We start from the raw sequence: 57,671 nt of genomic DNA, 5'->3' as shown, positions 1-57,671 counted from the left end.
TCGTGTAGAGGATGTTCGAGGGCTCGCCCCAGCCGCCGTTGGGCAGGTACTCGAAGTCGTACTCGGCGTACTCGTCGGCCATCGGCGCCTTGAGGTCGTTGATGGTGAAGAACGTCTGCACCAGGTGGTCGCCGTCGGGACCGCCGCGCGGGGTGTCGCTGAACTTCACGCGCGCCGCGTACGTCCCGTTCCTGAACTTCATCGCTTTCGTCAGCACCTCGGTCTGCTCGGTGCTCGCGCCGGTGCCCGCCGTCGACGTCTCCAGGTTCATCACCGTGGTGCCGCCCGACGACGCGAACGTCACGTTGCGCGGGTCCCAGGTGGCCCCGGGCACACCGGGGCCACCGGAGTTGGAGCGCACGTGCCAGCCGTTCGCCGCGATCTTCGGGTCGTTGTACGCGCTGTACGTGAAGTCGTCGAACAGGGTGGCCCCGTCGCCGGGCGGGTCGGTCGGATCCGTGGGGTCGGTCGGGTCGTTGCCCTCGGGTGCCGTGCCCCAGACCGTCGCGCCGTCGAGCTGCGCGGTGACCTTCGACCAGTTCGCGTACGCGGACTGCCCGGAGCCGAACGAGTAGTCGTCGGACTGGTTCAGCGGTTGCCAGTCCGCGCGGTGGAAGCGCAGTTGCAGGTCACCGGTGTCCGCGCCGGCCGCCAGCGATCCGGCGCCCGGGGTGAACCCGATCTCCAGGTAACGGTCGGCTGTGGCGGTCGGCTCGGCGAGCGTCCCGAACGCACCGGTGACGTTGCCGCACCCCTTCACCGCCCACGAGCAGGCGAAGCGGTAACTCGGGCTTCCCGCATCGGACTTGAAGTAGTAGCGGATCTTCACGCCGCTGAGCGCCACCCCGGAACCGCCGGTGTTCTTCACCTTCAGCCACGGCTCGGCCTGATCGCTTCCGGTGGCGCCCGTGTGGTACTGCACGGTCAGGTCGCCGACGGCCGCGACGGCGGGCGAGGGGAGGGCGAGCAGGCCCCCGCAGCCGAGCGCGGCCGCGACGGTACAGGTGAGGGACCGCTTCGCCGAACGGGTGAGCGTCTTCCTTCTCATGCCTGTTCCTTTCTCATGACTGTCCCTCTTCGGGACGGTGGGGGAGGGGGACGTATCAGGGACGGTGGGGGACGTACGGATCGAGTGGGCCGTGCCGCACGCCCAGCGCGGCGAGCCGGGCGGCGTGCTCGCGCAGCCTGCCGTGCACACCGGGCCAGGGCGCGGCGCCGTGCCAGGCGCGGTCCGCGAGCGCGCACAGACGCGGGAAGGCGAGCCGGTCGACGTGGTCCGCGGTGGGCGCGAACTCGGTCCACAACTGGCCCTGCATGCCGAGGAGTTCGCCGGACGTCGCGGTGCTGTCCGGCGGCTCGTGGCCGTGCACCGCGCGCAGGTCGACCACCGCCCCGGGCTGCGCCTGCGGCTCGGCGGGGTCGGCCGACTGGGCGTAGTCGAGGTAGGCGGCCCGGTGGTGGCAGCTGATGACCCGGTGGCCCCGCTTCAGGGCGAGGCGGGTGTGCTCGGGGTCGCGCCACGTCATGGCGGTGAACTCCGTCGGCAGGCCTTCGCCGCTCTCCGCCCACGCGGTCGGGATGCGCCCGCGCCCGACGAGGTGCGCCCCGACGCGTGCGAGGAACCAGCCGCGCAGCGCGGCGGTGTCCGGCAGGCCTTCGGCGGCGGCGCGTGCGCGCGCCGCCGGGTTCGCCGCCCACTCCGTGGTGGGGCACTCGTCGCCGCCGATGTGGATGTGCGGGGACGGGAAGACGTCAAGGACCTCGTCGAGGACGGTGCGGCAGAAGTCGAGCACCGGCTCGTCGACGGCGAGGACGGTGTCGCAGACGCCCCAGTCGGTCCACACGTCCAGCCGCCGCGTCGGGACATTGCCGAGTTCCGGGTGGGCGGCCAGGGCGGCCCGTGTGTGGCCCGGCATCTCAACCTCCGGCACGACGGTCACGCCCCGCGCCGCGGCGTAGCGGACGAGACCGGTCAACTCGTCCCGGGTGTAAGCGCCTTGGTGGGGCACACCGTCGTGGACCGCGCTGCCTGCCGGGCCCACCATCGACTCCGCGCGACGGCCGCCCACCTCGGTGAGCCGGGGATACGCGGCGACGGGCATCCGCCACCCCTGGTCGTCGGTGAGATGCAGATGCAGCACGTTGAGCTTGTGCAGGGCCAGCAGGTCGACGTACCTGCGCAGTTGCGCGACCGGCTGGAAGTGGCGTGCGACGTCCAGCATGAAGCCGCGCCAGGCGTTCCGCGGGACGTCGGTGATCTCCGCGCAGGGCAGCTGCCACGGTGTGCCGCGCCGGGGCCGTCCTGCGAGGGCTTCGGGCGGCAGGAGCTGACGGAGCGTCTGGACGCCGCGGAGCAGCCCGGTGAGGTGGGCGGCGCGCAGGAGCAGCGCGTCCGGCCCGATGGTGAGGCCGTACCCCTCCTCGCCCAGGCCGCGCAGCTGCGGGTCGAGCGCGAGGACGAGCGGCCCGTCGGGCGCGGTCGGCAGCGGGAGTCCGGTGGCCGGGGCGAGCAGGGTGCGCAGCAGTGCCGCGGCGGGTTCCGCACCAGCACAGACGCGCACGGCGGTGTGGTGGTTCAGGGTGAAGTGGCCCGGACGCATGCTGAGTTGGGTGGGCAGGGGGACCAGTGAGGGGCGGGGTGCGGGCACGGCGGGGCCTCCAGAGGCGGACGGCGGTCCTGGGCGGTGGCTGGTTCCTGGGCGGTGGCTGGCTCAGCCCTTCACGGCACCGGCCGCGAACCCCGACGTCACCTGCCGTTGCAGCAGCAGGAAGACGACGAGCGCGGGCAGCGCGAACAGCGTGGAGGCGGCCATCGTGGCGCCCCAGTCGGTGCCGAAGGTGTTCTGGAACGAGGAGAGCCACACCGGCAGCGTCCGGTGGTCCTGCTGCTTGATGATCAGGAAGTTGGCGTACGCGAACTCGTTCCACGCCGTGATGTAGCCGAACAGCGAGGTCGCCATCAGCCCGGGCGCGAGCAGGGGGAACGCCACGTGCCGGAACGCGCCGAGCCGCGTGCAGCCGTCGACCTGCGCCGACTCCTCGAGCTCCGGCGGGATGGTCGCGATGAAGCCGCGCAGCACGACGATCGTGAACGGCAGCGTCATCATGAAGTAGACGAGGGTCAGCGTCGGCAGCCGGTCCAGCATGTCGGTGTCCCGCGCGATGATGTACACGGGAATGATCAGCGACTCCCACGGCGCCATCTGCGCGATGAACACCATCAGCATGAACTGCCGTCGCCCCCGCCACCGCATCCGGGCCACCGCGAAGGACGCGCCGAGCGCCACGACGAGCGCGAGCAGCACCGCGCCGAGGGTGACGAGCACGCTGTTGCGCCAGAACAGACCGAACCCGTCCGCGTCGATCGCCCGCCGGAAGTGGTCCAGCGTCCAGCTCCGCGGCAGCGGGTGCGGGTCGTCGGACTGGATGTCACGGGACGGTTTGAACGACGTGGTGACCATCCAGTACACGGGAAAGAGGCACACGATCACCGTGAACGCCGCGCCGAGGTGCAGGGGCAGGCGGCGCGGCGCGCGCGAGGTCGTCACAGCTCGGCCTCCTGTCGGAACGTCTGCCGGAAGTAGAGGACGAGCACCCCGGACATCAGCAGCACCGTCACCATGGAGGCCGCCGAACCGAGGTCGTAGTGCTGGCCGGACAGGGCCGTCTGCACCGCGTACACCGGCAGGATCGTCGTCGCGTCGCCGGGGCCGCCGCGCGTCATCACCCAGATCTGCACGAACGCCTTGAACGTCCAGATCACCTCGAGCGAAAGCACCAGCATGAAGATCGGGCGCACGATCGGCAGCGTCACCGAACGGAAGACGCGCGCCCCGGAGGCCCCGTCGATGCGCGCGGCCTCGTACAGCTCGACCGGCACGGTGGTGAGCGCCGAGTACAGCGTGATCGCGGCGAACGGCACCGACTGCCACACCACGAGCAGGACCAGGATCGCGAAGGCGGCAGGACCGTGCGCCAGCCACGGATACCCGTCGAACGACGTGAACCCCAGGCCGGTCAGCGCATGGTTGACGATCCCGAACTCCGAGTGGAACAGCCACTGGAACACCGTCGTCGCCGCGACCACCGGCATCGCCCACGCGAGCACGAGAGCGCTGAGCACCGAGGCCCGCCCGAACCTGCCGAGCCGCTCCACCATGAGCGCCACCAGCGTCGAAAGCACCATGATCGAGGCGACACAGACCGCCATGAAGACGAACGTACGGCGCACCACCGCCCAGAAACGGGGGTCGGACAGCAGCGTCGTGTAGTTGTCGAAACCGGTGAAGCGCGCGTTCCCCAGGATCAGCTCGCGCAGTCCGAAGTCCTGGAACGAGATGAGGACGGCCCGCGCCAGCGGATAGAGCAGCAGATACAGCATGCCGAGGACGGCGGGTGCCACAAGGAGGTACGGCCAGGCGCCCGATGCCGTCGCGCGGCGCGGGGGACGCGCCGGGCGCCGGGGCGGCCGGGGGAGGCTACGGGGCTCGGTCCGCTCACGGACGACCGGCACGGCACACGCTCCCTACTTCATCGCCGAGGTGATCGCGTCGGACGCCTTCTCGGCCTCCCGCGCCGGATCCCCGCCGGTCAGCACGGCCGTCATGTAGTCCTTCACGGGGTTCTTCGCCTCGACGGCCGCCCAGCCCGGCGTGTTCGGCGTGGCACGGCCGACGGCGGCGCCCACCGCCATCGCCGAGGCGCCGGGGTCCTCGGCGACGGCGTCGGCGAGCGTCGTCCTGTTGGGCACGTAGCTCATCGTGACGGCGAGCTTCTTCTCCCAGGCGTCGCCCGTGAGCTCCTTGATGAAGGTGTAGGCGGCGTCGTGGTGCTCGGCCACGGCGGGGATCACCAGGTCGGAGCCCCCGATGAACACGGCGCCGGGCGTGTCGGCCGTCTTCCCCGGGATGGGGAAGAACCCCAACGTGCCCTTCAGCTCGGGGTTGTTCTGCGCGACGACGTGGGCGCCGCCGGGCGTGTTGATGATCTGGGCCACCTCGCCCTTGGCCATCACCTCGGCCTGGGGCGGCTGCGCCTCGTCGGAGTCCTTGGGCCCCTTGCCGAGCGCCTGGAGCTTCTTGTAGAAGGCCATGCCGCGCAGCGCCTCGGGGGTGTCCAGGGCGCCGCGCCAGGTTCCGTCGGACTCCGTGGCGAGGTCGCCGCCCTCGTCCCAGATGAAGCCCGAGAGGGTGTACCAGTTCTGGCCGGGGAGATAGATGCCCTGCCGGCCGTCCTTGTCGAGCTTCCTCGTCGCCGCGATCCACTGGTCGCGGGTCTTGATCGCGTCGGCGTCGATGCCCGCCTTCTCGAACAGGTCGGTGCGGTAGACGACGACGCGGTTGGCCGCGTAGAAGGGGATGCCGTACTGCTTGCCCTCGTACGCGCCGGGCTCGGCGAGGCCCTTCAGCCAGTGCTTGCCGTCGAGGTCGTCGACCTTGTCGCTCAGATCGAGCAGGCCGCCGCTCTGCGCGAGCTGGGCGACCTGCGTGTTCCCGGTCTCGATGACGTCGGGCGCGTCGTTGCTCGCGAGTGCGGCGGTGACCTTCTCGCCGATGCCGTCCCACTCCTGGATCTGCACCCGTACGTCGATGCCGGGGTGCGCGGCCTCGAAGCCCTTCTCGAAATCCTTCTGGAAGGCGGCCGAGACGCTGTCGCGCATCAGCCACACGTCGAGGGCTGTCCGCCCGCCGCCCCCGGACACCCCGTCGCCGGATCCGGACGAACTGCAGGCACTGAGCCCGGCTGCCGCGACGAACGCGGACAGGCCGGCGAGCAAGCGGAGCTTCACGGGTCACCTCTGGGCGTCGGACCTGACCAGTTGGAAACTGGTCAAGTGACCTCTGGTGATGGAGAAAGGTGGCATGGACCAATCGAAGCGTCAACCCCCGCGTGAATGCTGGTCAGTTGTCGATCTCCGCGACCTTGTGGTCAACTGGTCAGGCAACTGGTCGTATGGCGCAAGGGGGGGTCGTTCGGTGGCTGGCGGTACGAACAGGAAGGCACCGGGCGCGGTGCTCAAGCGGGAGCGGGTGCGCGACCACATCCTCGAACTCATCGAGTCGCAGCGGCCCGGCGACCCCATCCCGTCCGAGCGCGCCCTGTGCGCGGGCCTCGGGGTGTCGCGGCCCACCCTGCGCGCGGCCGTCGACGAACTCGTCGCCGCGGGCCTTCTCGTACGCGAACACGGGCGCGGCATGTTCGTCGCCCCCCAGAAGATCACCCAGGAACTCGTCTCCCGCGAGCAGGCCCTGTCGGTCCCGCCGGCCGCCGGAGCCTGGTCCAGCAGGCTCCTGGAGTTCACCACCATCCCTGCCGGCGCCCGCGTCGGCCGCAAGCTGCGCCTGTCACCCGCCGCGGAGATCGTCTACGTGGCCCGGCTCCGGCTCGTCGACGGCACCCCGATGGCCATCGAGCACCTGCACATCCGCGCCGACCTAGTCCCCGGGCTCAGCGCACAGGAACTGGAGAGCGGCGACCTCTACGAGCACCTGCGCGCCCACCACGACGTATACGTCCGCGAAGCCGTGCAGGCCATCGAGCCGACGGTCGTCACCCGCGCCGAGGCCGAACTCCTCGACGTACCGGAGCTGTCCCCCGCGCTGCTCTTCGAACGCCTCACCTCCGACACGGCGGGGCAGCCCGTCGAGTACGTGCACTCCCTCTACCGGGGCGACCGCTACCGCATCGTCTCCCGCCTCACCCTCGGACCCGCCGCGACCACCGCGGAGCCCCTGCCCGGCCACCACCCCGGCATCCCGCCCGGCGACTTCGCCCACCGCGACACGGTCGCCTCCTCCACCCGGGGCGACGTACAACAGGCCGCCCCCTGAGACCCGTCGGACCGGCCTGCGCCGTCCCGGGCCCGACCCTGGTTACCGTTCCGCCATGGCCGACTACCGCATCGAGACCGTACGCAACGGCGAACGCGACTGGACCGCCCGCAACGACCGCGGCGCCGAGGTCCGCATCGCCGCCGCCGACAACCCCGACGCCCAGCCCTCCTTCACCCCCGTCGAACTCCTCCTCGCCGCTCTCGGCGGCTGCGGCGGACTCGTCGTGGACCGCACCGCCCGCACCGTCGAGCACGACGCGCTGCGCGTCGTCGTCGAGTCGGTGACCCGCCCCGAGGACGACGGCCGAGTCGGCGTCGTCCGGGTCTCCTACGAACTCGACCTGCCCGAGGGCGACACCCGCGCCGCCGAGGCGCTGGAGCGCGCCGTCCGGCTGACCCACGAGAAGTACTGCACGGTCAGCCGCACCGTCGAACACGGCGCACGCGTGGAGGCGCTCGGCCCCGACGGCACCACCCTCTTCGCCGGGGGATGAGCACCGGATGAGCACCGGGTGACGGGGGACGCCGACCGGACAGGACCCGGCCGGCATCCCCCGCGGGAACCGGTCAGGACACCGGCTCCACCCACACATCGCGGAAGCGGACCTTGTTGCCGTGGTCCTGCAACCGGATGGCGCCGGCCGCCGCGGACTCGGCGTCACCCGCACCGGTCGGGCCGTCCACGGCCACGTCGTCGTGGACCTTCTCGCCGTTCCAGACCACGGTGACCCGGGCGTCCGACGTCTTCTTGCCGTCGGCGTCGAACCGGGCGGCACGGAAGGTGATGTCGTACGTCTGCCACGACTCGGGCGCCTTCGACGCGTTGAGGTCGGCGGCCCTCTTCTGGTAGATCGCCCCCGCCTCGTTGTCCGCGAGCTTCGCCACGCCGTACGAGTCCAGGATCTGCACCTCGTAACGCTCCTGGAGGTAGACCCCGCTGTTGCCGCGGTCCTGCCCCGTCACGTCGTCCGGCAGCTTCGGCACCCGGAACTCGACATGCAGCCTGAAGTCCCCGAAGTGCTGTTTCGTGCGCAGGTCGCCGCAGCAGACCTCCATGGACCTCTCCGCCTTGTGCGGCCATTCCGCGCTGCGGCCGTCACTGTGCTGCCAGGCGGTGGAGACGCTGCCGCCGGAGAACAGGTCGATCCTCGCGCCCGGTCTGCGCACGTCGAGCGCGTCGAGGTTCACATGGCCGGTGTCGTCGGCGCCCACGGCGTACGTGATCGTGTTGTGGCCCTTGCGCAGGGAGAGCCGTTCGGTCTTCGTCGACCAGCGGTTCCACGCGACCGTGGACGGCAGGCTCGTCTGTTTCGCCGCGCCGCCGTTGACGCCGACGCCGACCGTCTTGGTGCCGGCGGCGGGGTGCGGGCCGTTCGCGTAGCGCAGCCCCACGTCGTACGCGCCCTTCTTGTCGACCACGACGTCGAAGGTCGCCTTCGCGCCCTTGTCGCCGAAGCCGTCGACGAAGCCGCCGCCGGTGAACCCGGCGTGTTCGTTGTCGATGCCCGCGCCGCCGGACAGCTTCGCGGACTCGGCGTCGTACGTCGTGACGGGCTCCTGCGGGCCCGGCCTGGCGTTGAGGGTGTACCAGGCCTCGGTGGACCACAGCTCCTCGCCCCCTGCGGACGAGAACGGGCGGGGCGAGCGGACGTGCACGACCCGGTCCGGCTTCAGGCCGGGGATGGTGAGCCGCACCGTGCGCCGGTCGTCCGAGAGCTTCGCCGACGCGACCGGCAGGGACTCCTCGTCGACCTTCGGGCCGCCGTAGTCCGGCGTGGGAACGTACCGCCACTGCTCGACCGCGTACGCGCCCTCGGTGAGCTTGGCCGCGGTCTCCTCGGAGAGGGGCTTGGTGTAGGTGAGGTCGAAGCCGTCACGGGTGGCGCGCATCGTCTTGATGTCGAACGCGGTCTTCCCGTTCGGCGTCAGCTTCTGCAGGCCGAAGCGGAGCTTGCCCTCCTGGCCCCAGTTGCCGTCCGCGCCCAGGCCGCCGGTGTAGATCGCCCCGTCCGGGCCCTCGCTGATCCGCGAGACGCCCGCCTCCAGGCCCTGCGTGTGCCGGAACACCGCGCCCTGGTACTCACCGGCGACCTTCTCCAGGTCCGCGCGCTGCAGTCCGCCGTAGGTGACGTCGCCGAACACCATCTGCCCGGCGAACGGCCCCTTCTTCAACTTCATCGGGGTGCTAGGGGAGTTGGCTATCTCGTTCTGCGGGAGCCACAGCACGGGCTTGGTGACGGGCTTGTCGTCGTAGGGCCCGTCGGGGTTCATGTAGTGGTTGAAGAACCGGTTCTGCTTGATGTGGACCAGCTTGGAGGCGGGCAGCCAGCCGCCCTGGTTGTCCGTGACGAACAGGTCGTTGCCCGGTCCGCGTCCGATGCCGTTCGGGGTGCGCAGGCCTCCGGCGAGGTAACTCACCTTGCCCGTGGCCTTGTTGACCTTGATGGTCGTGCCGCGGTTCGGGGCGGGCTGCGGGTCGGTGGTCGCGCCGCCGTAGTTGATGGCGACGGAGAGGTTCAGATAGAAGTCGCCCTTTTCGTAGAGCAGACCGAAGGCGAACTCGTGGAAGTTCTTGCCCCACGGCCACTCGGCGATCTTCCGCTTCTCGTCGGTGACGTCGTCGCCGTTGGTGTCGTTCAACTCGGTGAGCTGGTGCTTCTCCGACACGTACAGCTTCCCGTCCGCGTACTTGATGCCCATCGGCTCCCTGAGCCCGTCGGCGATCTTCTTGTACGTGACCTTCTCGGGACTCGTGTCTCCGGTGACGTGGTCGAGGAGGTACACCTCGCCCTTGGTCTCGTCGCTGCCGCCCCACGTGGAGATCGCGAGCCGGCCGTCGGGCAGCCAGTCCATCGCGGACACCTGCGGCTCGAAGCCCTTGGGGCGCAGGTCGGTCAGGTCGTAGCCGGGGTTGACCTCGGTGAGCGGAAGGCCGTCACCAGGAGTGTCGTACGTCCCCTCGCACTCCTTGCGGCCGGGCGCGGTGACCCGGACGACGTCGGCGTCCGTGCTGAGCACGGAGTTCGGCACGGTCGTGAACTCGCTCGCGCCCGGCGGCTTCCACTGGAGGGTGACCTGCTGACCGCCGCCCCGGTCGAAGTGGTCGATGCGCAGCGACCGGTGGCCGGCGTCGAGGGTGACGCTGCCGTCCTTGGGCTCGGCGCCGTGCAGCCCGTCGTGGTCGATGACCTGCCGGCCGCCGAGGAAGAGCCGCGAACCGTCGTCGCTGATCAGCCGGAAGTCGTACGCGCCGGCCTCCGGCACGTCGAGGTTCCCGATGATCTGCGACACGAAGTTGTCGCTGAAGCCGAAGCCGTCGGTCGACGTCCAGTCGGCCGTCGGGATCAGCTTGTCGACGTTGGGGGTCTGGGCCGGCTTGAGGTCGCACAGCTTCTCCAGCGGCGTCCGCACGTCGAACACGCGCAGCGTGACGCCGGGTTCCTGGGGCGGCAGGTCCGCGAACGGCCGCCGACCGTCGTCCGCGGCCGCGCCGGGCGCGAGCAGACCGGCTCCGAGAAGGGCGCTGAGCAGCAGTCCCGTGGATCTTCGGGCTCCGCGGTACGGGGGGTGTGGCTTCACTCTTCCTCCTGCGTGGTTCCGGCATGGGTTACGCAGATCTCTGTGGCAAAGCGACGCTCAGCGTAGGGACGGTGTCGGAGGACGTCCACGCTTTGTCCAGAGAAAGGAAAAACGAGAGGGCGACGAGAGGGCCCACCAATCGGGCGAATGGCGGCCGGAGGTCGGCTGGGCGGGCAGGGTGGGGCCGTAGGAGCGCGTTATGCCTGTGGGGTGATCACGCTTCGAGCTCGTGCGTTCCTCGCACTCGCCACCCCGGCCGCACTCCTCCTCGCCACCCTCGGCCCGGCGCCCACCGCCGCCGGCACGCAGCGGGCGCCCGCCCTGGACGCGCGGGTCAGCGCCGTCTCCGCGCGAGAGCTGGGGCGGAGCTGGCATCAGGGGTGCCCGGTCGCGCCCTCCGGCCTCCGGCTCATCCGGATGAACCACTGGGGGTTCGACGGCCGTGTCCACGCCGGTGAGCTCGTCGTGCGCGCCCAGGCCGTGCGGCCGATGCTGTACGTCTTCGGCCGGGCCTTCGACGCCCGGTTCCCCGTCCGCCGGATGCGGACGATGGCGGCGTACGGCGGCAGCGACATCGCGGCGATGAGGGCGGACAACACCTCGGCGTTCAACTGCCGTGCCGTCACGGGGGATCCGTCGCGGCTCTCCCAGCACTCGTACGGGGACGCGGTGGACATCAACACGGTGGAGAACCCGTACGTGGACAGGAACGGGCGTGTCTACCCCGCGGCGGGCGCCGCCTTCCTGGACAGGCGACGCACCGCCAAGGGCATGATCAAGAACGGTGACGTCATCACGACGGCGATGCGCACGGTGGGCTGGCAGTGGGGAGGGCGCTGGCGGGCCCCGGACTACCAGCACTTCTCGGCCAACGGGCGGTGAGAGTGCCCTTGCGCCGCCGGTCTCACGCCGCCGGGTCGATGCGGGACACCGGCCCGCCCAGGTCGAGCACGTACAGCTCGCCGTTGCCGCCCTGGACGAACGAGACGACCTCGCCGCCGTTGACGCCCAGGTCGCTCACCCCGGTCACCTTGCCGTCCTTCATCCGCAGGGCACGGACGGTGCCGTCGCAGTAGTCGCTGAACAGGTACTGGCCCCTGAGTTCGGGGATCGCCTTGCCCCGGTACACGAACCCGCCGGTCACGGAGCAGCCGAGGCCGGTGCGGTCGTACTCGTGGATCGGCGGCACGTGGTTGGCGGGCTCGGTGCCCTCGCGGAAGGGGTGGGTGCCCTCCATCTGCGACCAGCCGTAGTTCTCGCCGCCCTTGTCGGCCGCGGGGGCCCGGTCGATCTCCTCCCAGGCGCTCTGGCCGACATCACCGATGAACAGGTCGCCGGTACCCTTGTCGAACGAGAACCGCCAGGGATTGCGCAGTCCGTACGCCCAGATCTCGTCCCTCGCCTTCGGGTCGCCGACGAACGGGTTGTCCGACGGGATCGCGTACGGCTTGCCGCCCCGCGGGTCGATGCGCAGCAGCTTGCCGAGGAGCGTGTCGAGGTTCTGCCCGTTGCCGTGCGGGTCGCCGCCGGAGCCGCCGTCGCCGAACGCGATGTAGAGGTAGCCGTCGCGGCCGAACTTGATGTCGCCGCCGTTGTGGTTCGCGTACGGCTGCGTCTGCGTCAGGACGGTGCGCCGGGTCTCGGGCCGCAGCCTGCCCTTGCGCACGGCGAACTCGTCGATGGTGCTGGTGCCTTGGAGGTCCGTGTACGAGATGTAGAAGTGCTTGAAGTCGTTGGCGAACGCGATGCCGAGCAGGCCGCGTTCGCCGTCCGTGGTGGTCTCGGCGGAGATGTCGAGCACGGGCTCGCCGAGACCTCGCTTGCCCAACACGCGTACGGTGCCCGCGCGTTCGGCTATCCAGACCGCGCCGCCGGGCCCCGCCGCGCCGGCGGACGGGTTCTTCGCGGTGGCCACCTTGCTGAGCGTGACCTTCGCGGCCTGGCGCGAGGCGGCGGGTTCGTCGGCGGACGCCGTGGTCAGGGCGAGGGAAGCGATGAGGCAGATGGAGCCGATGACCGCCGTACTTCTGGTGCGAGGTTTCATCGTGATCCTCCTGAAGGCCGGGCGCCAACGGGGTGGGTGGGGGGATGGTGCGGTGAGCGGGTGGGGGTGTGCCGCCGGCCACTGTGGAGGTTACTGGGGGAGGAGTTCCCTGGTATATACCAAGAACTGTCCTTCTCCTCCTCGTACACTGCCTCCGTCGAATGATCATGCTGCACATTTGGGGGAGAGGAAACGCATGTCCACTCGTAAGCGAATGCTCCGCAGGGGGTCCGTCGTGGCGCTGGGCGTGGCGGTCGCCCTGGCGGGAGTCACCGGCACCGCCACCGCGGCCGAGGGCTCCAAGGGGCCCGGGTCCACCGGCGGGCACGCCGCCACACAGCAGGCTCTCGACGGGCTGGTGCGGGCCGGGATGCCGGGCGTGGCCGCCGAGGTCAGCGACTCGAAGGGCAAGTGGTTCGGATCCGCGGGGTACGCCGACACCGCGACGCAGCGCAAGCGCACCGCGGCGGACCACCTGCGCGCGGGAAGCAACACCAAGTCCCTTGTCGCCGTGGTCCTTCTGCAGCTGGAGGCCGAGGGGAAGCTCAGCCTGGACGACTCCGTGGAGCGGTGGCTGCCCGGTGTGCTGGACGGCAACGGCTACGACGGCACCAAGGTGACGGTGCGCCAACTCCTCAACCACACCAGCGGCGTGCACGACATGGTGTCGACGCCGGAGTGGCGTTCGTACATGAACGGCCCGGGCTTCCTCGCCCACCGATACGAGACCTGGAGCCCCGAGCGGATCCTGGGCCTGGCGCTCAAGTACAAGCCCGACTTCGAGCCCGGCACCGGCTGGAACTACTCCAACACCAACTTCGTGCTCGCGGGCATGATCATCGAGAAGGCCACGGGCAACACGTACGCGCAGGAGGCCGAACGGCGCATCATCAAGCGCCTGAAGCTGCGCGAGACCACGTTCCCCGGCACCGACCCGAAGATGCCCGCCCCCTACGCGATCGGCTACTCCAAGCTCTACGCGGAGAACCCCGGCCCCGAGGTGTACGACGCCACGGAGTACAACCCGGCATGGTCCGGCGCCACCGGCGAGGTCATCAGCACCACGGGTGACCTCAACCGTTACTACAGCGCCCTCATCAAGGGCGAGCTCCTGCCGCCCGCGCAGCAGCGGGAGTTGCTGGACACCGTCGAGACGGGCACCTTCTACCGGTACGGTGCGGGCCTGATCGTCCGCACCCTGTCGTGCGGAGTGAAGGTCTACGGCCACGACGGCATCGTCTGGGGCTCGCTGACCAGCACGGCGACCACCGCCGACGGCAAGCACACCCTGACGTTCCACCTCAACGGTGACTGGCTGGAGGACGGCAAGCCGTACGACGACGTCTTCGAAGCGGAGTTCTGCGGCAAGAAGTAGGCGTTCGCAGCGAGTTCAGTCGTGCGCCGGCACCCGCCGGCGCACGTCCTCGTACAGGTTCCGCATCGCCATGCGGTAGAGCTCGGACTGGTGGACACCGAGGAAGCCGGTGTGTCCGAACACCTCCAGGGCGACCATGCCGTGCACATAGCCCCACACGCTCAGCAGCAGGGCCGTCGCGGGCGGCGGCAGGGCGGTGCCGCTCGGGGGCATCTGCTGCGCCAGGTGCCCCAGGAACGCGGGGGACAGCGACCGCGTGTCGGCCGCCGCCAGCTGTTCCGGTGAGAACCCCCGGAACAGCTCCCGCTCGAAGACCGCGCTCATCCGGCGGTTCGCCTCCGTCGTGGGACCGTCGACGGGCGCGTGGTAGTGCCGGAGCGGTGCTCCGTAGAGGAGTTGGAACCGCTCGGGGTGGTCGATCGCCCAGCGTCGGTAGCCCTCCGCCGCGACGATCATCCCCGGTACGTCGGAGTCGTCCGGCGCGCTCTCCGTCGCCTCCTGCACGGCGTCCGCCAAGTCGTCGTACGCCTTGGTGATGAGCGCCGTCACGAGATCGTCCCGGCTCGGGAAGTAGTGGTACAGCGCCTGCACGGTCATGCCGAGGCTGCGGGCCACCGCGCGCAACGACAGGGCGTGCGGGCCGTGTTCGGCGATGTGTGTCTCGGCCGTGCTCACGATCTCTTCGACGGCGACGGCTCGTCGCCGCTCGCGCAACGAGGGTCGGGTCGCGGGGACTTCATCGGTGGACATACAGCGACCGTACGTCGCTCACCCTCGCCCTGGGGCCGGAATTCGGCACCCTGTGAAGAAAATCTAACACTGCTCAATTTTGTTGTACCCCGCTAGCGTCGGCTGCGCCCGTCACCGCAACACCTGTGCATGAAGGAGACAGCGCGTGTTCGAACGCATAGCCGAACTGGCGATCCGCCGGTCGCGGTGGGTACTCACCGTCGCCGTAGTGGTCGTGGCCCTCATGGGCGTCCTGGGAGCCGGTGCGTTCGGGAAGCTACTGGGGGGCGGTTTCGACGATCCGGCCTCCCAGTCCTCCCGGGCCAGGACCGTCATCGACGAGAAGCTCGGCGGAGAGACGAACCTGGTCCTCCTCGTCCGCGCCTCCGACGGCCGCGTCGACGCCCCCGCCGCACGGCGGAGCGGCCAGGCACTCGTCGCGGAGCTGAAGAAGGAGAGGGACCTGGAGAACGTCGTCTCGTACTGGGACACGAAGAGCCCCGACCTGCGCTCCAAGGACGGCCGCGAGGCCATCGTGCTCGCCCGCGTGAAGGGCCACGACATGGAGCAGCAGGAGAACGCCAAGGGCGTCATCGACGACTACGCCGGAACGTACGAGGACACGCTCACCGTCAAGGCGGGCGGCAGCGCGGGCGTGAGCCACGAGATGGGCCCGCAGACCGAGAAGGACCTCGTCCTCGCCGAGACCATCGCCGTCCCGCTCATCCTCCTGCTGCTCCTGGTCGTCTTCGGTACCGTCGTCTCCGCGCTGCTGCCGCTCGCCATCGCGCTGATCGCCATCGTGGGCGTCTTCGCGGAGCTGTACGTGGTCGGCAGCGTCACCGACGTGTCCATCTTCGCGATCAACCTGACCACGGCACTCGGCCTGGGACTCGGCGTCGACTACGCCCTGTTGATGATCAGCCGGTTCCGGGAGCAGCTCGCGGCGGGGGCGAGCGTGGAGGATGCCGTCCGCACGACGATGAGCACGGCGGGCCGTACCGTCGCGTTCTCCGCGGCGACCGTGGCGGCGGCCCTCGCGGCGCTCATGGTGTTCCCGCAGTACTTCCTCCGCTCGTTCGGCTACTCCGGCGTCGGCGTCGTCGTCATCGCCGCCCTCGCCTCCCTGTTCGTGATGCCCGCACTCCTCAACGTACTGGGGCACCGCGTGAACAGCGGACGGATGCCGTGGGCGAAGCGGGCGCGCACCGGAACCCCGACTTCGGTGGCGGGCACCGGAGCCCCGACGTCGGTGTGGGGACGCCTCGCCCGCACCGCCATGCGCCGCCCCGCGCTCACCGCGATGCCCGTGCTCGCGGTCCTGCTCCTCGCGGCGAGCCCGCTCCTCGGCATCACCTTCGGCACGGCGGACGAACGCGTGCTGCCCGAGGACGCCGAGAGCCGCGAGGTCTCCGTGTCCCTGCGGGAGAACTTCAACGGAAACGACGCGGCCGCCCTGCACGTCGTCATCGACGGAGACGTGAACAAGGCACCACTGGCGTCGTACGCGGCACGCCTGTCCGGTCTCGACGGTGTCGCCCGCGTCGAGACCGGCACGGGCACCTACGCCGACGGCAGGACCCGACCGACCGGTCCCGGCAACCCGGTGCTCGGCCGCCCCACCGCGCAGCAGCTCAACGTCGTCAGCACCCTGACACCGAAGTCCGACGCGGCGAAGGACCTGGTCGACGACGTCAGGGCGGCCACCCCGCCCTCCGGGACGCACCCGCTGGTCGGCGGCGCCGACGCCGAACTCGTCGACTCCAACGACTCCATCGCGGGCCGGTTGCCGCTCGCCGTGGGCCTGATCGTCGTCACCACGTTCCTGCTGCTCTTCCTCTTCACCGGCAGCATCGTGCAGCCGCTGCGAGCGCTTGTCCTCAACGCGGTCGGCCTGGGCGCGACCATCGGCGTCATGACCTGGATCTTCCAGGACGGCAACCTCTCCGGGGTGCTCGGCTTCACCGCGCAGCCGATGGAGACGTCGATGACGGTGCTGATGTTCTGCGTCGCCTTCGGCCTGTCGATGGACTACGAAGTGTTCGTCACCAGCCGCATCAAGGAACTGCACGATCTCGGCGAGGACAACGAGTCCGCGGTGACGGGCGGCCTCGGGCACACCGGAGGCATCGTCAGCGCGGCGGCCGCCCTGATCGCGGTCAGCTTCTTCGCCTTCGGCACGGCGGAGATCAGCTTCATGCAACTCTTCGGCCTGGGCAGCGGTCTTGCCATCCTCATCGACGCCATCGCCGTGCGCGGCATCCTCGTCCCGGCCGCGATGCGGCTGCTCGGCCGCTCCGCCTGGTACGCGCCGGGGCCGCTGCGCAGGTTCCACGCGCGGTTCGGAGTGAGCGAGGGCGGTCCGGTGCCCGCGGCACGGCGGGTCACGGCGAAGGTCTGATCCGGCGTCCTCCGTTGCGGGTCAGGCGTCGGCGGCCACCAGGTCCCACGGGCTCGGCCCCGTACCGTCGCACCAGGCCTGCAACTCCACGCCGTTCACGCAGACTATGCCGCACTGCTCCGCGTACTCGAGGGCGGGAGCCGTGAAGTCGCTCGTCGTCACCAGGGCGGCGACATCCGCCTCGTGGACCGTGAAGCACGTACCCCCGAAACGCTGCAGGTCCTGCGAACCCACCTTGTTGTCCTCGCCGTAGCGCTTGCACTGGATGACGATCCGGCGTCCGTCCGGCGCCACCGCCAGGACGTCCGCTCCCAGGTCGCAGGCGCCACCGACGACTTCGACGTCCTGGCACGCGTCGCGGGCACAGAGGTCGGCCACGGCTTGTTCGAAGGCGTCGGCGTCGAGTGCGGCGTAGTCGACGCCGACGGCCGGTGCGTCGAGGACGACGGTCGCGGTCTCCTCCGTGTCCAGTACGAGGGTGGGCTCCTTCACCAGGGCCGGGTCCTCTGCGAAGGTGAGCTCCTCTGTGAGTGTGGCTTCCTTTACGAGGGTGGGTTCCGTGCCGAAGCCGTCCCCCGCGACGGCGGGAACCACCGGAGCGGCGACCGTCGCGGCAGCCGCCGGCGTCCTCGTGCCGTCGAGGCTCTCGGACGCCCGCTCGGCCGCCTCCTCCAGCGCCGCCGCCGCGCGCCGCGCGTACCTCGCCGCCGAGAAACGCCGCCAACGGGACCTGCCGAGGCAGGCGGCCGAGAGGCCCACGACGGCGAGCGAGCCGATCCACAGCGGGCGGCTCTCGACCATGTGGGCGGCGGCGCGGACCAGAGCCGCCGTGCCGCACAGCAGGATCGCGACGAGCACGAAGAACAGGGCGGTCGTGCGCAGATCGAAGCGCCGCTCGCCGTTCGTCCGCCGAACGGGGCGCGAGGACACGGTCATTGCTCTCCCTGGCGGTGGACGGGAACGAAGATCACTTCTCCCGGTTGCCCAAGATCGGCAAGGCCAAAAGGGCGCCGGTCTCCTGAAGGAGAGCTGCGCGTCGCCGGTCATCATGCAGGGCGTGGTCACGCTCCTCGGCGTGCTGCGCCGCCGGCCCCGCGAGAGCGCCCTCGAGGACCGTTCTCCGATCAGCCGGGTGGACCAGATCCGCATCCCACTACGTCGAGGTCGAGTACCTGGTCAAGGAGAATGAGGACCACGGCTTTGCACATCCGGAGGACAACATCGACGTCTACCGCGCGGCGGACCGCGTCCTCGCCCGCCACTTGAAGTGACCAGCACACGGCAGGACCCGGCTCGCCTGCTGGAAGCAGCTTCGCTTCTGGTCCCGGAAGACGTCGCCACCGAGAACGACATCACGGTGAACGACGTCTGGGAGTACCTCGTCCACGACGAATGGGAAGTGGCGCTCGCCCGCCGACGAGGGCCGCCGCAAGACCCCGTTTTCGGGGGCCGGTGTCCTGCGGCCCATGTGGGACATCGGGCGTCGGACGGCCACAGGCGAACCGGACCTCTGCGTCGCCGCCCGCTGGGCGGAGTTCGCCCCGTCCGTGGGCCCCGGCGGCCGGGTGACGGTACGCCTCGCCCCGCTCTCCCCGCCGAAGTGGCAGCACCTCCGGCCGGGCCAGGTGATCACGGTGCACGAGGACAGGACCGTCGCCGGAACGGCGGTCGTCCTCGATTCGCGGAGCCCGTGAGTGAAAGCGGATGTCCCGTGAGTGAAAGCGGATGTCCAGGGCACTCGCGAGTGAAGAGAGAGGTGCACCGCCCGGCCGCACGGCACGAGGTCGGCTGTGTGGTCGCCGGTCGCACCAGGACGTACGCGAGGAAAGGTGTCATCCGTGTCGCAAGTCGAAGAGTCCATCGAAGTCGACGTCCCGGTCCGCGCCGCGTACAACCAGTGGACCCAGTTCGAGACGTTCCCCGAGTTCATGCAAGGGGTGCAGCGGATCGAACAGCGCACTGACAAGCTCACCCACTGGGTGACGAAGATCGACGGCGTGGAGCGCACGTTCGACGCCAAGATCACCGAGCAGATCCCGGACGAGCGCGTGGCGTGGACCACGGTGGAGGGCCAGGCCAAGCAGGCAGGCGTCGTCACCTTCCACCGCCTGGACGAATCACGCACCAAGGTCATGCTGCAGATGCACTACGACCCCGACGGCCTCGCCGAAACGGTCGGCGACAAGCTCGGCTTCGTGAAGCGGCAGGTCACCGGTGACCTGGGCCGCTTCAAGCAGTTCATCGAGAAGCGCGGCGGAGCGGAGACGGGCGCCTGGCGCGGCGAGGTGTGACCCCGCACGGCACGAGACGCGACGAAGGCCCGGACCTGTAGGTGGTCCGGGCCTTCCTCCTGTTCCTGCTGTTTCCTCTGTCCCCTCTGTCCCCTCTGCTCCGCTTGATCCGCACACCTGCCGCCCTGGTGCATCAGCGGCAGGTTCGGCCGTCGTACGCCGCGCTTCCTGGGATGACGCGCTGCTCACCAGCATGGTGGCCTCGATCGCATCGGGACGCCGACCCCGATTCAAGTGGTCGATGCGGGTTACACAGTTTCTGAAGTTCCCGACGGTCGGGACAGAGCACAAGAGGGCGGTCGGAGCGCGTGGTGGAGTGGTTGCGTAGAGGTGGGTCCTGGGTGGCGCGGGCGTGGAGCTCGTCCGGGCACGAGCGGCACACGGTGCTCCTCATCGCGAAGCGCGTCCTGGCGGCGACGCTGTCGTGGTGGGTCGCGCACGACGTCCTGAACGCCACGTCCCCCGCGTTCGCACCGTTCTCCGCGGTGCTGATCATGAACGTCACGCTGCAGAAGTCGGTGTGGCAGACGCTCCGCTACATCGCGGCGGTCGTCGTCGGCGTGGCCGTACAGTCCGCGATCGGCTTCACCGCGGGACCCGACCTGTTCGCCTTCGTCGTGGTCGCCGCCGTCGCGCTGAGCCTCGGCCAGTGGACGGCGCTCGGCGAGCAGCGTTCCCAGGTCGCCACCGCCGCGTTCTTCGCCTTCTCGACGTACTCCGTCGCCGCCACGAACGCCGACCGGGCCCTCCAGCTCGGGCAGATCATCCTCCTCGTCCTCATCGGCTGCGGCATCGGTCTCGTCGTCAACCTGTGCATCGCGCCCCCGCTGCGCTACCGCAGCGCCGAGCAGGGCCTGCGCGCCCTGGCCGCGGAGATGGAGTACCTGCTCGACGACATGGCCGACGGTCTGAGCAGCGGCGACGTGGACGCCGACCGGGCCGAACAGTGGCGCAAGGCGGGCGAGCGCGTGCAGGACGCGGTGGGTCAGGCGCGGACCGGGCTGAGCACGGCGGAGAGCAGCGTGCCCTTCAACCCGCGCCGCCTGCTCCCCGCCCACCGCGGCTACCTCACGTTCGACCGCTACCGGCAGGCGCTCGGCGCCATGGAACGCGCGGTCTACCAGCTGGCCTCGCTGACCCGCAGTCTCGGCCGGTGGCGCGAGACGGAGGACACGTACACCTACGCCCCGGCGCTCGAGGCCTACGCCGACTTCGCCGCGACCCTGCGCGACATCGTGCACGTCATCGTCGAGCTCGACTCCGACACGCTGTCCGACCAGGCCCAAGAAATGTGCGGGCTCGCCGGGACCGCACAGGAGGCGCTGGAGAAGGTGCTGGAGGCGGCGCAGGAATACGGACTGCCGCTGGCCGACGCGTCCCGCCCGTACGGGGTCCTGATCGTCGAGGCAACCCGCCTGATGGAGGAGTTCCAGAACACCTGCGACGTGCTCCAGGACACCGCGGACGCCTGAGGCGGCCGATCACTGTCGGAGCCCGGCTCTAAACTGAAGGACATGCGGACGCGACCCACGTTGACCTGGGAGCCGCAGGGCGACCTGCCTCCGGCCTCGACCGACCTCTCGGCGGTCGTCGCCGCGGTGCGCGCGGGAGGCGTCGTCGTGCTCAGCGGAGCGGGCCTCTCGACGGAGTCCGGCATCCCGGACTACCGCGGGCAGCACGGCTCGTTCCGGCGCAACCACGTGCCCATGACGTTCCAGGAATTCATCGGCAGCGACGACGCGCGCCGACGGTACTGGGCGCGCAGCCAGCTCGGCCGCCGGTCCATGGCGGGGGCCCGCCCGAACGCCGGTCACCGCGCGGTGGCGGCCCTGGCCGAAGCGGGTCTCGTCGCCGGAGTGATCACGCAGAACGTCGACGGGCTGCAGCAGGCGGCCGGCGCGCGGAACGTGGTGGAGCTCCACGGCAGCCTGGACCGCGTCATCTGTCTGGACTGCGGCGCGGCGGGCGACCGCGCGACGCTCGACGACCGCCTGCGCCGGGCGAACCCCGGCTTCGAGGAGGTCGCCGCCCGGCACCGCGCGGCCCGGGTGAACCCGGACGGTGACGTGGACCTGCCCGACGAGGCGGTCAGCGGATTCCGGACGGTGGCGTGCGCGGCCTGCGGCACCGGCGTGCTCAAGCCGGACGTGGTCTTCTTCGGCGAGAACGTCCCGCCCGAGCGGGTGGCCGTGTGCCGCGCCCTCATCGACGGCGCGACGACCGTGCTGGTCCTCGGCTCGTCCCTGACGGTCATGTCCGGCCTCCGCTTCGTGCGCCAGGCCGCACAGTCCGGCACCCCGGTCCTGATCGTGAACCAGGGCCCCACCCGCGGCGACCGCCTGGCCACCCGCGTCGACCTCCCCCTGGGCCGCGCCCTGACCGACGTGGTGCAGCAGGTCCTGCCGCCCTCCTGACCCGGATCCGGACGCGACGGCCGCCACGGTTGGACATCCCGGGCCCTCCTCTGGCAACGTCGCCCGTCCGTTCCCGGACCCGAGGGGAGAAGCACGATGATCGAAGTGAGCACCCGCAGCGTCAAGGAGGCAGCCGCCGCCGAGCAGCTGCGCGCCAACACCACGACGCTCGACATTCCAAAGGGTTTCGACCTCTGGACGCCCGAGGAGATCGCGGACTGGCTCGACACCGTCGAGGACGACCCGCGGGTCTCCGACGCGGACTTCTACGAGGCCCAGCAGGCGGTCCAGCGGGTACTGGACGACGAGGGCGCGTGACCTGCCCCTCAGGGCCCAGGAGCGCTACGAGGTCGTAGGCGCCCGCCCGCCCGGGGCGGGGTGGTCGAGAGGCCCGCCCATCCCGCCGGTCGAGATCAGTGATGCCAGTAGTCGCGATCGGGCAGTTCGACCCACGCATCGGGAGGCCCGACGACGGCACGCCGGTCGGTCGGACGCAGTCCTGCGAAGGCGCACGAGTAGGCCACGGCGTCGTGGCGGTAGAGGTAGGAAGCCAACACGTCCCCCGAGGGTTCGTCGTCGTACGGTCCACCGCCAGGGTGGAGGTCCGAGCCCTCCATACGTCCATGACGGGCGATGGAGCCCTGATTGCCGCTCTTGGGATTGGCGTACAGGCCGTAACAGACCGTGTCGGCGGACAACCGGGTCAGCACGCCGGGCATGTGCGGTGCGTATCCCCATGGCTGTGTCAGGACGCAGCCGCCCGGTACAGAGGTCACGCCGATGATCCGCAGACTCTCGTCCATGTCGTACTCGAACGGATCCTCCAGCAGCTCCTCGACGACGTCGTCACCCACCGGCGCCGCTTCCAGACGGCGAATCGCCTCGGCCGCGTCGATGCCGGCCACGCAGGCCAGCCCCGTACCGTCGTAGTAGAAGGTGCCCAGTGCCGAGGTGAGGCGCGCGGCCTCGTCCGCCGCTGCACGCTCCGCGTTCGTCAGGCGCACCCCCTCCGGTACCTCGAACAGGTCCGGCGTGGGCCCGGCCAGGCTCAGTCGTCCCGGCGACCAACCACCGAGAGCCGACCGCCAAGGATCAGCCCCGGCATCGGCGAGCGCTCGTGCGTTCTCCGGCTTCTTGGCCACGACGGCCTCCCAGAGTGCCGTCACGCCGTGCTCCAGTGCGTCCACATCCGAGACCCGACCGGCCAGCTCGGCGACGACCTCCGGAGACCCGAACACCGCCGCACGGTGCAGGGGCACACCTCCACCCCATTTCTCCGGATCGGCACCCTCGTCGAGGCGTTGACGCACGTCGTCGACATCGGTCCAGTCCCAGCCCATACCGGCCCAGCCATCACTCACCACTGCCACCAGCCCTCCCCTGTCGCGTCGCGGGCACTGCACACATCACGCTCGCACACGGGTCTGACATCGCGAGCGCCTGAGGCTGACGGTCGCTCCTGCGGCGTTGGCGGCCGCGATGCAGGGCGGGGGCTCGCGTCCGTCGGCGGGAAGCCTTCTCCGGGCGCCCCCTCGCGGCCCTTAGGTGGCCGGTCGGGGTAAACCCCCATGCGTGTCCGCCAGTTGGGAGGATGCGGCCGCCCCGCGGCGACGGCGAAGATCCTCCGTATGACGAAGATCAAGCGGAACACCGTCCTGCTCACCGCCTCCGCCGCGGTCCTCACGCTCACCGGGCCGGTCACCGCGTCCGCGGCGCCGACCGCTCCCACGACCACGACCGCGTCGCTCGACTGGACGACGTGCGGGGGCCGGGGGGCGGACACGCGCCAGGAGTGCGCGACGCTCGCCGTGCCGATGGACCACGCCCATCCCGAAGGCGAGCAGATCGAGATCGCGATCTCCCGCATACCCAGCGAGAAGCCCGGAGCCCGCAGGGGTGCCCTGTTCCTGATCCCCGGCGGGCCCGGCGGGTCCAGCATCGACGCCCCCTCCGGCAAGGGGCAGAAGCTGCCGCAGAGCGTGCGGGACGCCTACGACCTGATCGGCTTCGAACCCCGCGGCCTCGGCCGCTCCACACCGGTCGACTGCGGCCTCGAACCCGCCGACCTCGCGCCGTCCGCCCTGCGCCCCTGGCCCGCCCCCGACGGTTCCGTCACCGAAAACATGGTCACGGCGAAACGCCTCTCCGACGCCTGCGCACGCAACGGCGGTGAACTCATCCGCCACATCAGCACGGTCGACAACGCCCGCGACATCGACCGCATCCGGGCCGCGCTCGGCGAGGAGAGACTCTCGGCCTGGGCCGTCTCGTACGGAACGTACGTGGGCGCCGTCTACAGCCAGCTGTTCCCGCACCGCACCGACCGGATCGTGCTCGACAGCAACGACGATCCCGACCCCCGCCGGGTCGGCCGCGGTTGGCTCGCGGCGCACGAGCGGGGTGTCGAGGACACCTTTCCGGAGTTCGCCGAGTGGGCCTCGGCGCCGGACAACGAGGACCGCCTCGCGGAGACGGCGGCCGAGGTGCGTCCGCTCTTCCTCCGCCTCGCCGCCCGCCTGGACCGCGAACCGATCCCCTGGCCCGACGCCAACCCGGCCGTACTGAACGGCAACGTACTGCGGCAGACCATGCTCAACGCGATGGACGACCCCGACGATTTCCCCGGCCTCGCCCGCCTGATGCGCGGCGCTCTGAAGGGGGACCTGCCGCCCGCGCCCCCGGCGCCGCCCGAGAAGGCGGTCCAGAACGCCGTCGCCGTCGGCTCCGCGACCCTCTGCAACGACGTCGCGTGGCCCACGTCACCTGCCGTGTACCAGAAGGGCGTCGCCGAGAGCCGCGCCACGTATCCGCTGACCGCCGGCATGCCCAGGAACGCGATGCTCTGCGCAGCCTGGCCCTACCGGGCGAAGCAGGCCACCCGCATCACCGACCGTGGCCCGTCCAACATCCTTCTCGTCCAGAACGAGCGCGACCCCAACACCCCGCTGAGCGGTGCCCTGAAGCTGCGTGAGGCGCTCGGCCACCGTGCCGTCATGGTGACGGCCGACGCCACCGGCCACGACGCCTACCTCGCCAACGGAAACGCGTGTGGCGACCGCACGGTGTCCCGCTTCCTGGCCACGGGGCAGCGTCCGGCGCACGACACCTCCTGCGCCCGATCTTGAGACGCAACCCGTGGGAGTCGCGGGTGCCGCGTCACCGCGGTCCCAACCGGTCCAGTGCGGACTGGCTCTCGTCGTCCGCAGCGCGGTAGATCACCAGCCGCTGGTCCGGATCTTGAAGCGGCGCGAGCACTTCGAAATGCACGGCGATCACGCCGATGTCAGGATGCCGCAGAACCTTGTGGCCGCGACCGTTGACCTTGACGTCGCGCTCGCCCCAGAATTGCGCGAACTCCGCGTCACGGGTGGCGAATTCGGAGATCCGGTCGGCCAGCTCCCGGTCCTCGGGATGGGCGGCCCAGGCAGCGCGCAGGTGGGCGACACCTTCCCGTACGACGCGTTCGCGGTCGACGTAGAAGTCACGCATCCCCGGATGCATCAGACACAACCACATCGCATTGCGCTGTGACTGCGGCAACGTATCGAAATCCAGGAGCAGCCGCGCTATTTCGCCGTTCCAGGCGAGGATGTCGTAGCGGTGGTTCATCAGCATGGCGGGCAACGGAGACAGGTCGGCGACCAGCTGGGCCAGCTGCGGCGGCGCGGTGGTCGCGGACTTGCCGGAGTTGCGGGGGCGCTGCTGGGCCAGGTCGAAGAGGTAGGTGCGTTCGTCGGGGGTCAGGCGCAGCGCTCGGGACAGTGCTTCCACCACGTCGACCGAGGGCCGTAGCCCGCGGCCCTGCTCCAGGCGCACGACGTAGTCGACGCTGACTCCGGCCAGTTCGGCGACCTCTTCGCGGCGCAGTCCCGGGGTCCGCCGGGGCTGCCGACGCGAAGACAGACCGAAGTCGTGCGGGTCCAGGCGCTCACGTCGGGCCCGCAGGAACGCGGCGAGTTCCTGCGTCGTGTCCGCGGTGCTGGTCATCGCGTTCGATGCTACAGCCCGGGTAGGACTGGCTTTCCCAGGAACTCCTCTCCCTTACCCCCGACTTGCGGCAGCCACAGGCTTGGTTTCGGCAACGAGGCACAAGCACAGGAGGACACGATGTCGCTCACCCTGGACACCTACCGGCTGCTGGGCCGCTCCGGGCTGCGGGTCTCACCGCTGGCGCTGGGAGCGGCGACCTTCGGCACCGAGTGGGGCTGGGGCGCCGAGCGGGACGAGGCGCGCAAGCTGTTCGACCTCTACGTCGAGAGCGGTGGCAACTTCATCGACACCGCCAGTACCTACACGAACGGCAGCTCCGAGCGGCTGCTGGGCGAGTTCACCCGCTCGAGCCGCGAAAGTCTGGTGCTGGCGACGAAGTTCTCGACGCTGCGGCGGCCCGGCGATCCGAATTCCGGAGGGAATCATCGCAAGGCCCTGTTCGGTTCGGTGGAGGACAGTCTGCGCCGACTGAAGACGGACTATCTCGACCTGCTCTACCTGCACGTGTGGGATTTCACGACGCCGGTCGAGGAGATCCTGCGCGCCATGGACGATCTGGTCCGGCGGGGCAAGGTCCTGTACGTGGGGATCTGCAACGTCCCGGCCTGGCAGGTCTCCCGCATGCAGGCGATCGCCGACCTGCGGGGCTGGTCGCCGCTGGTCGCGCTGCAGACCGAATACAACCTGATCGAACGCACCGGGGAGCGTGATCTGATCCCCATGGCGCGCGAGATGGGGCTGGGGGTGGTCCCGTTCTCACCGCTGGCCGGCGGGGTGCTCACCGGGAAGTACAGCCGCGACGACCTGACCGCGACGCAAGAGGGCGCCGACGGCACCCGCAAGGGGTTCAACAGAGCCAACGGCGCGCTCACCGAGCGCAATCTCGCCATCGCGGACGTCGTGAAAGCGGTCGCCGCGGAGCAGGGCAGAACCCCCGGCCAGGTCGGGCTGGCATGGCCCCTGCAGAACCCGGGCGTGACGGCACCGATCATCGGCGCCCGCACCCCCGCGCAGCTCAAGGACAACCTGGGTGCCCTGGACGTCGAATTCACCGCATCCCAACTGGCCCGCCTCGAAGAGGCCGGCGCGATCGGGCTGGGCTTCCCGCACGACTTCCTCGCCAGCGACAGGGGCCGCACGCTGAACAGCGGCGAACTGAAGATCGAGCCGCGCCGCTGACGTCCGATCGAGCGCCGGGGGGCAGCGGTGCCACCGCTGCCCCCCGGCACGTCCTCGGCTGCCGATCAGATTCCGAGGGGAGAAGCGCCACGGGTCGAAAAGGCAGTGGGCGGGGCGCCACCAACCCCCTCAGGCCGAGACAGGCAGCGCCTGCGGATCCACCTCGCAGTGCTCCACCAAGCGGGCAAGGCCGCTGCCGCCGACCTCCACCCGGGTCGTCGCCTTTCCGTTCGCGGGGACCTTCACCTTCTCGGACTGCTCGACGACGGTGATGCCGTCGGCGTCCACGAACGTGACCGAGACCCAGAAGCGGCCGGCCCTGTCGTTCTTGTTCGTGACCTTGACCGTCGCGTACGGGGCCGCCTTCGACGCGCAGCGCACCAGCTTCGCCGTCGCGTCCTCCGTGCGCTTACTCCCTGAACCGGAAGAGGTGGACCCGGTGGAGTCGTCGGTCGGCAGCCGCCGGCGCGTGTTGCCGCTACCCCTGTCCCCGCTGCTGTCGCCGCTGCCGTACATGTCGTCATCGTCGTCGTAGCCCGACCCGGACGTCGACGACCCGAACGTGCCCGAGCTGTTCGACGACGAACTGTCGTGGTCCTGGCTCGAGCTGCTGCAACCGCCGCCGCCACCCCCGCCGCTGTGACGGCTGCCGCCACCGTGGCCCCGGCCCGTCGTGAAGCCGGTCAGGGCGAGCGACGACAGCGTCAGCGCGGCGGTGATCTTGAGAATGCGCCCCCTGTTTGTCATCCGATCATTGTTGTGACCGTGCGCCGCTTCTGGCAAATGGGCGCGGCGTCGCACATCCCTTCTGCGCAGGGCGCGTTGAATCGGAGTGGATGTCACGACGCGGTGGGAGACATGGATCTGAACACGGTTCTCGACGTGTGCGACGCTCGCCGTCGCGGGCCCTGGCGGCCGGGCGACGCCTGGCTCGGTGGGGGGACGTACCTCTTCTCCGAACCCCAGCCGCAGCTGCGGCGCCTGGTGGACCTGAGCCGGCTGGGCTGGGAGCCGCTCCGCACGCTGCCGGACGGCGCGGTGCGGATCTCCGCTACGTGCACGATCGCCCAGCTGTCCCGGTTCGGGCGGACGCTCGACGCGGCGGCCGCCCCTCTCTTCGACCAGTGCTGCCGCGCTTTCCTCGCCTCGTTCAAGATCTGGAACATGGCGACCGTCGGCGGCAACCTCTGTCACGCGCTGCCCGCGGGACCGATGATCTCCCTCACCGCCGCCCTCGACGGCGAGTGCTCGCTCCAGGCCCAGGACGGGTCGCTCCGGCGGGTGCGCACGGTGGACTTCGTCACCGGGGACGGCAGCAAGGAGCTCGCCGAGGGCGAACTGCTGCGCTCGGTGACGGTTCCCGCCCGCGCCCTGCGGTGCCGTACGGCGTTCCGCCAAGTGTCGCTGTACGGCCTCGGACGCTCCGGTGCTCTCGTCATCGGGACGCTCGACCCGGCGGACCGTTCGCTGGCCCTGACCATCACGGCCGCGACCCGTCGGCCGTTCCGGCTGTCCTTCGCGCGGCCCCCGGGCGAGAGTGAGCTGCGCGCGGCGATCACGTCGGCCGTCGCCGACTCCGACTGGTTCGACGACATCCACGGACTGCCCGAGTGGCGGCGGCACATGACCCTCCGCCTCGCCGAGCAGATCCGCCGCGAACTCACCCTGAAGGGTGCGCGATGACCTTCACGGTCCGGGTCAACGAGCAGTCGTACGACGCCGCGCCGCGCCCCGGCCAGTGTCTGCGCACCTATCTGCGCGAACGCGGCTGGTTCGGGGTGAAGAAGGGCTGCGACGCGGGGGACTGCGGGGCCTGCACGGTTCATGTGGACGGCGAGCCGGTGCACAGCTGCCTCTATCCCGCCGTGCGGGCGCGCGGGCGGTCCGTCACCACCGTCGAGGGTCTCGCGGACAAGGACGGGAGCGAGGGTGGGGGCGGCGGGGGACTTCATCCCGTGCAGCAGGCCTTCCTTGACGCCCAGGGCTTTCAGTGCGGGTTCTGCACCGCCGGGTTCCTGATGACCACCGTCGCCCTCGAGGACGCGCTGGACGACCTGCCACACGCCCTCAAAGGCAACATCTGCCGCTGCACCGGATACCGCGCCATCGAGGACGCCGTCCGCGGCCTGCGGCACACCGAAACCCCCTGCGCCGGGCAGACCGTGGGCGCCAGCCCCGGCGCCCCGGCCGGCCGCGAGATCGTCACCGGCACCGCCCGGTACACCTTCGACGTCGAGGTGCCCGGCCTGCTCCACATGAAGCTGCTGCGCTCCCCGCACCCGCACGCCCGTGTCGTCGCCGTCGACACCTCAGCGGCGCTCCGCGTCCCCGGCGTGCACGCCGTGCTCACCCACGAGGACGCCCCCGCCACGCTGTACTCCAGCGCACGCCACGAGGACCCCACCGACGATCCCGGCGACACCCGCGTCCTGGACGACACCGTCCGGCACGTCGGCCAGCGTGTCGCCGCCGTCGTCGCCGACAGCGAGCAGGCGGCGGAGGAAGCCTGCCGGCACATCGACGTGACGTACGAGCGACTGCCCCACGTCACCGACCCGGAGGAGGCCATGCGCCCGGGCGCGCCCGTCATCCACGCCGGGAAGGGGCCGCAGGCACGGATCGCCCGCGTCGAGAACAACGTGGCAGGCGAGGTGCACGCGGAGGTCGGCAGCGTCGACGACGGGTTCGCCGAAGCCGCGGTCGTCCACGAGGGCACCTACCGCACGCAGCGCGTCCAGCACGCGAGCCTGGAGACGCACGGCTGCGTCGCCCACTTCGAGGAGAGCGGGGCGGCGGAGCGCCTCACCGTCCGTACCAGCAGCCAGACCCCCTTCCTGACCCGGCGAGCGCTGTGCACCCTGTACGGCCTGCCGGAGGACAGCGTCCGCGTCGTCACGGGACGCGTCGGCGGAGGCTTCGGCGGCAAGCAGGAGATGCTGACCGAGGACGTCGTCGTCCTCGCCGCGCTCACACTGCGCCGTCCCGTCAAGCTGGAGTACACCCGCGCCGAGCAGTTCCACGGCGCCACCACCCGGCACCCGTTCACGATCCGCGTCAAGGTCGGCGCCCGCGCCGACGGCACGCTGACCGCCCTCCAGATGCGAGTGGTCTCCGACACCGGGGCATACGGCAACCACGGGCCCGCCGTGCTGCTCCGCAGCGTCACGGAACCCTTCGCCCTCTACCGGGCCCCGCACAAGAAGGTCGACGCCTACGCCGTCTACACCAACAGCGTTCCGTCGGGCGCCTTCCGGGGGTACGGCCTGGGACAGGTCACCTTCGCCGTCGAGTCCGCCATGGACGAGACGGCGCGTCGCCTGGGCATGGACCCGCTCGACTTCCGCGAGAAGAACCTCATCGGCCCCGGCGACCGCCCGACCGGCCCGGCCGGTGAGGACGAGGACCTGCACATCGGCTCGTACGGCCTCGGCCGGTGTCTGACGGTCGTTCGCGACGCCGTCGCGGAGGACAGGAGTGTCGACGCCGTCCCGGAGGGGTGGCTGACGGGCCAGGGCGCGGCGGTCGCGATGATCGCCACCGGGCTCCCCGGCGGGCACCACGCCGACGCGCGTGTCCGCCTCCTCGCCGACGGGACGTACGACCTGGCCACCGGCACGGCGGAACTCGGCAACGGCAGCACCACCGTCCACGGACAGATCGCCGCCGGGGCGCTCGGCACGACCGTGGACCGGATCGGAGTGCGCCAGTCGGACACCGACGTCGTCCGGCACGACACCGGTGTCTTCGGTTCGACCGGCACGGTCGTCGCCGGCAAGGCGGTCCTGCTCGCCGCGGAATCCCTGGCCGGGCGCGTCGAGGCCTTCGCTGCACGGCACACGGGGGTGGCCCGCCCCCGGTGCGTGCTCGGCGCGGACGCGGTCGACTGCGCGGGGCGCCGCGTCCCGCTGACGGCGCTGTACGAGGCGGCCCGTGCCGAGGGCGCCCAGGAGGGATTCGTGGGGGAGGGGCACTGGGACGGCAGCCCCCGCTCCGTCGCCTTCAACGCCCAGTGGTTCCGCATCGCCGTCGACCCGGACACCGGCGAGATGCGGATCCTGCGCAGCGTGCACGCCGCGGACGCGGGCCGGGTCCTGAACCCGCTGCAGTGCCGCGGACAGATCGAGGGCGCGGTCGCCCAGGCGCTCGGCGCCACGCTCTTCGAGACCGTCCGGCTCGACGGGCGCGGCGAGGTCACCACGGCGGCCTTCCGCCGCTACCGCCTCCCGCACTTCGCCGACGTGCCGCGCACCGAGGTCCACTTCGCGGACACGACCGACGCGATCGGCCCGCTCGGAGCCAAGTCGATGAGCGAGAGCCCCTTCAACCCGGTGGCCCCCGCCTTCGCCAACGCCCTGCGCGACGCCACCGGCATCCGGTTCACCGAGACGCCGATGACCCGGGACCGCGTCTGGCTGGCCATGAACCGGCAGGGGGCGGCGGGCTACGCGGCGGACCGGTCGGAGGACGGCCACAGGTAGGGCAGGTCGTCGGGGACGCCGGGGAAGAGCGGGGCGTAGACCTCCGGCGCCTTGCGCACCAGCGCCGACCGGTGGCTGCGGTGGAAGGCCGGGTCCCCGAGCCAGGGCGGCAGCTCGCCCTCGTCGGCGAGCTCTTCCTGCGCGCGCACGGCGGTGCCCGGACGGTGCTGCGCGAAGTCGGTGAGCAGGGTGGTGGCGCAGGTGTCGGTACGGCCCTCCGCCACCCACACCGCGCACACGTCGAGGCCGTAGCGGACGAGGGCCTCCTCGTAGCCGGTCCACATGCGGACCGCGGGGTGGTGCCGCCAGCCGTAGCCGGGCACGGTCAGGCCGCGCAGCACTTGGAGGGCCTCGACGCGCTGTTTGCCCAGGCGGGCCTGGTCGAGGACCGCGGCGGACCGCGTGAATTCGGGGTACGGGAGGAAGGTCTGCACGGTGCATGCCTACCGCGGCGGCCGTGATCCCACCCGTCCCGTCCGCCTCCCACCGGGCGGACCGGTCAGGGCAGGGGGCCTCCGCGGGCGGCGACCCACAGGTCGTACCACTCCTCGTGGGTGAGTTCGGGTTCCCGGACGACGGCGTCACGGCAGGCGAGGATGCGCTCGGGACGGCTGGTGCCGATGACAGGCGCGATGCGGGCCGGGTGGCGCTGGAGCCACCACAGCAGGATCGTCTCCGGCGTCGTCCTTTTGCGTTCGGCGAGGCCGGTGACGAGCTCCGCGGCCGCGGAATCCCGGGGGTCGGTCGCATGCGGGGGACCGGTGTAGCGGCCCTGGGCGAGGGCGCCCCACGCCTGGAGCTGGATCCCGCGCGCCCGGCAGTACTCGACGGTGCCGTGCGGGAAGCCGATCTCGGCCGCCGCCGGGGTGTTCACGAGGACGCCCGCCTCGACCCAGTCCCGGCTGCCGAGGCCCATCTCCAACTGGTCGGCGACCAGCGGGACGTCGAGGTGGGCCTGGAGCTGCTCGATCTGTGCGGCGCTCATGTTGGACACGCCGAAGCGGCGCACGAGCCCCTGCCCGTGCAGCGAGGTGAGCGCCTTCGCGGTGTACTGCGGGTCGGCCAGCGGATCGGGGCGGTGCAGAAGCAGTACGTCGATGGTGTCGGTACGCAGCCGGGTGAGACTCTCCTCGACGGACCGGACGATGTGCTGGGACCGCAGGTCGTACATGCCGGGATGGTGCCCGTCGGCCTGCCGGATGCCGCACTTGGTCTGCAGGACGATCCGCTCCCGCAGACCGGGCGCCCTGGCGAGCAGTTCGCCGAACACCGCCTCGGACTTGCCCCGACGGTAGATGTCCGCGTGGTCGAACGCCGTGATGCCGATGTACAGCGCGGCCTCCACAGCGGCTTCGGCGTGGGCGATGTCCGCGGCGGTGTACGGGGCGTCGTCCCAGGTGCCGCCCAGCCCCATGCACCCGTACAGCGGCCGTCCGGCGGATACGTCGGTCTGCTCTGTCATACGTCGGCTTCCCTGCCTTCCCTCATGCACGTCATTCTGCGGGTACGGATACCCACGGGAGGGACTTCGACCGGTTTCTCCGCGTCGGCCGGTGAAAATGGGGCAGACTCGGTCCGGCAGACCGACCCGGAACGCGGAACGACCCAGGCACCGCCGAGGAGAACGTGGCCGACATCCCGAACCCCGGCCGATACGGCAGGCAGACCACACCGACCAGGCCGAGCACACAGTCAGGGCAGACCAGGCACGGAAGGCTCTCCGTCGTGCGCTCCGCCGTCGACGGCGTCCGTATCGTCGCTCTGTACGGAGAGATCGACCACGCCGTCAAGGACGAGTTCAGTCAGGCCCTGATCCCCGCGGACGGCGTGCCGCCGCCGCGGACCGTCGTCGACCTCAGCGACGTGACCTTCATGGACTCCAGCGGCATCAACGTCTTCATCGCCGCACATCACACCGTCAAGGACGCACAGGGCTGGCTGCGCATCGCCGCTCCCAGCGAGTCCGTGCTGCGCGTCATCCAGCTCATCGGCCTCGACACGGTGATCCCCTGTCACCCCACTCTCGAACAGGCTAGGACCGCCTGACGCCCGGGGCCGTGCGCACCGCGGCGCGCCTGATCTTGCCCATCGAGCTCTTCGGCAGTGAGGCGACGAAGTCGACCTCGGCGGGCACCTGATGGGGCAGGAGCCGGGCACGGCAGTGGGACGTCAGCTCCGTGGCGGGCAGCGTGGTCCGCGCCACCACGGACGCCCGTACGCGCTCGCCGCCGTCGCCGGTCGTCTCGCCCCAGACCACCGCCTCGGCGACCGAGGGGTGGGACAGGAGGACCTGCTCCACTTCGAGGGGGTTCACCTTCTTGCCGCCCACATTGATGAAGGAGTCCTTGCGCCCGACCAGGTGCAGGTGGCCCTCGGGGCCGACACGGGCGATGTCGCCGGTCCGGTACCAGCCGTCGGCGAAGGCCCGCCGGGTGGCGTCGTCGTGCCCGAGATAGTGCGTGAACATCGCGGGTGTCCGTACCAGCAGCGCCCCTTCCTCGCCGCGCGGCGCCTCCTCCCCCCGCTCGTCGACGACACGGATCCGCACGCCGGGCATGGGCCGGCCCACGCCGAGGTCCGCCGCGGAGCCGTCCTCCGGGTGCCGTGCGGCGATGACTCCGGCCTCCGTGCAGCCGTAGACCTGCTGGATGTCCAGACCCAGCCGGTCCTTCGCCCGCTGCGCCACGGCGGGCGGCAGGGCCGCCCCCGAGGACAGGCACAGGCGGAGGGCGCGGGGCACGGGCGAGCCCGCGCCGGCCGCGCGGGTCGTCAGGTCGTAGACCATGGGGGCGGCGACGAGGACCGTGCAGGCGTGCTCGTCCAGGGCGCGCAGGAGCCGGGCGGGGGTGAAGCGGCCGAGGAGGACGAGCTCCGCCCCGGCGCGCAGAGCGGTGACCAGCCCGGCCACCAGGCCGAAGGAGTGCAGCAGGGGGACGGCGGCCAGGATGCGGTCGTCCGCGGTGACCCCGTAGGAACGGGCGTAGATGTCACCGCCGTTGACGAGGTTGCGCTGTGTGTGGACGGCCACCTTGGGCTCTCCGGTCGAGCCGGACGTGTACTGGTGGAGGAAGGGGGCGTCGGGCGCGGCGGCCTCGTCGTCATCCGGGTCCCGGGAGGGCGCGTCGCTTCCCGGGTCCTCCACGGGCACGAGCGCGCAGTCGAGTGGGTCCGGGCCCTTCGCGCCGTCCAGCGCGGTGAGTCTCGCGGCATGGCCCACGACGGACAGTGGGCCCAACTTCTCTCGCACGACGGTGAGTTGTGAGCGCGGAGTGCCGGGTTCCAGGGGGACGAGCCGCAGCCCGAGACGGGCCGCCGCGAGGAGCGCGACGACCGAGTCCGGGGTGTTCTCCAGGAGCAGCCCCGCCGTGCCGCGCTCGGTGACGCCGAGTGCCCTGAAGCGGCGCGCGGCGGCCAGCACCTTCTCGTGCAGCTCGCCGTAGGTCAGCACGGCGTCCTCACCGCGTACGGCGATGGCGCGGGGGCGGGCCCGGGTGGCGTTGTCGAGCAGTTCCCACAAGGTTGTCGGGCCGGGCCGGTCGAGCCCGTCCGCCTCGCTCTCAGACGCGGTGACCATCGACCACGCTCTCCTCTCCGTCCTGGTCCGTGTGTCCGTTCGCCGACGCGACGGCGCCCGCGAGCGGCGCGGGTGCGGCGGGCCGGAGCTCCATGGGCTCGGCGGCCTCGGCGGGGTCCTCGTCGGGCTGCTGGTGACGGAAGTAGCGTTCGTAGAGGCGTCGGTACGCCCCGCCCCGTGCCAGCAGCGTGGCGTGGTCGCCCTCCTCGATGATCCGGCCGTCGTCGACGACGACGATCGTGTCCGCCTTGCGGACCGTGGGCAGGCGGTGCGCGACGACGATCGTCGTGCGGTCCGCGGCGAGAGCCTCGAGCCCCTCCTGGATCTGTGCCTCCGTCAGCGGGTCGATGCTCGCGGTGGCTTCGTCGAGGATCAGTACGGGCGCGTCCTGGAGGAAGACGCGGGCGAGCGCGACGATCTGGCGCTGGCCGGTCGACAGGTTCCGGCCGCCGTCGTCGGTGGGCGTGTCCAGACCCTGCGCGAGCTGCTCGAGCCAGTCGCCGCCCGCCACCGCACGCGCCGCGGCCTCGATCTCGTCGCGTCCGGCGCCCGGCCGGCCACGGGCGATGTTGTCCGCGACCGTCCCGGAGAAGAGGAACGGCGTCTGCGTCACCACGCCGAGGCAGCGCCGGTACTGGCCGAGGTCCAGGGTGCGCACGTCGAGACCGTCGACCTCGATGCTCCCCTTCTGGAATTCGTACGCGCGCATGATCAGCCGCACGACGCTCGACTTGCCGGCTCCGGTGTGGCCGACGAGTGCCACGGTGCGGCCCGCGGGGATGTCGAGGCTCACGTCGTTGAGTACGGGATGTTCGTCGTCGTAGCCGAAGTGGACGTCGCGCAGGGTGATCTCGCCGCGCAGGCGCGGCACCGGGATCCGGTCGCGCTGCCGCACCGTCGACTCGCGGTCGACGAGGGCGAAGACCCGCTCGCCCGCGGCCAGGCCCTGCTGGAGCTGGCTCCAGAAGGAGGCGATGCTGGTGAGCGGCGACCAGAACAGGGCCAGGGCCTCCAGGAACAGCACCCACTCGCCCGCCGACACCGACCCCGAGTCGACGCCGTGCCCGCCCACCAGGACCACCGCGACCGTGCCGAGTCCCGTGAGGGAGATCAGCAGCGGAAAGATGCCGCTGAACAGGCGGTTCAGCCGCACGCTGGCCTTGAACCAGCGGTCGTTGACCTCGTCTAGGCCGGCCTGCGCGGACTGCTGGTGGCTGTGGTTGCGCGCCACGGCGATGCCTCGCAGCGTCTCCTGCACATAGCCGTTGACCTCGGCCAGGGCCTGCTGCTGGCGCAGCGACGCGCTGCGTGCGGCGCGCCGGAAGGCGAGGCTGACGGCGACGATGACCGCGGCCACCAAGGCCGTCACCAGGGCCAGCGGTACGTTGATGACGAACAGGGCGGTCAGCAGGATCACGATCATCAGTACCTGGCCGAGCAGGCTCAGCATCAAGGTGATCAGCGTCGCGAACGCCTGGGTGTCGTTGGTGACGCGGCTGACGACGACACCGGTGGGGTGGGCGTCGTGGAACGCCATGTCCTGGCGCATGGCCGCCGCGAACGCCCGCTCCCTCAGCTTGAGCACGACGTCACCGGCCATGGTTCCGGCCGCGCGCTCCTGGAGGAGGTTCAGCAGCCAGGCGGCGATGCCGGCGGCGAGGATGGCCGCGACCAGCAGGACGAGACGGCCGTCGCTGTCGTCCCCCAGAGCCGAGTCGACGGTCCGCGCGAGGAGCAGCGGCACGGCGCTGCCCGCCGTGGCGGCGACGATCACGGCGAGGGTCACGAAGACGACCGCCCGGCCCTTGCCGCGGAAGTACGGGGCGATACGGCGGGCCAGCTCGCGGTCGCCGTAACGGCGGTCGTAGCCCTCCGGGTCGAGGCCCTCCAGCAGATGCGCCATCAGTGGCTCTCCTCCTTGGCGCCCGCGGAATCCGGGCCGCCGGGTGCCGGCGTGCTCAGATAGGGCGCGAAGATCCTGCGGTACAGAGAACAGTCCCGCAGGAGCTGTTCGTGACTGCCCTGGTCGACGATCCGGCCGGCGTCCAGGACGAGGATGTGGTCGGCCGCCCGGATGCGGGACAGCCGGGGCGTGACGAGGAACGTGGTGCGTCCGTCCGAGGCCTGCCGCATGGCGCGCTGCACCTCGTACTCGGTGGCGCTGTCGACCGCACTGGTCGCGTCGTCCACGGCGAGGACGCGCGGGTCGGCGATCAACGCGCGTGCGATGGCGACCCGCTGGCGCTGCCCGCCGGAGAGGGTGGCTCCGCGTTCGCCGACGACGGTGTCGTAGCCCTTCTCGGTCGCCATGATGAAGTCGTGCGCCTGCGCGATGCGGGCCGCGGCCTCGATGCGGGAGCGGTCGGACCCGTTGTCCGAACCGAGGCTGAGGTTCTCCGCGATGGTGCGGGAGAACAGCATCACGTCCTGCTCGATGACGGAGGTGCGCGAGCGCAGCGCCCCGATGTCCCAGTCCGTGGTGGCGACGCCGTCGATGAGGACGCGTCCGTCGTCCGGTGTGTAGGTGCGGTTCAGCAGGTGCAGGAGGGTGGACTTGCCGCTGCCCGTGGCGCCGACGATGGCGACGGTGGTGCCGGGGGCCACCCGGAACGACACGTCGCGCAGGACCGGCTTGCCGGGTTCGTAGCCGAACGTGACGTTCTCCATGGCGACTTCGCCGACGACGGGCGCGGTGTGCCGGCCGCCGCGCTCGTCCTCGCCCTCGGGGTCGTCGACGACCTCCTTGATGCGCTGCGCTCCCGCCATGCCGAGGTAGATCAGCCCGAGGCTGAAGGACGCCAGCTGGGTGGGTGCGCGCAGGGTGCCCATCAGCCCCAGGACGGCGACGAGTTCGCCGATGCTCAGGGAGCCGTCACGCAGCAGGATCACGGAGTGCACCAGGGCACCGACGGTGGCGAGGGCCAGCAGCAGCGGGGGCAGCGCCAGCGCCTGGGTGCGGACCTGGCGTACGGAGGCGTCCCGGTACTCCCGGGCGAGTTCGGTGAACCGGGCACGTTCCTGGTCGGCCCCGCCGGTCGACCCGACCACCTCGATCCCGGCGACGCTCTCCGAGGCCTGGGCCGTCATGTCGCCGAAGCGTTCGCGTGCCGCGTCGGACACGGGCTCCAGACGCCGCCCGTGTTCGGCGAGCGCCAGGGCGAACAGCAGGACGAAGGCGACGGGGGAGATCAGCAGCCTCGGATCGACCAGGGCGATGAACACGATCGGCATCAGGATGTTCAGCGCGAGGTCGACGGCCAGGTCGAAGCCCGGCGACACCATCAGGTTCAGCGACTCCGCGTCGCCGGTGGCCCGTGCGGACAGGTCGCCGACCCGCCGCCGGTTGAAGTAGCCCTGGCTCTTGCGCAGGAGGCTGGCGAAGACCTGGGCGCGCGCGTTGCGTTCGAGTCCGCTGGCGAAGGACTCCAGGCTGTACGTGGACATGATGCCGCCCAGCGCCCGGACGACCATGAGGGCGAGCAGCCCGCCGGCGATGGCGTGGAACGTACCGAAGTCGGGCGATCCGTCGTCCTGGTCGAGGACGGCGTCGAAGGCCAGACCGGTGACCAGCGGGATCGCCGCGGTCAGCGCCTGCCAGGCGAGACTGCCCAGCAGGAAGAGGGCGATGTACGGCCTGAAGGGCCGCATCTGGGCGAGCAGCCAGCGGGGGACGCTGCGCCGGTCGTCGGTTTCTTCGGCTGCCGTGGCGCCCGCCATGGTCTCGGCGGTCATCGGCGCTCCTTCTCCGTGTCGGGGGCCGTAGCGTCTCCGGGCCCGGCGAGGTCCGGTGGTCCGGAGGCCCGGAAAAGGCAGCGACGCATGGTTTCGGCCATCATTCAGCGAATTGGTGGGTGACGGGAACGCAAGGTTTTCCGGCCGTCAATGCGAATTCGTTTTGGCCGGAAGGGGGAGTGTCGCCGGACGCCCGCGCGAGCGGATCACCCGGCGCGCCGCGACGTGGGGCGGGCGGGGGCGGAGCGTGCCGTGGCATGGAAGCTACTGGTTTTCACCCCGAAAGGAAAGTCCGTCCCCGGGGGCGCGTTAATAGCTCTGAGTTGAAAATTAAATCAGTAGTACGGGTGGTGTGCCGACGTCTTTTTCGGGCCGCTCGGCCTGAACGTGTCGCGTCAACTGGAATGGTTGAAGTCGCTTGAAACGTCTGGGTACTGTGATGAGTGTCCAGTGCTGAAAAGCGCTTGCAACTGCGCGCCTATTGCAGGTGTGCGCGGTGGTGAGCCGGCCGCGGCCTGCCGGTGGACGGCGCGGGGGCGGCGTCATCTCCCCACGTCGGACACGGCAGGGCACGTGGCGACAGTGAGGAGGAATGCGAGTGAGTCAGGCGCTGTGCCACCCCCCGTTTCCAGGAGAGCAGCTCGTGGTGACCACTCTCGTGCGCAACGGATTCCTGCAGCTGGGGCTGCGGGCCGCACTGTCGACGGCCCCTCTGGTCAGGGACGTCAGACACTGCGGTGACTGGGGCGAGGTGGAGGAAACCTTAGGCAACAACCAAGTCGACGTGCTGTTCCTGCACGAGAAGGACTACAGCCCGGATCGAGGCGTGCTCGTGGATGCCCGGCGGCGCCGCCCGAAGATTCTCCTTCTGCTCACCACCACCGAGGTTCCCGAAGAGATACTCGCGGGTCCCTCGGTACCCGATGGATTCCTGGTGGAGAACGAGTTGACCGCCACCGCGGTCGAGGACGCGCTCCATGGCATCGTGGCCGGGGAGGTGCCCATGCCCACCTCGGTCACCCGGGCGCTTCTGCGGCGCGTCCGGGAGCCGGAACAGCAGCGCCGGCGCCGCGTCGGCAACCTCACGGGACGCGAGAACGAAGTGCTGCCGCTGCTCGCGGAGGGGCTGAGCAACAAACAGATAGCCCGGCGCCTCGGCATCTCGAGCCACGGCGTCAAACGCATCGTCGCCAGCCTGCTCCTCAAGCTCGGGGCACCCAACCGCACGGCCGCGGTGGTCACCGCCATCCAGAACGGTCTCATCACCTGACAGGAAGTCATGTCCCGGTCCGTTCGGTGGCCCGCGCGCCTCGGTGGCCCGCGCCTCGGTGTCGTGGGGTTCGGTGTCGCGGGGTTCGTCCCGGCGGGCGGACAGGGACGCTCCTTTTTCGTAAGGCCTACGTCACGCGTGACGGCCTTTCCGAATATCCGGAAATCCGCAAGCCGTGCGGCGCGACGCGTCGGATAACTCGCATGCACCCGATACTCGCTGTGCCCGAATCGTGTGGGAAGCCCCCACTGGGCGCCCGTTCGGTGCGCCGTATCGGGCAGCCCGAGCCGGTGGACGGTGACCGAACGGTCAGCCCCGAAAGCGCGGGTGACGCTCGCGCGAAGCCGCCGTTACGGTGAATCAGCGCGTCCTCACTCACCTCATCGTCCTGGAAAGGACCGAGCCGTGCCTGAATTCGTCCGGCACCGTATCCCCTTCGCTGGACGACGGGCGGTCTCCGCGCCGACCACCTGCGCCCAGCGGCACATCTGGAACCTGATGCAGGGGCAGCTGCCCGACGCCGCCTTCTATGACGTGTGCTACTGGGTGCCCCTGCCCGGCCACGGCACCGCACAGGACCTGTTCGCCGTCTGGGCCGAGCTGCTCGGACGGCACGAGTCGCTGCGCACCGGCTTCCACCGGGACGCGGACGGCTCCCTCGTACAACACGTCGTGGAAGCGGCCGAGTTCGAGGCCGAGGTGTGGACGCTCGCCCCGCACGACGACCCGGACAGCGTGCGGCAGGCCTGGGAACGCCGTATGCGCCACACCCCCTTCGACCCCGCGCGGGCCCCGCTCATCCGGTTCATGGTGTCCGTCGTCGAGGGCGCTCCCGTGCTCGCCGCGTTCTATGTGTCCCACCTCGCGGTGGACCTGACATCCGTGCGGCTGCTGGCCGAGGAGATGACCCGGCTGCTCGACGCGCGTGCGGCCGGCCGGCCTCTGCCGCCCGCCGTACCGGCCCGGCAGCCCGTCGAGCAGGCGCGGCTGGAACACTCCCCGCGCGGCCGTGCCCTCCAGAAGCGGGCGCGTGCCTACTGGTGCCGCCAGCTCGACAGCGCCCCCACGACCCTGTTCCCGGGCCGGGGCGACCCGGCGGCCCCGGTCCGGTACAGCGCCGGCATGAGCTCCCGTGCCGTGGCACTCGCGGTACCGGTCCTTGCCCGGCGCTGGCGGGTGAGCACATCCGTGGTGCTGCTGACCGTCGTCGCCCAACTCCTCGGCCTCCGCACCGGATTGCCGTCGTGCACCCTGCGCCTGCTCACGGCCAACCGGTCGGACCCGGACGTGCGCGCCACCGTCGCCAACCTGCACATGGAGGTGCCGGTGACGATCGGCCTGGAGGGCGACCGCGTCGAGGACGTCGCGCGCCGCGCTCTCGCCGCGTGCACCGCCGCGTACGCGAACGGCCTCTACGACCCCGACGACGTGGCGCGTCTGATCGCCTCCGCCCGCGGACCCGGCGTACCCGTCGACCTCTCGTACTGCTTCAACGACGTCCGCGAGGAACAAGGCCTGCCCGGTGCGGCCGAGGGCGACGATCCGGTGACCGGCGAGATCCTGCGGGCCGCGACGGCCGACACCGTCGTCGCCCCGGACCAGTTCGAGGAGGGCGAGACCTTCTTCATCATGGTCGACGACGAGGTCCCCGGCTGGATCCGCATGGTGCTCAACGCCGACCACCGGGCACTCACGCCGTCCGAGGTCCACGCGTTCCTGCACGACATCGAGCGCCTGCTGGTCGAGTACGTCGAGAGTGCCGGGGAAGAGCACGGCCGGACCGTCGCGGTGGGCGGCGCGGGAAGGACCTCGACCGCCGAATCGTAAGAGCCAGGGGCTTCGACGCGCGCCGACCGTCCGGCTTCCGCCCGTCGACGGCCGGCGCCGCGGCATGCCCGGACGCTCGGCCGGAGGTGCGCACGATGATCCCGGCAGGCCGGCGCGTCCGCCACGTGCATTGGACCGGGCTTTCGGAGTAGCCGGATGACCATAGCCCAAAGTGGGGGTGTTCGATCACCGGGGACCCGGCAAGACTGTTGCACGGGCCGCCCGGTTCGATCACGGCAGGTCACGGAAGACGCGGAGTTCCGGCAGCGGGACGCACCCCTCCCACCGCTCCGCCGCTCTCACCGCAGCACCGCACCGTCCCCCTTCTCCCCTCCCCGCGGCCCCGCCCCCCCATCAGTCGACAGCCGACAACCGCCCCTACGCGACCCCCTCGTGACGGGAACCCATGTCCTCATCTGTTGGTCAACTCGCCTCCCTCCAAGCCGAGTTCCCCCCGAGCGGCCCCGGTTCCGTGCGGTACGGGCCGGCCCCGGTCGAGAACCCGGCCCTCGGCAAGGTCTTCGCCGAAACCCCGGGCTGTACGCCCGAACAGCTCGACGACGTGCTGGACGACGCGGCCCGCGCCTTCCCCGGCTGGGCGGCGACCCCCCTGGCGGAACGCCGCGAGCGGCTCCGCTCCTGCCACCGCGCCCTGCTCGGGGCGGTGGACCCGATGGCCGAACTGCTCACCAGGGAACAGGGCAAGCCCCTGAAACACGCCAGGGCCGAAGTCCGCCTGGCCGCCGACTGGTTCGCCCGCACCGCGGAGCTGGGGATGGAGCCGGAGCGGCTCGTCGACGAGCCCGCCGCCCGCGTCGACCTGGAGCGCGTGCCGTACGGTGTGGTCGCCGCGATCGCGCCCTCGAACTACCCCGTCCTGCTGGCCGTCTGCAAGATCGCCCCCGCGCTCCTCGCCGGCAACACCGTGGTGCTCAAGCCGTCCCCGGACACGCCGCTGTCCAGCCTGATGATGGGCCGGATCCTCGGCGGAGTCCTGCCCGCGGGCACCTTCGCGGTCGTGGACGGCGACGTCGAGCTCGGCGCCCGGCTGACCGTCCACCCGGCGGTCCGGCTGGTCTCCTTCACCGGGTCGGTCACCGCGGGCCGCGCCATCGCCCGGCAGGCAGCCGCCGACCTCAAACGGGTCGTGCTCGAGCTCGGCGGCAACGACCCGGCCGTCGTACTGCCCGGCACCGACGTCCTGTCCGTCGCACCGGACCTGTTCACCGCCGCCATGACCAACAGCGGCCAGTTCTGCGCCGCGGTCAAACGCGTCTACGCGCCCCGTGCCACGTACCGCCGACTCGCCGAGGCCATGGCGGAGAAGGCGCGGACGGCGATCGTGGGTGACGGGCTCGATCCGGCCACCGAGTACGGCCCGCTCGTCAACCGCGCCCAACTGGTCCGGGTCGCGGGCCTGGTGGACGACGCCGTGGCGGCGGGAGCCGACGTCCTGGCCGGCGGCCGACCCCTCGACACGCCGGGCCACTTCTATCCACCCACCGTCGTCACCGGGCTGCCGCCCGGCAGCCGTCTCGAAGAGGAGGAACAGTTCGGCCCGGTGGTCCCCGTCATCCCCTACGAGGACCTGGAACAGGTCTTCGTACAGGTCAACGCCTCGCCGTACGGGCTCGGCTGCTCCCTGTGGGGCGACGAGGACCGCGCGCGGGAACTGGCGGGGCGACCCCGCTGCGGAACCGTGTGGATCAACACCCACGGTGCCCTGCGGCACGACGTGCCGTTCGGCGGACACCGGCACTCCGGGATCGGCGTCGAGTACGGCGCGTGGGGTCTGAACGAGTACACGCAGCTCAAGGTGCACCACAGCGCGCTTCGCCTTCGCCAAGCAGATCGGGAGATGTCATGAGTGACAGCACGGTGGTCCGCGTCGACGGCACGGACGGCATCGACCTGACGGGAGTCAGCGTCTTCGTCGGCGGTCCCATCCAGCACGCGATCCGTGACGACGGCTTCCACCAGCCGTTGCAGCATGCGATCGGCGACATCATCGCGGCCGTCTCCGCCGCGCACGGCACGGTCTTCTCCGCCCACGTGGCCGAGAAGTTCGGCGTGGACACGCCCCTGTTCTCGCCGGACCAGGTCAGTGTGCGCGACATCGGCTGGATGCGCCGCTGCGACGTGTTCGTACCGGTGCTCCCCGTGGACGCGGCCGGTGAACTGATGCGCACCGACGGCACCCACGTCGAACTCGGCTGGGCCTCCGCCCTGAACAAGCCCATCGTCATCGTCACTCCGCTGCCGTTGGCACCCAACGCGAGCCACCTGCTGCGCGGGCTCCCGTCCGTCGCGAACGTGACCGTCGTCGACCTGGTGGAGGCGCGGGCCAACCCCCTCGAACTGCTCCGGCTGCTCGACAAGCTGGGCCAGGGAGCGGTGATGGCGCAGTGACGGCGGCCGAGGACGCAGAGAACCGGCCCGAGGCGCCCGGGCCCGCCACCACGGTCCCGGCGGAGATCCTCGGCCTGCGCCTGAAGTCCCCCGTCGTCGTGGGCTCCGGCCTGCTCACCGACCAGGAACGCAACATCAGGCGGCTGCTGGCGGGCGGCGCGGGAGCCGTGGTCACCAAGACCATCCACCCGAGCCCGGGCCCGCAGGGCAACGAACGCCTGCTCCGGCTGCCCACCGGCATGCTCAACAGCACGACGTACTCCCGCCGTTCGGTGGACGACTGGTGCGCGATGCTGCGCCGGTTCGCCGACGACGACCTGCCGGTGATCACGTCCGTGCACGCGGACTCGCCGGGCGAACTCGCCGACCTGGCCGAGCGCGTGACCGAGGCGGGCAGCACCGCACTCGAACTCGGCATCTCGTGCCTGAACGAGGAGGACGGCGGCCTGGCGGACACGCCCGAGCGCGTCGCCGCGTACACCGAGGCGGTGCGCGGTCGCACCGCGGTGCCGATCAGCGTCAAGCTGGCGATCGGGGAGCGGGTGCGGGAGCGCGTCGACGCCGCCACGGCCTCCGGCGCGGACGCGCTCACCCTGAGCGACACCATCTCGGGCCTCGCCGTCGACGCGGACACCGGTGAGGTGCGCCTCGGCGGGGCGTTCGGCTACTCCGGGCCCGGCATCAAACCGCTCGTGCTCGCCGAGATCTACGGCCTGCGCCGCGACGGCCTCACCGTGCCCGTCATGGCGAGCGGCGGAGTCAACGACGCCGCGGACGTGGCGGAGTACCTGAGCGTGGGCGCGGACGCCGTACAGGTCTACACGGTGCTGCACAAGAACATGCACGCCACGCTCCGCGCCATCCGCCAGGGCTTCGACGACTGGCTGGCCTCGCACGGCGGCACGGTCGCGGACCTGGTGGGCCGGAGCGTCAAGGGGGCATGAGGTGAACGCGATGCGGCAACGCGCCACGAACGTACCGTGCTACGGCGATCTGACCAGCGCGGAAGTACGGCAGGCCATGGACGGCGGCACTCTGGTGTGGCCGGTGGGCGGCCTCGAACAGCACGGCCCCCATCTCCCGCTCTCGGTCGACATGGACATCCCGGACGCCCTGGCCCGACAGGTGGTCGCGGAGGCCGGCGGCCTGCTCCTGCCCGGCCAGCCGTTCTCGGCGAGGTCGCTGCCGCAGAGCGGCGGCGGACTGCACTTCCCGGGCACCGTGCACATCGGCGGCAGCACGTTCATCGACTACCTCACACACTGCCTGACGTCCCTCTCCCGCCTCGGACCCGCCCGGCTCGTCGTCATCAACGGGCACTACGAGAACGAGGGCCTGCTCTTCGAGGCGATCGACGACTGCGCGCAGGCCGCCCTGTTCCCGGACACCGAGGTGCTCGCCTTCAGCTGGTGGAGCCTCGTCACCGAGGAGTGGCTCGGCGAACACGTCCCGCACTTCCCGGGCTGGCACGCGGAGCACGCGGGCCTGACCGAGACGAGCCTGATGATGTACCTCCGCCCCGGCACCGTCCGGGCGGAACGCCCCAGCCACGACGCGCCGCCGCCCGCCGGTGTGTACCGGCACCCCGTCGACGCGGACGGGATCTCGAACCAAGGCGTGCTGTCGTCCGCCGCCGGTGCCTCCGCCGAACTGGGGGAGCGTCTCTTCCGGCACCTGGTCGACGGCGCCGTGGACCTCCTCGGCAAGCCGCCCCGGGACTCCTGTCCATGACCACATGAGCGCGTGAAGACCTGAAGTCGTGACCGCATGAACGCCACCTCCAGGGAGCTATGTCAATGCCATCGACCAGGCCGTACGAGGACTACGACGTGTGCGTCGTCGGGCAGGGCTATGTCGGCGTCACCCTCACCGCCGCGCTGCTGACCACCGGCAGAAGCGTGCTCGGCTACGAGACCAACCCCAAGGTGGCGGCCGAACTCGCCCGGGGCGTACTCGAACTGGCCGAACCCGGCGTCGAGGAGGAGATCAGGGGCGCGGCCGCGAGCGGTGCCTTCGGTGTCACCACCGACGTACGCGGACAGAAACTGCCGCCCGTCGTCATCATCTGCGTCGGCACACCCATCGAGACCGGCGGCACCACACCCGATCTCAGCCACCTGCGGGCCGCCACCGAGGCGATCGCGGGAGGCATCGACGAGACCACCCTCGTCATCGTGCGCAGCACGGTGCCGGTGGGCACGTCACGGAGCCTGGTGCTGCCCATCCTCGGCGAGCGGATCCCCGAACCGTTGATCGCGTACTGCCCGGAGCGCACCATCCAGGGTCAGGCGCTGGCGGAACTCCTCTCCCTGCCGCAGATCGTCGGAGGCATCGGCGACGACGCGGCCAAGCGGGCGGCGGAGTTCTTCGGCACGCTCTCCGACCGGGTCGTACCCGTCTCCTCACTGGAGAGCGCCGAACTCGTCAAGCTGGTGTGCAACTGCCACACCGACCTGATCTACGGCTTCGGCAACGAGGTCGCCCTCATCACCGAGAAGCTGGGCCTCGACGCGCGGGAGGTCATCGACTCCGCCAACCTCGACTACCCGAGGCCCAACCTGCACAAGCCCGGCTTCGTCGGAGGCAGTTGCCTCACCAAGGACCCGTACCTGCTCGCGCACTCGGTCGCGGCGTACGACCACGTCCCGCAGGTGATCACCGCCGCCCGCACCCTCAACGAGTCCATGCCGCGCAGGGTCGGCGAACGTGTCCTGGCCGCGCTGTCGGAACAGGGCGTCGACCCGGCCGACGCCAGGATCCTGATCTCCGGCTTCGCCTACAAGGGCCGCCCCGAGACCGACGACCTGCGCGGAGCACCGTACGAACAGCTGCTGCCGTTCCTCAAGGACCGGGTCAAGGACGTCGTCGGCCACGACTTCGTGGTGCCGGCGGCCCGCATCGAGTCGCTCGGTGTCCGGCCGGTCGACCTGACCGAGGGCTTCACCGGGGCGCACGCGGCGATCCTCCTGAACGACCACGTGCGCTACGGCGACGTCGACGCCGCCGACCTGGTGGCGCGCATGGCGGACCCGGCGCTGGTCTACGACACCTGGCGGGTCCTGCCGCCCTCGACGAAGGCGATGAGGCTCGGCCGTGCGTAAGAAGATCCTGATCACCGGAGGAGCGGGCTTCATCGGCCTGCACCTGGCCCGCCGCGCCGCCGCAAGCTGCGACGTGACGCTGCTCGACGACTTCAGCAGGGGCCGGTCCGACGCGGAGCTCTCCGAACTCCTCGGCTCCGTCGAGCTCGTCGAGCACGACCTGACCACCCCCGTGCCCGACGGGCTGCTCGGGGACGACTACGCGGAGGTCTACCACCTCGCGGCCGTCGTCGGCGTCGCCGAGTCCAACGACAACCCCCGACGGGTGCTGCGCACCAACCTGCTCACCACCGTCCACCTCCTCGACTGGTTCGCCGGCCTGACCGGCGCCACCCTCTGCTTCGCCTCGTCCAGCGAGGCCTACGCGGGCAGCGTCGAGGCCGGCATCGCGTCCGTCCCCACGGACGAGGACGTGCCGCTGATGGTCCCCGACCTGACGGTGCCCCGCTCCTCGTACGGCTTCAGCAAGATCACCGGCGAGCTGCTGTGCCGCACGTACGCACGCACCCACGGCTTCGCCCTGCGCATGGTGCGCTTCCACAACATCTACGGGCCCCGCATGGGGTACGACCACGTGATCCCGCAGTTCGTCGAACGCCTCCTCGGCGGCGCCGACCCCTTCGAGATCCACGGCGCCGACCAGACGCGCGCGTTCTGCTACGTCGACGACGCGGTCGACGCCCTCGTCGCACTGACCGCGCTGCCCACCAAAGAACCGTTGCTGGTCAACATCGGCAACGACCAGGAGGAGATCCTCATCAGGGATCTGGCCCGGCACGTCTTCGACGCCCTGGACCGCCACCCGGCCCTCGACGTCCACCCGGCGCCCCCGCTCTCCCCGGCCCGGCGCCTCCCCGACATCACCCGGCTGCGCGAACTGACCGGATACAGCCCGGCGATACCGCTGCGCGAGGGACTGCGCCGCACCTGCGAGTGGTACGCCCGGCACCCCCGGGCCACCGCCGCGCGGGGAAGCGGAGCGTGAGCGGCGTGCGCGTACGGTACGTCCACCGCGGCTACTTCCCGGCGCGCGCCGGGGCCGAACTGATGACGCAGTACCTCGCCGCGTCGATGAGCCGCCTCGGCTGGGAGGCCGGGGTGTACTCGAACCCCGTCGACGAGGACACCGCGGCGTTCATGCGCGGCTCGGGCGTGAGTATCCAGCCGCTGCCCGCCACGCCCGACGACACCGACCGGGCCGACCTGGTCCACGCCATCGACGCGTTCCACCCGCAGGACATCGCGGCCGGCCTCGACCTCGCCCGCGCCTGGGACGTACCGTTCGCCGTCACCCCGGCGTCCGCCCCCGACGTGTGGCCGGACCGCGAGACCGTACTCGACGGATGCCGCCACGCGGACGCCGTCTTCGCCCTGTCCGAGGCGGAACGCGACATGCTCCGCGACGCGGGCGTCGACGGACGCAGACTCCACATCATCGGCCAGGGACCGCATCTGCCCGGCACCCCCGACCCCGACGGATTCCGCCGCGCACACGGCATCAAGGGGCCGATGGTGCTCTTCCTCGGACGCAAGACGCGCTCCAAGGGCTACGTCACGCTCCTGGAGGCCACCGAGCACATCTGGCGGGACCACCCCGACACGTCCTTCGTGTTCCTGGGCCCGCGCTGGGACGACGACTGCGCGGAACACTTCGCCCGGTACGCGGGACCCCGCGTCATCGAGCTCGGCATGGTCGACGAGGACGTCAAGCACAGTGCCCTCGCCGCCTGCGAGCTGCTGTGCGTCCCCTCCACGGTCGACCTCTTTCCGCTCGTGTACGTGGAGGCGTGGTCCTGCCGCAAACCGGTCGTCGCGTCCACCTTCCTCGGCAGCGGGGAGATCGTCGCCCACGGCCGGGACGGCCTGCTCGTCCCCCCCACCCCCCGGACCGTCGCCGACGCGGTGAACCGGCTCCTCGCCGACCCGTCCGAACGCCGCGCCATGGGAGAGCACGGCCACGACAAGGTGCGCCGTGAACTCGGCTGGGACGCGGTCGCCGACCGGGTCCACACCGTCTACCGCACGCTGACCGCCGCCCGGAAGCAAACGGAGAAGGCCCGATGAGAGCAGTGGTACTGGCCGGAGGTGTGGGCCGACGGTTACGGCCGCACACCCTGACCATCCCCAAACCCCTCGTACCCATCGACGGCACACCGATCCTGCACATCATCCTGGCGCAGCTGCGAAGTGCCGGCTTCACCCACGTGTCGCTCTCGCTCGGCCACCAGGCCCACATGATCGAGGCGAGCTTCGGCGGGGACCGCTGGGCCGGCCTCGAACTGGACTTCTTCCCGGAGGAGGAGCCGCTGGGCACGGCGGGCCCACTCGCGCTGCTGCCGCCCTTCGAGGACTCCACGCTCGTGATGAACGCGGACCTGCTCACCGACATCGACTTCGCCGACCTGATCGCACGCCACAAGAAGTCGCGGGCAGCCGCCACCGTCGCGCTGAGCCGCCAGTACATCGACATCGCGCACGGCGTGGTGGAACTCGACGACGACCGCAGGGTGACCGACTTCCGGGAGAAGCCCCGGCTGAGCTTCCTGGTCAGCGGGGGCATCTATGTGCTCGAACCGTCCTTGCGGCGGCTGCTCGTGCCCCGTGTCCGGGACGACATGCCCGCCCTCCTCGACCGCGCCCGTGCCGAGGGCGAGCGCATCGATGGCCACGTCATCGAAGGGGACTGGCACGACATCGGCACGCCCGAGCAGCTGAACCGCGCCGCCGCGGCCTTCCGCAACGACCGCGCCCGCTATCTGGGCCGTGGCGCCGCGGCGGTGCTTGACGCGGTCACCGGCGCGTTCCAGGAGGTGGCATCCGGATGACGGCGTTCGACATCGCGCTGTACCGCCCGCAGATCGGGCAGGCCGAGATCGACGCGGTCACCCAGGTCCTGCGCTCCGGCTGGCTCTCGTCCGGGCCCGTCACCGAGGACTTCGAGGGCAGGTACGCGGCCGCGCTCGGCGTCGGGTCCGCGGTCGCCGTCAGCAGCGGCACCGCCGCCCTGCACCTGGCCGTCCTGAGCCTGGAACTCGGCCCCGGCGACGAGGTCGTCCTGCCCTCGCTGAACTTCGTGTCGGCCGCCGCGACCGTCGCCCTGTCCGGCGCCACCCCCGTCTTCGCCGACGTCAAGGGAGCGCACGACCTGTCCATCGACCCCGAGGACGCCGCCCGCAGAATCACCCCGCGCACCCGGGCGATCGTCGCCATGCACTACGGCGGTCACCCCGCCGACCTGACGGCCCTGGCCCGCCTGGCCCGCACGCACGGCCTCGCCCTCATCGAGGACTGCGCCCACACCCCCGTCACCGACTCGCCCCACGGCATGCTCGGCACGGTCGGGGACATCGGCTGCTTCAGCTTCTTCGCCACGAAGAACCTGGCCATGGGCGAGGGCGGCCTGGCCGTGGCCCGCGACCCCGCCGTCGCCGACCGCATCCGGCGGCTGCGCTCGCACGCCCTGACCGTCAGCGCCCAGCAGCGCCACCACGGGGGATCCTCCCTGTACGACGTCGACATGCTGGGCCTCAACTACCGGCCCACGGAGATCGGCTGCGCCATCGGCCGCGTACAACTCGAAGCCCTGCCCGCGGGCCAGATCCGCCGGCAGGAGGCGGTCCTGATGTACCGCGAGCAGCTGGCCCCGCTGCCCGGCATCACGGTGCCGTACGCCGACCGGCCGGTGGAGGAGAGCGCGCACCACCTGTTCGCGATGGTGCTGCCCGCGGGCACCGACCGCGACGCACTGCAGGACCGGCTGCGCGCCGCCCGGATCCAGAGCGGCGTGCACTATCCGCCCACCCACCTGTTCTCCGCCTACCAGCGGCGCAGCAGGGGAGGCCCGTGCCGGCTGCCGGTCACCGAGGACGTGATGGCACGTCAGCTCTCCCTGCCGCTGCACCCCGGCATCGGCAAGGACGAGGTGCGACAGGTCGTCGAGGCGGTGAGCGACGCATGGCCGAAGACCGCGTGAGCGGCGGGCGTGTCACGTTCGCCGACGGCGCCCTGTACCGCGACGGGCACCCGTTCGTCAGCGTCGGCGTCAACTACCACCCGTCGCCGACGGGGTGCGACTACTGGCGGGAGTGGGACGGCGACCGCATCGACGACGACTTCCGGCGGATGGCGGCGGAAGGCCTGAACACCGTCCGGTTCTTCGTCTTCTGGGCCGACTTCGAACCCAAGGAAGGCGTCTACGACCCGGCGACGACGGACCGGCTGCGGGAGCTTGTCCGGACCGCGGGGCGGCACGGTCTGCTGTGCCTGCCCTCGCTCCTGACGATCTGGATGAACGGCCAGCGGTTCGACCTGCCGTGGCGGGACGGCCGTGACCTGTGGCGCGACGCGGACCTGCGCGAGCGGCAGCGGGCCTTCGTCCACCACATCGCCGCCGAGCTGCGGGACGAGCCGAACGTCCTCGCGTACGACCTGGGCGACGAGGTGATCCACGTCGACTCCCGGTCGTCCGCCGCCCTCGGGTCCGACGAGGTGCGCGCGTGGTGGGGGACGCTCGCGTCGGCGATCCGCGACGCCGACCCGGGCGCCCTGGTCCTCCAGGCCAACGAGCCCTCCGCGGTCCTCGGCGGCCACGCCTTCCGCCCGGAGCACGCGGACAGCCTCGACATGGTGGGCCTGCACGGCTTCCCGGTGTGGACGCCGTTCCACATCGAGTCCGTCGCGGCCCGCAAGGCCACCGCCTTCCTGCCCTACCTGGTGCGGCGCGGCAGCGCCCACCGGCCCGTGTACGTCGACGAACTGGGCAGCTACGGCTGCGACGGGACCACGGCCGCGAACTACCTGCGGGCCGCCTCCCACTCCGCGTTCGCGGCCGGCGCCGTCGGCACCGCCGTGTGGTGCTGGCAGGACTTCACCACCGAACGCAAGCCCTACGCGCTGCGGCCCAACGAGCGGCGCGTGGGCCTTCTGGACGCGGACGGCGGGGAGAAGCCCGCCCTCGCCGAGTACCGCGCGTTCATCCGGCACGTGACCGGTGACCTGGCCGGGTTCAGGCCGCTCCCCGCCCCGGTGGGCGTGTTGGTCCCCGAGGCCGAGGAGCAGGAGGAAGCCGGCTACCTGACGCCCTCGGGCAGCGACGCACCCGCCGCCTTCTACGCCCACCTTCTCCTTCAACAGGCCCACCTGCCCTACGAGTTCACGGGGCGCGACGCGGAGCTGGAACGGCACGCGCTGGTGATCTGCCCCTCCGTACGACAGTTGTCGCTGCCCGACCGCCGCCGCCTGGCACGGTACGTGACCTCCGGGGGAGTGCTGCTGTACTCCACCGGCAGCCTGTTGGACGCCGCCGGTGACGAGGAGCTGTTCGGCATCCGCGTACGGGACTTCACGCGGGCCGACGACACCCACGCCGAGTTCACCTGGGCGGGCGCGCGCTTCCCGCTGCGCTGGGACGCGGGCCCGATCCCGGTGATCGACACGGCGGGCGCCGAGGCACTGGCCGCGTTCGCCGACGGCTCGCCCGCCCTGACCCGCCACCGTCTCGGCGAGGGCAGCGTCTACTACCTCAACGCCCCCCTCGAGGCACAGCTCAACGCCCCCTACCGCCTGCGGGAAGCCGACTGGCACCGCCTGTACGAGGCCGTCGCCGAGGAGGCGGGCGTACGCGCGCCGCTGACCGCGGACGACCCGTCGGTGGAGACCACCGTCCTCGGACGCGGCGACGAACGCTGCGGCGTGGTGATCAACCACGCCCCCGAGCCGGTGGACACGGTCCTGCGCCGTCGGACCGCGGACGGCGCCCCGGGGAGCGAGAAGCTGCTGCGCCTCGAACCCAAGGGCGTCCGGCTGCTGTTCTGGCGCGGCGACGACCCGGCGCTGCCCGAGGGGCGGCAGCCGTGATCATCGACGCGCACGTGCACGCGGGGGAGTACTACCGCCACTACTCGGCCCGCTTCGCCGAACAGATGACGGCCACCACCGACCTGGCGCCCGAGGACCTCACCGCGCCGGAGGCCAGGCTGCTCGCCGAGATGGACGCCGCGGGCGTCGACCGCGTCTTCCTGCTCGCCTTCGACGTGCGGCGCGTCGAGGGGTTCTCGGTGCCGAACGAGTTCGTCGCCGACCTGTGCGCCCGACACCCCGACCGCCTGACCGGCTTCGCCTCCGTCGACGCGGGCACCCCCGGCGCGGCCGAACGCCTGCGCGAGGCCGTCACCGGCCTGGGCCTGCGCGGACTGAAGACGGCCCCCTGCTACCTGCGCATGTCACCCGCCGACCGCCGGTGGTACGACGTGTACGAGACCGCGGCGGACCTGGACATCCCGGTACTGATCCACACCGGCTACACGCCCTCCCGCAACGCGGACCCGCGGTTCTTCTCCCCGCTCCTCGTCGAACAGGTGGCCAGGGACTTCCCCGGTCTGAAGGTGATCCTCGCCCACCTCGGCACCCCCTGGTCCGGGCCCTGCGTCGACCTGCTCGCCCGGCACCCCAACCTGTACGCGGACCTGTCCATCTTCGGCTCCTACCAGCCGCCCGCGACCGTGGCCGGGGCACTGGCCCACGCCCGCGGCAGCGGCGTCCTCGACCGGCTCCTGTGGGGCACCGACTTCCCCTTCGCGTCCATGACCGGGTCCGTGACCCGCACGGCGGAACTGGCCCGGGACCCCGGGCCGTGGCCGGACGGCAGCGAGCCGCTCTCACCGCGTGAGTACGAGGCCCTCATGGGAGGCACAGCGGCGCGGCTGCTCGCCGCCACCGACCCCCACGCCGCGCCGGCTCCCCGTCCGACCCACCCGAATCGACGTCTCGAGGTGTCATGACCTTCGTCCACGGATACGAGTTCGACGCGATGTCGCGCCGCCCCCTCTACGGCGACGTCACCCAGCGTCTGGTCGACATCTGCGAAGCCCCGGAGGGCGGCGTCGTCGCCGACGTCGGCTGCGGCTCGGGCCTCGCCACCGAACTGCTCCTGGAACACTCCGCGCACGTCGGTGCCATCATCGGCATCGACCCATCGGAGCACGAACTGGCCATCGCGCGAGCCCGGTTGAGCGACCCCAAGGTGCGCTTCGTGCAAGGACGCGCCCAGGACGTCGAGTCCCTGACCGGACCGGTGGACGTCGCCGTCCTGAGCAACGTGATGCACCAGATCCCGGCCGCGGAGCGCGGCGACGTGCTCGCCGGCTGCCACCGCCTGCTCGCCCCGGGCGGACGCTGCGCCCTGAACACCCTCTTCTACGAAGGGGCCATACTCCCCGAGACCCGGTCCTTCTACACCCACTGGCTGCGCGCCACCCGCGCCGTCCTGCGGGACCGCGGCACGGACCTCGTGCTCGTGCGCGAGATGCCCGTGGCGATGCAGACGCTCACACCGCGACAGCACGAAGACCTCTTCGCCGACGCGGGGTTCTCCCAGACCAAGTCCGAGGAGGCCGAGTACACGTGGTCGCTCGAGGACTGGGAGGCCCTCTGCTCCTACTCGGTGTTCGTGGAGGGCGCCACCGGCATCAGCGACCTCGCCCTCGGCGCCGAAGCGCTGATCCGGGGCCTGCGCACCACCTTCGAGCAACTGGAGCTGAGCGGCGTGCCCCGGCGCTGGCTGTTCACGTGGGGCGTCAAGTGAGCACAGCCGCGCCCGAGGACGCTCCGCTGTCGTACGCCCAGCAGGGCATGTGGTTCCTGGAGCGCCGCGCCGGACACCCCCGCCACACCGACGCCGTCACCTTCCGCCTCGTCGGCGAGCTGGACGCGGCGGCCCTGCGGGCGGCCATCGAGGACGTCGTCAGCCGGCACGAGGCGCTGCGCACCTGTTTCCCCGTCGTGGCGGGCCTGCCCGTCCAGCGGGTGTCCCCGCGGGTCGAAGTGCCGCTGCCCCTGACGGATCTCACGACGCTCCCCGAGGGGAGACGCGAAGAGGCGGCGGCGCAGTTCCTCGCGGAGGACCTGCGGCGCCCCTTCGACCTGGTCCGCGGGCCCGTGGTGCGGGCGACGCTGCTCGCACTCGGGCCACGTGAGCACATCGTGCGCGTCTCCTCGCACCATCTGGTCTCCGACGCCTGGTCGTGGTGGGTGGTGATCCTCCGGGAACTGGAGCTGCTCTACACCGCCCACCTGCACGGGCGTCCCTCGCCGCTGCCGCCGGTGCCCACCCAGTACCGGGACTTCGTACGCCGGCAGAGGGAGTGGCTCGGCGGACCGGCCGGCGCGAAACAACTCGCCCACTGGAAGGAGGTGCTGGCGTCCGCGTCCGCGCTGCCCCCGCTCACCCTGGCCTCTCCCGCGCCGACGGAGGCCGGACAGCACCCGCGCACCCAGTGGATGGCCGTTCCCCAGGCCCTGTACGAACGGCTGCGGTCGGCCGCACGGCGTGAGCATGTCTCCCTGTTCATGCTGCTGTTCGCCGCCTCCCAGCGCATGCTGCGTCGCCATGTCGACACCGACGACATCATCGTGGGCACGCGGGGCGGATTCCGCACCAGGGCCGAGTTCGAGAAAGCCGTCGGCCTCTTCGTGAACCTGCTGCCGGTACGGACCCATGTGCCCGCGGACACGGACTTCCGCGCCCTGCTGCACCGGGTCCGCCGGAACCTGATCGACGCCTACACCCACCGCGACATGCCGTTCGAGCGGCTGGCTCAGGCCCTCGGGCTGTGGCGGCCCGGATTCCGGCCGGTGATCGGCGTCTGCGTCTCCTTCCAGACCACACCGGAGGTGCCGCCCGCACTCGAAGGCCTCGACACGACACTCGTCAACCACGACCCCTTCTCGGCGTACCCCCTGGACCTCGGCTTCTACGAGGACGCGGGCGCGCTGCGCGTCCTCCTGGTCCACGACCCCGGCCAGTACGACGACAAGGCCGCCGCACGCCTCCTCGACGACCTGGCCGAGGAGCTCGACGCCGGCTGCCGTGAACTGGAGGACGGATGAAGGCGCTGCAATGGCACGGCACACGCCGGGCGGAGGTCGCGGACGACGTCGCCATGCCGCGTATCGAGGAACCCCGGGACGCCGTCGTCCGGGTCGTGCGCAGCGCGATCTGCGGCACCGACCTCCACCCGTACCGCGGTGAGATCGACGGCTTTCCGGCGGGAACGGTCACCGGCCACGAGTTCACCGGCGTGGTCGAGGAGACCGGCTCCGAGGTACGCGGCCTCCGCACCGGTGACCGGGTCGTCGCCTCGGACATCATCGCGTGCGGGCACTGCCGTTCCTGCCGCCGGGGCTGGCACTACCAGTGCGACCGGGTGGGCCTGTTCGGCTACGCCACCGTGGTGGGCACGCGGGCCTACGCGGGCGGACACGCCGAGTTCGTGCGGGTGCCGTTCGCCGACACGGTGCTGTTCCCGATCCCCGACGACGTCGGCGACGAGCGGGCGCTGTTCGTCGGCGACGTCCTCGCCACCGGGTACGCGTGCGCCGTGGGCGCCGGGGTGCGTCCCGGGGACACGGTGGCGGTGGTCGGCTGCGGCCCGGTGGGCCTGCTGGCCCTGGACGCCGCCTGGCTCCTCGGCGCCGCCCGGGTGCTCGCCGTCGACCCGCTGGAGAGCCGGCGGAAACTGGCCGCCGAACGCGGCGCGTGCCCGGTGCCGGCCACGCCCGACATCGAACAGCAGGTCGCCGACCTGACCGGGGGACGCGGCGCGGACGCCGTCCTGGAGGCGGTGGGCACTGACGCCTCGCTGCTGACCGCGCTGCACCTCGTACGACCGCGCGGGGTGGTCTGCGCGGTGGGCGCCCACGCCTCCGAGGCCATGCCCATGCCGACCCGGCTCGCGTTCGCCAAGGAGGTCACGCTGCGCTTCGCGGTCGGTGACCCCGTCGGCGACTTCGAGCCGCTGATGAACCTGGTACGTGGGGGCCGCGTCGACCCGACGTACCTCATCTCGCACCGGATGCCGCTGTCGGAGGGCGCGGAGGGCTTCCGGCTCTTCGACTCCGGCGAGGCCAGCAAGGTGGTGCTGATCCCGTGAGGGCGGCACCGCTCCCGACCACCACGTCAACGCACGACAGCCGCACATCGAGACACCTGGAGGAACAGTGACGGACAACCTGGCCGCCCCGCTCCCGTCCACGTCGGGCGACGCGGAAGCGGCGGCGGAAGTGGTGCGCAGGATCTGGGCGCAGGTGCTGGAGGTGAGCCCCGACTCCATCGACGTCCACCACAGCGACTTCTTCGAGATGGGCGGCTACTCGCTGCTCGCGTTGCAGGCCATCGGCCGGATCCTGGCGGAGTACGGGATCGACGAGGTGGAAGCGGTGGAGTGGGAGGGCGAACTCCTCAACCGCCTCTTCGAGAACGCCACCCCGATGACCCAGGCCGAATTCCTCGCGGAGAAGGGCTGCGGCACGCCGAGCGCGGCGAACTCCTCCGCTCTGTGAGCAGGGACGCGTGAGCCCGGAAGGGGGGGGGGGGGGGGGGGGGGGGGGGGGGGGGGGGGGGGGGGGCGTGGGGTGGGGGGGGGGGGGGGGGGGGGGGAGGGGGAGTGC

49 protein-coding genes (1 of these 49 only partly in view) are annotated in these 57,671 nt (G+C 71.2%); 32 read left to right on the top strand and 17 right to left on the bottom strand.

Annotated elements, in window-relative coordinates; translation table 11 throughout:
- From AC07DO_RS09265 to AC07DO_RS09245, 5 genes are all read right to left on the bottom strand, one after another.
- Window positions 1–1,048 carry the 5' portion of a cellulose binding domain-containing protein gene (locus tag AC07DO_RS09265; RefSeq protein WP_479058061.1) on the bottom strand. Its footprint begins 374 nt before the window's first position, so only the first 1,048 of its 1,422 coding nucleotides appear in the window; it begins with the start codon at window positions 1,046–1,048; its stop codon lies off the left edge, out of view.
- Between the two features lie 55 nt (window positions 1,049–1,103).
- Window positions 1,104–2,648, bottom strand: a complete 1,545-nt coding sequence (locus AC07DO_RS09260; protein ID WP_479058059.1) for a beta-N-acetylhexosaminidase — start codon at window positions 2,646–2,648, stop codon at window positions 1,104–1,106.
- Window positions 2,649–2,711: 63 nt separating this feature from the next.
- Window positions 2,712–3,548: a carbohydrate ABC transporter permease gene (locus AC07DO_RS09255; RefSeq protein ID WP_479058058.1), complete on the bottom strand. Its 837-nt coding sequence runs from the start codon at window positions 3,546–3,548 to the stop codon at window positions 2,712–2,714.
- Window positions 3,545–4,513, bottom strand: coding sequence for a carbohydrate ABC transporter permease (locus AC07DO_RS09250; RefSeq protein ID WP_479058056.1), 969 nt, complete (start codon window positions 4,511–4,513; stop codon window positions 3,545–3,547). Before AC07DO_RS09250 ends, AC07DO_RS09255 begins: the two co-directional genes overlap by 4 nt.
- 12 nt (window positions 4,514–4,525) lie before the next feature.
- On the bottom strand, window positions 4,526–5,788 hold the full coding sequence (locus AC07DO_RS09245) for an extracellular solute-binding protein (protein WP_479058055.1): 1,263 nt from the start codon (window positions 5,786–5,788) through the stop codon (window positions 4,526–4,528).
- A 187-nt stretch (window positions 5,789–5,975) separates the two neighbouring features.
- Between AC07DO_RS09245 and AC07DO_RS09240 the strand changes: the two genes are divergently transcribed.
- Both AC07DO_RS09240 and AC07DO_RS09235 read left to right on the top strand, forming a co-directional pair.
- Window positions 5,976–6,830, top strand: a complete 855-nt coding sequence (locus tag AC07DO_RS09240) for a GntR family transcriptional regulator (protein WP_479058054.1) — start codon at window positions 5,976–5,978, stop codon at window positions 6,828–6,830.
- Window positions 6,831–6,885: 55 nt separating this feature from the next.
- Window positions 6,886–7,326 (top strand): OsmC family protein, encoded by a 441-nt coding sequence (locus AC07DO_RS09235; protein WP_479058053.1) that lies wholly within the window; start codon window positions 6,886–6,888, stop codon window positions 7,324–7,326.
- A 73-nt stretch (window positions 7,327–7,399) separates the two neighbouring features.
- On the opposite strand, the gene AC07DO_RS09230 is transcribed toward AC07DO_RS09235, so the two are convergent.
- Window positions 7,400–10,411, bottom strand: a complete 3,012-nt coding sequence (locus AC07DO_RS09230) for a 3-keto-alpha-glucoside-1,2-lyase-like domain-containing protein (protein WP_479058051.1) — start codon at window positions 10,409–10,411, stop codon at window positions 7,400–7,402.
- A gap of 210 nt (window positions 10,412–10,621) precedes the next feature.
- Here AC07DO_RS09230 and AC07DO_RS09225 point away from each other — a divergent pair, with 210 nt between their 5' ends.
- Window positions 10,622–11,293, top strand: a complete 672-nt coding sequence (locus AC07DO_RS09225) for a M15 family metallopeptidase (protein ID WP_479058049.1) — start codon at window positions 10,622–10,624, stop codon at window positions 11,291–11,293.
- A 22-nt stretch (window positions 11,294–11,315) separates the two neighbouring features.
- Here AC07DO_RS09225 and AC07DO_RS09220 read toward each other — a convergent pair whose 3' ends face one another.
- Entirely contained in the window at window positions 11,316–12,455 is a 1,140-nt protein-coding gene (locus tag AC07DO_RS09220; protein ID WP_479058047.1) for a PQQ-dependent sugar dehydrogenase, read from the bottom strand.
- A gap of 196 nt (window positions 12,456–12,651) precedes the next feature.
- Between AC07DO_RS09220 and AC07DO_RS09215 the strand changes: the two genes are divergently transcribed.
- Window positions 12,652–13,830: a serine hydrolase domain-containing protein gene (locus tag AC07DO_RS09215; protein ID WP_479058045.1), complete on the top strand. Its 1,179-nt coding sequence runs from the start codon at window positions 12,652–12,654 to the stop codon at window positions 13,828–13,830.
- A 15-nt stretch (window positions 13,831–13,845) separates the two neighbouring features.
- Here AC07DO_RS09215 and AC07DO_RS09210 read toward each other — a convergent pair whose 3' ends face one another.
- Entirely contained in the window at window positions 13,846–14,580 is a 735-nt protein-coding gene (locus tag AC07DO_RS09210; protein WP_479058043.1) for a TetR/AcrR family transcriptional regulator, read from the bottom strand.
- A gap of 145 nt (window positions 14,581–14,725) precedes the next feature.
- On the opposite strand from AC07DO_RS09210, the gene AC07DO_RS09205 reads away from it, so the two are divergent.
- Window positions 14,726–16,960, top strand: a complete 2,235-nt coding sequence (locus AC07DO_RS09205; RefSeq protein WP_479058041.1) for an MMPL family transporter — start codon at window positions 14,726–14,728, stop codon at window positions 16,958–16,960.
- 21 nt (window positions 16,961–16,981) lie between these two features.
- On the opposite strand, the gene AC07DO_RS09200 is transcribed toward AC07DO_RS09205, so the two are convergent.
- On the bottom strand, window positions 16,982–17,896 hold the full coding sequence (locus AC07DO_RS09200) for a restriction endonuclease (protein WP_479058039.1): 915 nt from the start codon (window positions 17,894–17,896) through the stop codon (window positions 16,982–16,984).
- Between the two features lie 530 nt (window positions 17,897–18,426).
- Here AC07DO_RS09200 and AC07DO_RS09195 point away from each other — a divergent pair.
- From AC07DO_RS09195 to AC07DO_RS09175, 5 genes are all read left to right on the top strand, one after another.
- The gene (locus tag AC07DO_RS09195; protein ID WP_479058037.1) at window positions 18,427–18,654 is read left to right on the top strand and encodes a hypothetical protein; all 228 of its coding nucleotides are present in this window, start codon (window positions 18,427–18,429) and stop codon (window positions 18,652–18,654) included.
- A gap of 144 nt (window positions 18,655–18,798) precedes the next feature.
- The gene (locus tag AC07DO_RS09190) at window positions 18,799–19,251 is read left to right on the top strand and encodes an SRPBCC family protein (RefSeq protein ID WP_479058035.1); all 453 of its coding nucleotides are present in this window, start codon (window positions 18,799–18,801) and stop codon (window positions 19,249–19,251) included.
- Between the two features lie 341 nt (window positions 19,252–19,592).
- Window positions 19,593–20,723 (top strand): FUSC family protein, encoded by a 1,131-nt coding sequence (locus AC07DO_RS09185; protein WP_479058033.1) that lies wholly within the window; start codon window positions 19,593–19,595, stop codon window positions 20,721–20,723.
- 42 nt (window positions 20,724–20,765) lie between these two features.
- Window positions 20,766–21,665, top strand: coding sequence for an NAD-dependent protein deacetylase (locus tag AC07DO_RS09180; protein WP_479058031.1), 900 nt, complete (start codon window positions 20,766–20,768; stop codon window positions 21,663–21,665).
- A gap of 96 nt (window positions 21,666–21,761) precedes the next feature.
- Window positions 21,762–21,983, top strand: coding sequence for a hypothetical protein (locus tag AC07DO_RS09175; RefSeq protein WP_479058029.1), 222 nt, complete (start codon window positions 21,762–21,764; stop codon window positions 21,981–21,983).
- Between the two features lie 95 nt (window positions 21,984–22,078).
- On the opposite strand, the gene AC07DO_RS09170 is transcribed toward AC07DO_RS09175, so the two are convergent.
- Window positions 22,079–23,035 (bottom strand): ankyrin repeat domain-containing protein, encoded by a 957-nt coding sequence (locus AC07DO_RS09170; RefSeq protein ID WP_479058027.1) that lies wholly within the window; start codon window positions 23,033–23,035, stop codon window positions 22,079–22,081.
- 258 nt (window positions 23,036–23,293) lie between these two features.
- Between AC07DO_RS09170 and AC07DO_RS09165 the strand changes: the two genes are divergently transcribed.
- Entirely contained in the window at window positions 23,294–24,790 is a 1,497-nt protein-coding gene (locus AC07DO_RS09165; protein WP_479058025.1) for an alpha/beta hydrolase, read from the top strand.
- A gap of 31 nt (window positions 24,791–24,821) precedes the next feature.
- On the opposite strand, the gene AC07DO_RS09160 is transcribed toward AC07DO_RS09165, so the two are convergent.
- Window positions 24,822–25,652, bottom strand: a complete 831-nt coding sequence (locus tag AC07DO_RS09160; RefSeq protein WP_479058023.1) for a helix-turn-helix transcriptional regulator — start codon at window positions 25,650–25,652, stop codon at window positions 24,822–24,824.
- Window positions 25,653–25,772: 120 nt separating this feature from the next.
- On the opposite strand from AC07DO_RS09160, the gene AC07DO_RS09155 reads away from it, so the two are divergent.
- Window positions 25,773–26,834 carry an aldo/keto reductase gene (locus AC07DO_RS09155; RefSeq protein WP_479058021.1) on the top strand — a complete coding sequence of 354 codons (1,062 nt, stop codon included), beginning with the start codon at window positions 25,773–25,775 and terminating at the stop codon, window positions 26,832–26,834.
- A 129-nt stretch (window positions 26,835–26,963) separates the two neighbouring features.
- Here AC07DO_RS09155 and AC07DO_RS09150 read toward each other — a convergent pair whose 3' ends face one another.
- Window positions 26,964–27,581, bottom strand: a complete 618-nt coding sequence (locus tag AC07DO_RS09150) for a hypothetical protein (RefSeq protein WP_479058019.1) — start codon at window positions 27,579–27,581, stop codon at window positions 26,964–26,966.
- Window positions 27,582–27,692: 111 nt separating this feature from the next.
- Between AC07DO_RS09150 and AC07DO_RS09145 the strand changes: the two genes are divergently transcribed.
- Together AC07DO_RS09145 and AC07DO_RS09140 are read left to right on the top strand one after the other, a co-directional pair.
- On the top strand, window positions 27,693–28,517 hold the full coding sequence (locus tag AC07DO_RS09145; RefSeq protein ID WP_479058017.1) for an FAD binding domain-containing protein: 825 nt from the start codon (window positions 27,693–27,695) through the stop codon (window positions 28,515–28,517).
- A complete protein-coding gene (locus AC07DO_RS09140; protein ID WP_479058015.1) occupies window positions 28,514–31,312 on the top strand; it encodes a molybdopterin-dependent oxidoreductase in 2,799 nt (932 codons plus the stop codon). Before AC07DO_RS09145 ends, AC07DO_RS09140 begins: the two co-directional genes overlap by 4 nt.
- Here AC07DO_RS09140 and AC07DO_RS09135 read toward each other — a convergent pair.
- A complete protein-coding gene (locus tag AC07DO_RS09135) occupies window positions 31,276–31,746 on the bottom strand; it encodes an MSMEG_6728 family protein (protein ID WP_479058014.1) in 471 nt (156 codons plus the stop codon). The genes AC07DO_RS09140 and AC07DO_RS09135 overlap by 37 nt on opposite strands.
- Before the next feature lie 65 nt (window positions 31,747–31,811).
- Window positions 31,812–32,774, bottom strand: a complete 963-nt coding sequence (locus tag AC07DO_RS09130; protein ID WP_479058012.1) for an aldo/keto reductase — start codon at window positions 32,772–32,774, stop codon at window positions 31,812–31,814.
- Between the two features lie 263 nt (window positions 32,775–33,037).
- Between AC07DO_RS09130 and AC07DO_RS09125 the strand changes: the two genes are divergently transcribed.
- Window positions 33,038–33,358: an STAS domain-containing protein gene (locus tag AC07DO_RS09125; protein WP_479058010.1), complete on the top strand. Its 321-nt coding sequence runs from the start codon at window positions 33,038–33,040 to the stop codon at window positions 33,356–33,358.
- Here the strand turns inward: AC07DO_RS09125 and AC07DO_RS09120 are convergent.
- Genes AC07DO_RS09120 through AC07DO_RS09110 form a run of 3 tightly spaced genes read right to left on the bottom strand, consistent with a single transcriptional unit; the run spans window position 33,345 to window position 38,618 of the window.
- Window positions 33,345–34,886 carry a class I adenylate-forming enzyme family protein gene (locus AC07DO_RS09120; RefSeq protein ID WP_479058009.1) on the bottom strand — a complete coding sequence of 514 codons (1,542 nt, stop codon included), beginning with the start codon at window positions 34,884–34,886 and terminating at the stop codon, window positions 33,345–33,347. The two genes, AC07DO_RS09125 and AC07DO_RS09120, sit on opposite strands and share 14 nt — an antisense overlap.
- On the bottom strand, window positions 34,870–36,789 hold the full coding sequence (locus AC07DO_RS09115; protein WP_479058007.1) for an ABC transporter ATP-binding protein: 1,920 nt from the start codon (window positions 36,787–36,789) through the stop codon (window positions 34,870–34,872). The genes AC07DO_RS09120 and AC07DO_RS09115 overlap by 17 nt, the downstream gene beginning before the upstream one ends.
- Window positions 36,789–38,618, bottom strand: coding sequence for an ABC transporter ATP-binding protein (locus tag AC07DO_RS09110; protein ID WP_479058005.1), 1,830 nt, complete (start codon window positions 38,616–38,618; stop codon window positions 36,789–36,791). Before AC07DO_RS09110 ends, AC07DO_RS09115 begins: the two co-directional genes overlap by 1 nt.
- A 598-nt stretch (window positions 38,619–39,216) precedes the next feature.
- Here AC07DO_RS09110 and AC07DO_RS09105 point away from each other — a divergent pair.
- The 17 genes from AC07DO_RS09105 to AC07DO_RS09025 all read left to right on the top strand — a co-directional run bounded on the left by AC07DO_RS09105 (window position 39,217) and on the right by AC07DO_RS09025 (window position 57,563).
- Window positions 39,217–39,888, top strand: a complete 672-nt coding sequence (locus AC07DO_RS09105) for a response regulator transcription factor (protein ID WP_479058003.1) — start codon at window positions 39,217–39,219, stop codon at window positions 39,886–39,888.
- A gap of 405 nt (window positions 39,889–40,293) precedes the next feature.
- Window positions 40,294–41,715 (top strand): condensation domain-containing protein, encoded by a 1,422-nt coding sequence (locus AC07DO_RS09100; RefSeq protein WP_479058001.1) that lies wholly within the window; start codon window positions 40,294–40,296, stop codon window positions 41,713–41,715.
- A 406-nt stretch (window positions 41,716–42,121) separates the two neighbouring features.
- A complete protein-coding gene (locus AC07DO_RS09095; RefSeq protein ID WP_479057999.1) occupies window positions 42,122–43,582 on the top strand; it encodes an aldehyde dehydrogenase family protein in 1,461 nt (486 codons plus the stop codon).
- Window positions 43,579–44,124, top strand: a complete 546-nt coding sequence (locus tag AC07DO_RS09090; RefSeq protein WP_479057997.1) for a nucleoside 2-deoxyribosyltransferase — start codon at window positions 43,579–43,581, stop codon at window positions 44,122–44,124. The genes AC07DO_RS09095 and AC07DO_RS09090 overlap by 4 nt, the downstream gene beginning before the upstream one ends.
- Window positions 44,121–45,068 carry a tRNA-dihydrouridine synthase gene (locus tag AC07DO_RS09085; protein WP_479057995.1) on the top strand — a complete coding sequence of 316 codons (948 nt, stop codon included), beginning with the start codon at window positions 44,121–44,123 and terminating at the stop codon, window positions 45,066–45,068. Before AC07DO_RS09090 ends, AC07DO_RS09085 begins: the two co-directional genes overlap by 4 nt.
- A 10-nt stretch (window positions 45,069–45,078) precedes the next feature.
- A complete protein-coding gene (locus tag AC07DO_RS09080; protein ID WP_479057993.1) occupies window positions 45,079–45,855 on the top strand; it encodes a creatininase family protein in 777 nt (258 codons plus the stop codon).
- 65 nt (window positions 45,856–45,920) lie between these two features.
- On the top strand, window positions 45,921–47,225 hold the full coding sequence (locus AC07DO_RS09075) for a nucleotide sugar dehydrogenase (RefSeq protein WP_479057992.1): 1,305 nt from the start codon (window positions 45,921–45,923) through the stop codon (window positions 47,223–47,225).
- Window positions 47,218–48,210 carry an NAD-dependent epimerase/dehydratase family protein gene (locus AC07DO_RS09070; protein WP_479057990.1) on the top strand — a complete coding sequence of 331 codons (993 nt, stop codon included), beginning with the start codon at window positions 47,218–47,220 and terminating at the stop codon, window positions 48,208–48,210. The genes AC07DO_RS09075 and AC07DO_RS09070 overlap by 8 nt, the downstream gene beginning before the upstream one ends.
- A 5-nt stretch (window positions 48,211–48,215) precedes the next feature.
- On the top strand, window positions 48,216–49,289 hold the full coding sequence (locus tag AC07DO_RS09065; RefSeq protein ID WP_479057989.1) for a glycosyltransferase family 4 protein: 1,074 nt from the start codon (window positions 48,216–48,218) through the stop codon (window positions 49,287–49,289).
- Window positions 49,286–50,050, top strand: coding sequence for a sugar phosphate nucleotidyltransferase (locus AC07DO_RS09060; protein ID WP_479057987.1), 765 nt, complete (start codon window positions 49,286–49,288; stop codon window positions 50,048–50,050). Before AC07DO_RS09065 ends, AC07DO_RS09060 begins: the two co-directional genes overlap by 4 nt.
- A complete protein-coding gene (locus AC07DO_RS09055) occupies window positions 50,047–51,198 on the top strand; it encodes a DegT/DnrJ/EryC1/StrS family aminotransferase (protein WP_479057986.1) in 1,152 nt (383 codons plus the stop codon). Before AC07DO_RS09060 ends, AC07DO_RS09055 begins: the two co-directional genes overlap by 4 nt.
- The gene (locus AC07DO_RS09050) at window positions 51,180–53,081 is read left to right on the top strand and encodes a beta-galactosidase trimerization domain-containing protein (RefSeq protein WP_479057985.1); all 1,902 of its coding nucleotides are present in this window, start codon (window positions 51,180–51,182) and stop codon (window positions 53,079–53,081) included. Before AC07DO_RS09055 ends, AC07DO_RS09050 begins: the two co-directional genes overlap by 19 nt.
- Window positions 53,078–54,004: an amidohydrolase family protein gene (locus AC07DO_RS09045; RefSeq protein ID WP_479057984.1), complete on the top strand. Its 927-nt coding sequence runs from the start codon at window positions 53,078–53,080 to the stop codon at window positions 54,002–54,004. The genes AC07DO_RS09050 and AC07DO_RS09045 overlap by 4 nt, the downstream gene beginning before the upstream one ends.
- Complete coding sequence (locus AC07DO_RS09040; RefSeq protein WP_479057982.1) at window positions 54,001–54,807, top strand: class I SAM-dependent methyltransferase; 807 nt, start codon at window positions 54,001–54,003, stop codon at window positions 54,805–54,807. The genes AC07DO_RS09045 and AC07DO_RS09040 overlap by 4 nt, the downstream gene beginning before the upstream one ends.
- Window positions 54,804–56,111: a condensation domain-containing protein gene (locus AC07DO_RS09035; protein ID WP_479057981.1), complete on the top strand. Its 1,308-nt coding sequence runs from the start codon at window positions 54,804–54,806 to the stop codon at window positions 56,109–56,111. Before AC07DO_RS09040 ends, AC07DO_RS09035 begins: the two co-directional genes overlap by 4 nt.
- A complete protein-coding gene (locus AC07DO_RS09030; protein WP_479057979.1) occupies window positions 56,108–57,154 on the top strand; it encodes an alcohol dehydrogenase family protein in 1,047 nt (348 codons plus the stop codon). Before AC07DO_RS09035 ends, AC07DO_RS09030 begins: the two co-directional genes overlap by 4 nt.
- Window positions 57,155–57,221: 67 nt before the next feature.
- Window positions 57,222–57,563, top strand: a complete 342-nt coding sequence (locus AC07DO_RS09025) for an acyl carrier protein (protein ID WP_479057978.1) — start codon at window positions 57,222–57,224, stop codon at window positions 57,561–57,563.
- The last annotated feature ends 108 nt before the right edge of the window (window positions 57,564–57,671 follow it).

This window comes from Streptomyces sp. NPDC045678, from assembly GCF_056432085.1.
This window is presented reverse-complemented; position numbering and strand designations above follow the sequence as displayed.

Excerpts from the sequence above, each read along its gene's own strand:
- AC07DO_RS09130 (WP_479058012.1), bottom strand. The coding sequence starts at position 32,774 with ATGACAGAGCAGACCGACGTATCCGCCGGACGGCCGCTGTACGGGTGC.
- AC07DO_RS09060 (WP_479057987.1), top strand. The coding sequence starts at position 49,286 with ATGAGAGCAGTGGTACTGGCCGGAGGTGTGGGCCGACGGTTACGGCCG.
- AC07DO_RS09115 (WP_479058007.1), bottom strand. The coding sequence starts at position 36,789 with ATGGCGCATCTGCTGGAGGGCCTCGACCCGGAGGGCTACGACCGCCGT.
- AC07DO_RS09110 (WP_479058005.1), bottom strand. The coding sequence starts at position 38,618 with ATGACCGCCGAGACCATGGCGGGCGCCACGGCAGCCGAAGAAACCGAC.
- AC07DO_RS09030 (WP_479057979.1), top strand. The coding sequence starts at position 56,108 with ATGAAGGCGCTGCAATGGCACGGCACACGCCGGGCGGAGGTCGCGGAC.
- AC07DO_RS09120 (WP_479058009.1), bottom strand. The coding sequence starts at position 34,886 with ATGGTCACCGCGTCTGAGAGCGAGGCGGACGGGCTCGACCGGCCCGGC.
- AC07DO_RS09075 (WP_479057992.1), top strand. The coding sequence starts at position 45,921 with ATGCCATCGACCAGGCCGTACGAGGACTACGACGTGTGCGTCGTCGGG.
- AC07DO_RS09055 (WP_479057986.1), top strand. The coding sequence starts at position 50,047 with ATGACGGCGTTCGACATCGCGCTGTACCGCCCGCAGATCGGGCAGGCC.
- AC07DO_RS09080 (WP_479057993.1), top strand. The coding sequence starts at position 45,079 with ATGCGGCAACGCGCCACGAACGTACCGTGCTACGGCGATCTGACCAGC.
- AC07DO_RS09180 (WP_479058031.1), top strand. The coding sequence starts at position 20,766 with ATGCGGACGCGACCCACGTTGACCTGGGAGCCGCAGGGCGACCTGCCT.
- AC07DO_RS09150 (WP_479058019.1), bottom strand. The coding sequence starts at position 27,581 with ATGACAAACAGGGGGCGCATTCTCAAGATCACCGCCGCGCTGACGCTG.
- AC07DO_RS09210 (WP_479058043.1), bottom strand. The coding sequence starts at position 14,580 with ATGTCCACCGATGAAGTCCCCGCGACCCGACCCTCGTTGCGCGAGCGG.
- AC07DO_RS09195 (WP_479058037.1), top strand. The coding sequence starts at position 18,427 with ATGTGGGACATCGGGCGTCGGACGGCCACAGGCGAACCGGACCTCTGC.
- AC07DO_RS09140 (WP_479058015.1), top strand. The coding sequence starts at position 28,514 with ATGACCTTCACGGTCCGGGTCAACGAGCAGTCGTACGACGCCGCGCCG.
- AC07DO_RS09160 (WP_479058023.1), bottom strand. The coding sequence starts at position 25,652 with ATGACCAGCACCGCGGACACGACGCAGGAACTCGCCGCGTTCCTGCGG.
- AC07DO_RS09155 (WP_479058021.1), top strand. The coding sequence starts at position 25,773 with ATGTCGCTCACCCTGGACACCTACCGGCTGCTGGGCCGCTCCGGGCTG.
- AC07DO_RS09200 (WP_479058039.1), bottom strand. The coding sequence starts at position 17,896 with ATGACCGTGTCCTCGCGCCCCGTTCGGCGGACGAACGGCGAGCGGCGC.
- AC07DO_RS09175 (WP_479058029.1), top strand. The coding sequence starts at position 21,762 with ATGATCGAAGTGAGCACCCGCAGCGTCAAGGAGGCAGCCGCCGCCGAG.
- AC07DO_RS09090 (WP_479057997.1), top strand. The coding sequence starts at position 43,579 with ATGAGTGACAGCACGGTGGTCCGCGTCGACGGCACGGACGGCATCGAC.
- AC07DO_RS09165 (WP_479058025.1), top strand. The coding sequence starts at position 23,294 with ATGACGAAGATCAAGCGGAACACCGTCCTGCTCACCGCCTCCGCCGCG.
- AC07DO_RS09050 (WP_479057985.1), top strand. The coding sequence starts at position 51,180 with ATGGCCGAAGACCGCGTGAGCGGCGGGCGTGTCACGTTCGCCGACGGC.
- AC07DO_RS09215 (WP_479058045.1), top strand. The coding sequence starts at position 12,652 with ATGTCCACTCGTAAGCGAATGCTCCGCAGGGGGTCCGTCGTGGCGCTG.
- AC07DO_RS09095 (WP_479057999.1), top strand. The coding sequence starts at position 42,122 with ATGTCCTCATCTGTTGGTCAACTCGCCTCCCTCCAAGCCGAGTTCCCC.
- AC07DO_RS09235 (WP_479058053.1), top strand. The coding sequence starts at position 6,886 with ATGGCCGACTACCGCATCGAGACCGTACGCAACGGCGAACGCGACTGG.
- AC07DO_RS09220 (WP_479058047.1), bottom strand. The coding sequence starts at position 12,455 with ATGAAACCTCGCACCAGAAGTACGGCGGTCATCGGCTCCATCTGCCTC.
- AC07DO_RS09040 (WP_479057982.1), top strand. The coding sequence starts at position 54,001 with ATGACCTTCGTCCACGGATACGAGTTCGACGCGATGTCGCGCCGCCCC.
- AC07DO_RS09145 (WP_479058017.1), top strand. The coding sequence starts at position 27,693 with ATGGATCTGAACACGGTTCTCGACGTGTGCGACGCTCGCCGTCGCGGG.